Consider the following 57,671-nt stretch of genomic DNA (forward strand, 5'->3'; position numbering starts at 1 on the left):
TAAAGCAAGAGACTCCGGTGAGGTTGATATTTTAAGAGAGCTTAAGAATGTAACTGTAATCAGAAATGATGTGGATTACGGGTTTTATAAACGAATGTCAGAAGAGGATAAGCTTGAGATAACAAAACTTCATAACAGAAATCTAAAGAATGCATTACAATACGTTTATGAAGAGGCTTGCGATTTATTGGTGCTGGATGAAGTATGTGCAGCTTACCACTATAATCTTTTGGATAGAAATATAATCGATACACTTATAAGGGAAAAACCTGAAAAACTGGAGCTCGTCCTGACGGGCAGAGATCCGGCACCCCTTTTCCTGGAATATGCGGATTATATTTCAGAAATAAAGAAAGTAAAGCATCCCTTTGACCAGAATATCGGCGCAAGAAAAGGGGTTGAGTTTTAGTACAGGAAAACCTTTAAAGGGTCGTTAAGAACGGCAGAAGGCGAGGAAGAATGAAATACAAGATAGAGAAGCTTCTCCCGGAGGAGATTGAAAAAAGAAGTTTTGAGATCATTGAAGGAGAACTAAAGAACCGGGGATTTGAAGAGAAAGAACCGGGAACCATATCAATTATTAAGAGGGTAATACATACCTCAGCTGATTTCGATTATGCGGAAAACCTGTATTTTTCACAAGGCGTTGTTGGTCATACTATGGAGGTCCTTGCAAATAAGCCGGTAATTATTACAGATACCAACATGGGTAAGGCTGGTATTAATAAAGCTGCTCTGGAGCAATTCGGCTGTGAGATACATTGCTTCATGGCAGATAAGGATGTAGCGGAGGAAGCTCAAAAAAGAGGTGTTACCAGGGCAACTGCGAGTATGGAGAAGGCATTTCGACTAAAAGAAGAGGGGATACTGAAAGGAGAGCTTATATTTGCAGTTGGTAACGCTCCTACGGCTCTCATAACACTTCATGAACTAATCCTTGAGAAACAGTTTAGGCCTGCCCTTGTTATTGCGGTTCCCGTTGGTTTTGTTAATGTAGTAGAGGCGAAGGAAATGATTGAAGACCTTAATATACACTGCATTGTAGCCAGAGGCAGAAAAGGTGGCAGTAACGTTGCGGCCGGTATCTGTAATGCCCTTCTGTACCTGGCAAAAGCAGGTTTAAATGATAAATCTTCATAAAATTTACGTAAAAATTAATAAATTCGTAAAGAACATTAAGGATATACCAAATTGATAATTTTATCAATATGTGATAAAATGCCTTTTCGTGATAGACAATAAATTGCGGAAACTTCGGTCTTCTGTTTGTGAGAAGCGCTAACGTAACTTAAGTGCAATCAAAAAGAAAAGAGGCGGGTTATCATAGAAAATAAAGTTATTACCAGAAGAACAAAAGATACAGAATTCATTATAAAAGCGTTACAACAAAGAGATTTTGCCGGAATGGCAGAAAAGTTACTGACAGACAGTAATTTGGTTATGATAGCAGCAGCGGCTATATTTCTGCCCTACATGCTGTCAGGTGCTATATTAGTTGCAATTGCCTTATATGTAATAATCAACAAACAGACAAGGGAAGCCTTAATTGTACATAAGGCCTTTAAAGGTGTGATTTATTTTCAGCTGTTCTTCCAGGCAGTTTCATTAATTTACGGCAACTGGATGGGAGTACTGGGAGGGTTTGTATTTACACTTGCAGCAGTTCTTGGAATATATCAATACCGGATTATGACCGCAGAGCTTTATGAGAAGAGTCTTACAATAATGTGTATATTCAGCTGCTTCTCAACAATATATGCTTTGGTGGAAAAGGCACTTATCTCTATGGATTATTTAAGCTATCAGAGAGTATGCAGTATTTTCTTCTATCCAAATTATTTTGCTACCATCTCAGCTACGGTAATACTAATATGCGTCTACAAACTGCTGACAGGTCAGGGAAATAAGAAAATATATCTGATTGCTGTTACAATGAACCTGATTAATATTTATTTAAGCCAAAGTATGTTCGGCTGGGTAGAAGTATTAGCCGGAACTGCCGTTATGCTATTTGTATTAAAATATAAAAGGCTGCTGATTACCTTTGTTGCTATGGCAGGTGCCGGTATCGGTATGATTTTATTAATCAACCCCGATATTATACCAAGAATATCAGAAGCAAGTCTTACCCTCAGTATGCGTTTTAAGATATGGAAGGATGCGCTGTCCTTTATACAGGAAGCCCCTATACTTGGGAAAGGAAGCATGGCTTATGCATACTCCACACTTCAGACCGGCAAACTGGTAGTACATTCCCACAGCATAATATTCGAGTCCCTGCTTAATTACGGAATCCTTGGAACCATAGTGCTGTTTGCAGCCGCTGGAAAGTTTATACTGGACATCTTAAAAAGATGCTTCTACCAGAAGAATACCCATATAACCTCTTTGATATTAGGAGTAGCAGGTGCTGCGCTGGTACACGGAATAACAGACGTAACACTGATGTGGGTTCAGACAATGCCCTTATTCCTCTTTATCATGGCCGGAGCCGGAGCAATAAAGAAAGACGAAGAAGAAGTAGTGATTGCTGAAAGAATTCCAGGATTGGTCATACAGAAAGTATCTCCTGTAATTGTATACTGCAGAGTGTCCTATGATAAATCCAGACATATCTTAATGAATAAAGAGGGTGTCAAAGACAGATTAAGCGCGTAAAATACAGAAGAGTACTATTAATTAAGTCTGATGATAGGAACGAAAAGTAATAAATATAGTAAAAAAAACCGGCAGAGAAAGAATCCAGGAGGATATCTGCCGGTCTTTTGCTGTCTTATTAACCTCTTATTAATTTATGACCCTTAATTTATGACATAATCATAATGAAAGGCTGCTTTTTGTATGCATTCATTATCATATATATAAGAAAAGCATATTAGAAAAGCAAATAAGAAAAGCATATAAGAAAAGCAAATAAGAAAAGCAAATAAAAAAAGCATATAAGAAAAGTATACAAAAAGTATATACAAAAAGAAAAGAAGCATAAGTTAAAGGCAGGATTTTTGTCAACAGGAATGATTGACAGTAAAAATTAAATTTGATATGATACTTTGGTGTGTGTAGTAATCACCAATTAGAAGAGGTACTTTATGACATTAGCAGTCATTGCACTTAAACAAATACTAATTATGTTTCTGATAATGTTATTAGGTTTTTTTTGTTACAAGATTAAGATCCTTAATCATGAAACCAATAGAAAACTATCTGATTTTCTACTTTTAATCGTTAACCCCTTGCTGATCTTTAATTCATATCAGAGGGAATTTAACAAAGAGCTGCTGTTAGGCCTTGAGATATCTTTTGTACTTGCTTTTGTAAGCCATCTGGTCGCAATGGGCATTGCCAGACTTGTAATAAGAGGAAAGAATAAACAGGATAATTCACTGGAGAGGTTTTCGGCTGTATACTCTAACTGCGGATTTATCGGTATACCCCTCATTAACAGCCTATTTGGCAGTGAAGGTGTATTTTATCTAACAGCTTATTTAACTGTCTTTAATGTGCTAATCTGGACCCATGGCGTTGTACTGATGACAGGACAAAAGGATATGAAAGCAATACTAAAGACTCTGGTATCACCCACTTTTATAGCAATCATAGCAGGACTCGTTCTATTCTTAATAAATGTCAGAATACCGGAAGTTCTATATCGTTCAATGGACTATGTGGCATCTATGAATACACCGCTGGCAATGATAATTGCAGGAGCTACCATGGCGCAATCCCAACTTAAGAAGGTACTCTTAAAGGGCAGGATATACCTGGTGGTTATCATGAAGCAGCTTGTAATACCTGCAATACTGGTAATACTATTTCATAAACTTCCCATAGATAATATGATACTTACCACAACAGTAATTGCAGCAGGTTGTCCCGTAGCAGCAACAGGAATGTTATTTGCGCTACGATTTAATAAGAATCACCTTTATGCTTCGGAACTTTATTCAGTAAGTACTGTAACATCGTTAGTGACCATTCCGATCCTTATGTTCTTTGCAGGCTTCTTTATAAAATAACAATTTAAGCCCTTATCATAACACTACATATATAATTACAAATATAATATGAGAAACCTATTCCATAATTTTAAATTAATAAGCTCAGTAATTCATTTTGTGTAAACTTCATTTATGCGAACCCTGACTTTCGGCTAATAACTCAACATAAAAATCCCATAAATAAATTCAAGGCAGATTCCAGCCTTTACGGTATTTATGGGATTTATAAAATTCAGAGCCTTGAAAATCAATAAAAAACATTAATTAGATTATGGCCTCCATTTATTAATAAACTGAGCATATCATATAAACACAAGCTATGTATTTTAATTTTACTACTCTTTATCTATACAAAAAGCAATATAATAAAGTATAAAAGCATAGTATCCATAAAGTTTCAGGAAAATTGGACCAAACAGAAAAATGAATGCGCCTATGGAAAGGTATTAGAAGTCCTTTTCTCTGGGGATTTTGTGCTATATTATAAAACTGATTGTCTGAGCGAAGCGAGTTATCAGTTTTATAATATGTCAAGCACAAAATATCCAGAGAATTAGGACTTCTTATACCTTGGAATTGAAGCATGAGTTTTTCTGTTTGGTCCAATTTTCCGTCCCCTTTATAAAAACTACCCTTTACCCCATCATTCATAACTAAAAAAAGAATGCGTTAAATATAACGCATTCTTTTTTTTATATCCTGTCAAAGCAGTAAAAAAATCCTTTTGTTATCCTAAGCTTAGATATTCAGATTAATCTTCCCAGGAAGCTAAACGTACAAGTTTCTTGTACTTAGCCTTAGCACTTGCCTCAGCCTTAGCAAAGAGTTCTGCCGCTCTTTCAGGATTAGAACGTGCAAGGGAGCTGTATCTAACTTCACTTGAAAGGAATTCCTGATAATCAGCAGTAGGCTCTTTGGAGTCTAACTGGAATGGATTCTTGCCCTGTTCCTCAAGACGGGGATCGAAACGGAAAGTATGCCAGTATCCTGCAGCAACTGCACGTTTCTCTTCTGTCTGAGCACCCTTCATACCACCTTTGATACCATGATTGATACAAGGAGCATAAGCGATGATAAGAGAAGGACCGGGATAGCTTTCAGCCTCAACAAATGCTTTAACACACTGGTTGTAATCAGCACCCTGAGCAATCTGTGCTACATATACATAACCGTAGCTCATAGCGATAGCTGCAAGATCTTTCTTCTTAACTTCTTTACCGGCAGCTGCGAACTGTGCAATCGCACCGGTAGGTGTGGATTTGGAGGACTGACCGCCTGTATTGGAGTAAACCTCTGTATCAAATACAAGGATGTTTACATCTTCACCACTGGCAATAACATGGTCTAAGCCGCCGAAACCGATATCGTAAGCCCATCCGTCACCACCGAAGATCCACTGTGATTTCTTGGATAAGAAATCTCTGTTGGCAAGGATGTTTGCTCTGTCTTCGTTGTCGCATTCACAGCTCTCAAGAGCAGCAATTAATTCTGTGGAAGCAGGAGCATTTAAAGTACTGGAATCTTTTGTAGCAAGGTATTGCTCAAGAGCAGACTTCACATCTGTGTTCTCTACTGTAGTTAACAGAGATTCTGCAGAAGCGATAAGACGTTTTCTTAAAGCTTTCTGAGCAAGTGCCATACCATAGCCGTACTCTGCATTATCCTCGAATAAGGAGTTAGCCCATGCGGGACCTTTTCCTTCTCTATTTACTGTATAAGGAGTGGAAGGTGCACTGCCGCCCCAGATAGAGGAGCATCCGGTAGCATTGGAGATGTACATTCTGTCTCCGAATAACTGTGTAGCAAGTTTAGCATAAGGTGTTTCACCGCAGCCTGCGCAGGCACCGGAGAACTCAAGTAAAGGTTTCTTGAACTGGCTGCCCTTAACAGTTGTCTCTTTGAACTTAGCAACAACTTCATCAGGGAATCCAATTTCAACGCCGTAATCAAATAACTTCTGTGAATCCAGCTGAGTGTCAAGGCTTTCCATTGTAAGAGCCTTCTCACCTTTCTTGCCGGGACAAACATTAGCACAAGATCCGCAACCCTGGCAATCCAGAGCGGATACGGAGATAGCAAATTTGTAACCAGCCATACCGGTCAAATCAACATAAGTTGAACCTTCAGGAGCATTTGCAGCCTGAGCCTCTGTCATAGCAACAGGACGAATGGATGCATGAGGGCAAACATAAGAACAGAAATTACACTGTATACAGTTATCAGGATTCCACATAGGAACATCAACTGCAATACCACGTTTTTCAAATGCAGCAGAACCTAAGGGGAAAGTACCGTCTGCCATCTCTACGAAAGTGGAAACTGGTAAGCTGTATCCATCCTGTGCATTAACAACATTCTGAATCTTATTTACATAGTCAACGATTTCTCTTCTGGAACCAGTTGCTTCGCTTAAGAGGCTTTCATCTTCAGCATTAGCCCAGGAAGCAGGAACCTGAATTTCTTTTACATCTGTGATACCACGATCGATAGCATCATGGTTCATCTTAACAACAGCGTCACCCTTCTTGCTGTAAGAAGCAGTAGCAGCAGCTTTCATATATTTAACCGCATCTTCAACGGGAATGATGTTTGCTAATTTGAAGAAAGCTGCCTGTAATACAGTGTTGATACGTCCGCCAAGGCCGATTTCCTTACCAATGCTGATACCGTCGATGGTGTAGAATTTGATGTTGTGCTCAGCGATATAACGCTTAACCTGTCCAGGTAAGTGAGCTTCGATCTCTTCCATTGACCAGCCGCAGTTAAGTAAGAAGGAACCGCCTTCTTTTAAATCCTGAACCATGTTGTATTTTCTAACATAAGAAGGATTATGACAAGCAACAAAGTTCGCCTGGCTTACAAGGTATGTAGATTTGATAGGAGCTTTACCGAAACGTAAGTGGGAAGTAGTGATACCACCTGATTTCTTGGAATCATAATCGAAATAAGCCTGAGCATACATGTCTGTATGGTCACCGATAATCTTGATGGAGTTCTTGTTAGCACCTACTGTACCATCCGCACCAAGTCCCCAGAATTTGCAGCTGATAGTTGCTTCAGGAGTTGTGTTGAATTTCTTGGTTGTTTCAAGTGAAAGGTGAGTAACATCATCAACGATACCGATTGTAAATTTCTTTTTCTCTGTATTTTTATAAACAGAAGCAATCTGTCCGGGAGTAGTATCTTTGGAACCTAAACCGTAACGACCTGTTAATACAGGAATGTCCTTGAATTTAGTATCCTTTAAGGCAGCTACGATATCTAACCATAAAGGCTCACCAAGAGCTCCGGGCTCTTTTGTTCTGTCAAGTACGCTGAGCTGCTTAACGGAATCAGGAATAACATCCAGTAAGTGTTTTACGGAGAAAGGTCTGTAAAGTCTTACTTTGATTAAACCAACTTTAGCGCCTTCTGCTACTAAGTAATCAATTGTCTCTTCAATGGTATCACATACGGAACCCATAGCGATGATTACATGCTCAGCATCAGGAGCGCCATAGTAATTGAACAGTTTGTAATCTGTTCCGATTTTGGCATTTACTTTATTCATATATTCTTCTACAATACCGGGAACGGCATCATAGTAAGGATTACTTGCTTCTCTTGCCTGGAAGAAAATGTCGGGGTTCTGTGCAGTACCGCGTGTTACAGGGTGCTCAGGATTTAATGCGCGCTTACGGAAAGCAGCAACAGCATCTAAGTCAGTCATTTCTTTTAAATCTTCATAATCCCAGGTCTCAACCTTCTGAATCTCATGAGAAGTTCTGAAACCGTCGAAGAAATGAAGGAAAGGAACGCGGGCTTTAATAGTGGAAAGATGTGCTACAGCACCTAAATCCATAACTTCCTGTACATTTCCGGAACAAAGCATTGCAAAACCTGTCTGGCGGCATGCATAAACGTCGGAGTGATCACCGAAGATAGACAGCGCGTGGCTTGCTAATGCACGGGCAGAAACGTCAATAACGCAAGGGAGTAATTCACCTGCGATTTTGTACATGTTGGGAATCATTAAAAGAAGACCCTGTGATGCAGTAAAAGTTGTAGTTAATGCACCGGCCTGTAAGGAACCGTGTACTGTACCAGCTGCACCAGCTTCGGATTGCATTTCACTTACCTGAACTTCATGTCCGAAAATGTTTTTTCTTCCCTGCGCAGACCATGCGTCAGTTACTTCAGCCATAACTGAAGATGGTGTGATTGGATAGATAGCTGCAACATCGGTAAACGCATAGGAGACATGAGCTGCGGCATTATTTCCATCCATGGTTTTCATTTTTCTAGCCATGTTATATTATCCTCCTTGATGAATGCAGTAATCGAGAGAGTTTAGAATACAACAAAAATAATGAGTCACCTCATTGTGCGCCTCAATTACTGAACATTGTTAATTATGTAACTAGCTTTATTTGGTAAAGAACCGATTTCCCGCAAACCTGAAAATAAGAAAATCCAGTGGAATACCTATAGTAGAGAATAACACTATTCGACAGTCGTGTAAAGAGTTAATTCGTACTTATTCAAATTTTTAATAAATCACTCCTTACTCTTTTTTACTGCGATAAAACTAGTAAAAAACACCAAAATCGTCATTAAATATGAAGGAATTCCTGTAATATGTTCTATGAAATTGTTACAAAATCTGCAAAATCATTAAATTAAAATATATAATAATTTTGGTATAAAAGTCACAATAAAGTTAATCATAACTTGCGGAATAATTTTTGTTAAACCATGATAATATATAAAGTACCGTAAGAGACATCAGCAAAATTATTGACAACATACTAGTGATAAGTTATAATACTTTGAATGTATCGTTAATACGATTGAAACGGAGGAAGGGTGTTTAAATATGGCAGAAAAAAAGAACATTTTGACCTATGAGGGATTAAGACTTTTAGAGAATGAATTACAGGATTTAAAAGTCAACAAACGTAAAGAGGTTGCACAGAAGATAAAAGAAGCCAGAGAGCAGGGTGATTTATCCGAGAATGCAGAATATGATGCAGCAAAAGACGAGCAGAGAGAAATTGAAGCAAGAATTGAAGAGATAGATAAAATCCTGAAAAACGCTGAAGTCGTTGTAGAAGACGAAGTTGAGGTTGACGTAATTAATATAGGCTGTAAAGTTAGAATACTTGACATAGAATTTGATGATGAGATGGAATATAAAATCGTAGGTTCTACGGAAGCAAATAGTCTTAAAGGAAAGATCTCCAATGAATCACCGGTCGGAAGAGCATTGATTGGTGCACGAGTTGGGGATATTGTTAATGTTGAGACTCATTCCGGTATGTTAGAGTACAAGATACTGGAAATACAGAAGTCCAACTAATGCAGATCCAACTGATGTAAAAAGGAAAGGATGAAGAAAAGTGGCTGAGGAAAAGATACAGGCGCAGGAAAAGGTGCAGACAGAGCAGGAGCTAAATGAGCTTTTGAAGGTAAGAAGGAACAAGCTTTCCGAATTAAAGGAAAACGGCAAGGATCCTTTTCAGATAATGAAATACCAGGTAACACACCAGTCAAAGGATATCGAAGCTGAATTTGAAACCCTGGAAGGCAAGGAAGTATCCATTGCCGGACGTATCATGTCCAAACGTGTAATGGGTAAGGCCTCTTTTTGCAATATCCAGGATATCAAGGGAAATATCCAGGTGTATGTAAGAAAGGACGCAATCGGAGAAGAACTTTATGCTGAGTTCAAGAAATATGACATGGGTGATATCGTTGGTATTACCGGTGAGGTATTTAAGACTCATACAGAAGAGATTTCCGTAAAGGTTACAAGCATTGTTCTTTTAACAAAGAGCCTTCAGATACTGCCTGAAAAATATCACGGACTGAAGGATACCGATGTCAGATATCGTCAGAGATATGTTGACTTGATCGTGAATCCGGAAGTAAAGGATACCTTTATCAAACGTTCACTCATCATCAGAGAAATCAGAAAGTATCTGGATGGAAAGAACTTTATTGAGGTAGAGACACCTGTTCTGGTTCCTAATGCAGGCGGAGCAGCCGCAAAACCTTTCTTCACTCACCATAACGCGCTGGATGAAGACATTCATTTACGTATTTCCTTAGAGTTATATCTGAAGAGACTGATCGTCGGCGGACTTGAGAGAGTGTATGAAATCGGAAGAGTATTCCGTAATGAGGGTCTTTCCGTAAGACACAATCCTGAGTTTACACTGTTGGAGCTCTATCAGGCTTATACAGATTATTATGGTATGATGGATCTTGCAGAAGAGCTGTACCGTACCGTTGCTCAGAATGTACTCGGCACAACTACAATATCCTATGATGGTGTTATTATAGACTTAAGCAAGCCTTTCGAGAGAATGACCATGTTAGAGGCTGTTAAGAAATATTCCGGTGTTGATTTCTCTGAGGTTAAAACAGAGGAAGAAGCAAAAGCAATTGCGAAAGAGCATCATGTTGCATTTGAAGACAGACATAAGAAGGGTGATATCATCAATCTTTTCTTCGAGGAGTTCGTAGAAGAGAATCTGGTACAGCCAACCTTTATCATGGATCATCCGGTAGAGATTTCACCGCTTGCCAAGAGAAAGCCGGAAGCACCTGACTTTACTGAGAGATTTGAGTTATTTATAACAAAGAGGGAGATGGCGAATGCATTCTCTGAATTAAATGATCCCATTGATCAGAGAGGCCGTTTTGAGGCACAGGAGGCTTTAAAGGCTGCGGGTGATGAAGAAGCTAATTCTATGGATGAAGATTTCTTGACGGCATTGGAATATGGTATGCCGCCGACTGGTGGTATTGGTATTGGAATTGACCGTCTTGTAATGCTGCTGACGGATTCTGCGGCGATCAGGGATGTACTTTTGTTTCCGACGATGAAGAGCTTGGAGAAATAAAGCTAGTAAAATCAACGGTTTGTGAGATTAAGTGGTAAGATTTACGACCATTTTACGACCAATATAAGAGGACACGTTCAAATAGAATCTCTGAAAATGGAGATTCTATTTTTTATCACATGCTTAGAGAATGATAGAAAATAGTCCATCCCCCATGGACAAATGAGCACAGAGTAAATTTTATGGTGATTTTAAATGTATTATATTTCTCCTGAATTTTAGCATTATTATTGATAAGAAGGAACACCTTGATTTTAGTATGGAGAAAGCAAAGCTTCAGGAATGGATTAATTACGCTTTAGAACTTGGAGCAAGAAAAGCAGATATACAATACGGAGATTGGGCTGTAATGCTCGACCCAGAGGGACATCCATTTTGCTTTGATGTAGTGTAAGTACATAAAGTCTTAAGAAACCATAGGCTATTGAGTTGATATTCTATGGTTTTTTGTTAAGCTTTTATTCAGTTAGATTACAATTAACTTCTGTTATGTAGTGACTTTTGTCAAGTGTAAATTTTGAAAAAATCACTTTTGTGTTTTCCAATGACTGAGAGCATATGGAAAAAGCCTTAGACGTAACAGCTTCCGGCTTTGACCACTCTGTTATACGTGGAATGGTTACCACAGGTCAATGGTCCGCCGTGAGTTCTACTGTCTAATGGCGTGAATCAAAGTATTTTATTACGATGGCACATAGAAGTCTCGTAGATAACTCGAACCATAAAGGTTTTCTAAAGCTTCTTCCATATGTCCTCAGTCGTTGGTGGAGCCTAAAGTGCGCTTACGAAGAACGAGAGATTTTTATGATCTGATTACCTATTGAAATTTCATAGTATGATCCACAATCTCTGCACATGTTAGATTTTGTCCAAGGACCTTCAAAGATAACATAAGTAGTAGAAGATCCGTCATCCAATGTGACTAATAAGCAATTGGTTGTTTTAACTTTCCATCCAGGATTATTATCTTCATAGTATTTTATTTGTGGTTCCGATAAGTGAGAATCGAGTATCTTATAGTTCATATACATGGTTCCTTTCTCAATATATTTGATATAATTTATGCAAGTGCATGCATAATAATTGGAGAATCAGATCCTAAATAATCAAGAGCACGTAAAGTATTATAATTGATCCATTCTTCTGAATCGGTTTCTTCGAAGCCTTCTTCTTCAACAAGCCATCTAACCATTTTGTCATAATCATAGATGGCACGTTTATCTTCTTTGATGCCTACTAAGGCATCATCGTAGGAGTAATCAGTTAAGAGTTTTATGCCATTTAGATCATAATCAGCTAATTTATCAAAACTTTTCATATCTATTGTTTCCTTTCTTGATAAAATTATCGGAACATAAATTGTGTGTCATCATCAATCCAGAGGTGCATACCGTCAGCAGTTAGTATTGCGTGATCGGAATGAACTTCTGTGAGGATTCCTTGTGTGATACTGTCCCCATCAAATTCATAAGTTTCATAAATAGTTACTCTTCCTACATTCCAATTTCTCCAGTTTTTTCGGATTATTTCACCACTAACATTTCTCTCTACAAAAGTTAGCAAAGCAAGTAGACTTTCTGTCTTTTGATCTGCATCGCACTCAGATACAAAAATGGAATAGTAGAGATCTTCTGAATCGGGTTGATAAAATAAGCGGAAATAATCTAATGCATCGCGGCGGGTTTTGAATTCAAAGATTTTGACCATCTTTTCGTTTCGATATTCAAATTTTACAAAGTATCGGTTATTCATTTGTAATCTCCTTGCAACGGTCAACGCCGTAGATAACGTTGAGTCCGGAGCCTTTGTCCCAATATACCATGATGCTTCCGGTATCATCGACACCAATGACGGTGCCACGTGTGCCCACCGGAGGGGCCTGTGCGTCGTCCATTTGAACTAGCTCGACACGTGTACCAGTCGGATAAAGGCGGCGCTGGCGGGCCACCTGTTCCTTATGTGGAAATTGCATGGCCTTCACCTCCTTTGAATGCGCTGTTGCCCGGAAGATATCTCATCAGGATTTTGCGGTCTGCTTTGTACTCGTCACCGATGAAGCCAAGGCGAAGAAGGAAGCAGCGGAAACAGTAGCGTTCATTGTCCACTGGCTTTTCCGTGGCGCTGATGCGTTTCTGCTTTACACTCATTTCGCAAATGGCTGCGATGAAGTTGCTGTAGGCTTTGTTTTCTTCCAGCTCAGGCAGTTCGTTGAACCAAGGGAAGGAAATGCTGTCCTTGTTTAGCTCAAAGCGTAGGTCCTCGATATGCAGGGCGTGCTTGATGAGGAAACTTTGGCATCCAGAAGGTTGGTGAGGTTTCCAACCTTGAACTTATCTAGCGGAAGGGTGATGCTAAGTCCAGTCTCTTCTGTAGAAGCTACTTCATCATGTGTTGTCATATATCAATTACGAACACACCACGTGGGCACGAAGATGGTGAATTGAGTATGAATTGATATGTGAATTGAGTTGTGAATTGATATATGAGTCCAAATCACGCTATGGAAATTTGATAAAAGCCAAAAATGTTCTTAACACAAATATTAAATTTGACAAATGGACATGCGGTGATATAATATTTAATAGGTTTTTGACCTGAACAGACCTGAACAGTGTTGTTCCTTTTTTGTCAAAACTAGTATATAAAATGGCCTATGTCAGATTGGGTCTCGTTTGGCTCATCGTGGTTCATCATGGTTCAAAAACGGAAGGAGTTGTGCTTCGTGGAATTTAAAGATTTTTTATCAATATTGAAAAAGCGAATATCTGATGGTGCAGATGTTCCTTATTTTTTCCGTGATTTGATAGCCATGATTACAGATGTGTCAGAAGATGAGTGGGGTACACAAAAGGACTCATCAACCAAATTGACAAAAGAAAACACGCTTCGAAATTATTCAAAGCGTCGATTAAGCAAAAAATTTGCAGAGAGTATTGTTTATAGACTCGATAAAGATTTATTTGTAGATTCAATTAACCAAAGGCCAAAGACAGTTAGAGAACTTTTGGCAGATGATTTTAGAGCCGAATATAGGTGAACTTTTAGCAGATTGTTTTGTTGAGATAATTCGTTCTGCAGCTGCCCTGTTCAGCAAGCATTGTTAGAGAATTTATCTCTTGAAAAAGGGATAGTTGATGTTCTAAAAAAGGTTAAAAAGCTGAATCAGAAGGATTTATCTAATGCTTCTCTTGACCCTAAAGAGATAACGCAAAAAATAAATCCAGAAGACGATTTTGCACTGTATTTGACAATCAATTCTTATGTTAATGCGTATTATGTTCGCATGAGAGAGATTATGACAAATGCAGATAAACATGGCGAGGATTCTTTGTTTTCGACTCAGCGTAAGCCTCCGTACATTCACTTTAATCGTTATGACAGCTATAAATTTGAAACTCCTAAGGATACAGGTACAGGTTCAAATTATAAAAGAATGATAGTATACGATTTGGCGATATTGTTTACTACTGCGCTTCCGGCATTGGCCCATTATTCTTTGCTCTTCAAGTATCTGGAAAAGAATGTCGAGGATGGAATTATCAGAATATATGATAGTACTAAAAAGCAGGTGTTTATTGCTTACGATAAACAAGGAGATTGTAGGCCTGAGACAAGAGAAACATTAGAAAGAAACTGTGTTCTCAGACTCTCAAATGATAATTGCGAACTATATGGAAGGTCATGGAATATAGAGGAGTAAAACCAGTATGAAGATGTGTTATAATAAATTATGGAAGTTACTGATCGACAAAAACATGAAAAAATCGGATTTGAGAAAGAACGCAGGAATCAGTTCATCTTCTCTTGCAAAGCTAGGTAAAGATGAAAATGTTACCACAGAAGTGTTAGCAAAAATCTGTAATGAACTCAAATGTGATGTAAGTGATATTATGGAATTTGTACCTGATGAAAGTAAATAGATACTCGGTTTAACTAGGAATCGATTAATTATGAAAGGGATCTGCAAATGAAAACAAAAAGCTTGCCACCCTATGCGCCTACTTTAATCGAGTCAACAAGAGCAATTGGATATTCTCTTGAGGCAGCAGTGGCCGATATTATTGATAACAGTATCGCAGCGAATGCAAAGAATGTTGATATATATTTTTTCCCGGTAGACGGTGCATATATTGCTATTCTTGATAATGGGAAAGGAATGACTGAGGAAGAAATTGATATTGCTATGCAATATGGAAGTAAGAATCCAACTGAAGAAAGGGATAAAAAAGATTTAGGACGTTTTGGCTTAGGATTAAAGACAGCATCGTTGTCTCAGTGTAGATGTCTGACTGTTATTTCCAAGCAAGGAGGTGAATTAGAGGGACGTCAATGGGATATAGATCATGTTACAGAAGTAGGAGATTGGTCTTTAATTGTACTTGATGAAGACGAATTAAATCAGCTTCCACAGATTGATGAATTAAAAAAATATGAAACTGGAACACTAGTGATTTGGCAGAAACTAGATCGCTTGAAGGCGGGAGAAATCAATTTTGAACTATCACTAGGACGTAAAATTGACAGGGTTAGAGATCACCTGTCTCTTGTTTATCATAGATACATAGCCGGTGAATCCGGGATCACTAAACTTAAGCTGTCAATAAATGGAGAAAAAGTAAAAGCAATTGATCCGTTTTTGACTGAGAAAAGTGTGCAGGCAATGGATGATGAGAGCCTGGTCATACAAGGCAATAAAATATTAGTACGGGCATATATTCTTCCGCATATATCCAAGCTCACAGCGGATGAAATAAAAATGCTGGGTGGTAAAGATGGTCTTAGAAAACAGCAAGGCTTCTATGTTTATAGGAATAAAAGATTATTAGTATGGGGAACTTGGTTCAGAATGATGAGGCAGGGAGATTTATCAAAACTTGCCAGAATTCGTGTCGATATTCCCAACACATTAGATGATCTATGGACCCTGGATATAAAGAAATCATCCGCATTACCACCTGCAGAGGTTAGAAAAAATTTAGAAATAATAATAACCCAAATTGCAGAGCGAAGCAAAAGAACATGGACATTCAGGGGAAAAAAAGAAGTAAGCGATACGGAAACTCATGTGTGGAATCGAATGAAAAACAAGCAGGGTGGATTTTATTATGAAGTTAATCGCGATCATCCGCTTGTACAGCAATTGGTGAAAGCTAATCCGAATATGGAAACATCGATATATGCTTTGCTACAGCAGATTGAGATTGGGCTACCTCTTAATCAGCTATATGTTGATCTAAATAATGATGAACAGATCATAAATGATAACGAGCAATCAGATATTGAAATAAAAAAATCATTAGAGGATATGATTACTATGTGTGCAGGAAAGCAGGAAAAATGCAATCTGCTGGATGCTGTTGCTGGTATTGAACCATATTCTGCGCACACTCAAATAATAGAAAAACTAAAGGAGGAAATTTTAGAAAATGAGTAATCCTTATATTGAACAAGTAGAGAATATCATCTCAGCATTTATTAATAATGTTTACAAAGAGATTCCTCCGACAGAAGAAGAATTTTTAGAAAAAGCAACTTTGTTAAGAAATGCAAATGCTCCAATAATGCCGGTTTCTGATGAAGAGTTTAAAGAGATTATAACTAGGCTTAAAGAATCATTAGTTATTCAAATGGATGTTGGTGTATTTATCAATGATCGAAATAACGGTCATCAGTCCTGGTTACCGTCTAAGCGAGCTGACTTTGATTTCTTTTTTTGGAACAGATATAAAAAATACCTTGAAGAAATTAAACATTGGAATCCAAGAGTTACAACTAATTTAGGAAAAGTTTCCGATGAGATATTAGATTTATGCGGCGACCCATCAGAAGATCATTTTGCAATAAAGGGATTAGTGTTGGGTGATGTGCAGTCTGGTAAAACAGCAAACTATACAGCTATTTGCAATAAGGCTGCAGATACTGGCTACAGAATTATTATTGTTTTAGCTGGTATGCAGGAGAATTTGCGTAAGCAAACTCAGGAAAGATTGGATGCCGAATGTACTGGAAGAAAAAGTGAATATTACCTTGATCCTAAAGCCGAACAGGGAATAAAAAATCAACCAGTTGGCGTAGGAAGATACGGTACTGATAAAAAAATAGTTGCTTTTACTTCTGTGACTAAGGACTTTGATAGCGGTATTCTTAGAAATAATAATTTAGGTATCGAAAACGTTAATTGTCCTGTTATTTTGGTAGTGAAGAAGAATAAGAGGATTCTCAACAATTTGATTAAATGGTTATCAGATAATAACACGCAAAATGCTGCGGGACAGATTGATCTTCCGCTTTTGCTTATTGATGATGAGGCTGACAATGCATCTGTTAATACGAAAGATGAGGATTCTCAGCCGGCCGCAATTAATGATTGCATTAGACGTTTGCTGAATCTTTTTAGCAAGACAACATATTTAGGGATTACGGCAACACCTTTTGCGAACATTTTTATTGATCCAGAAAAAGATGATGATCTATTTCCGGCTGATTTTATCTATGCACTTTCTGCTCCAACTAACTATATTGGTGCTGATAGAATCTTTGGAGACAACTCAGATAGTGATCATATGCTTCAGGAAATTGACATCGAAGAGCTAGAAGCGTGTTTCCCTCCTTCGCATAAAAAGGATTTTATTGTTGAGGAATTGCCAGAAGATTTATATGAAGCATCATATTATTTCTTGTTATTAAATGCATTTCGTGATTATAGAGGCGATCTCACTGACAACAGGTCTATGATGGTACATATTAGTCGCTTCACAAATGTGCAGAATCAAATACAAGAAATGATGAATGTATGGTTAGATCAGGTGAAATCAGACGTTCGAAATTATGCCAAGTTACCGTTAGATCAAAGTGATAAAATAAGAAACATTAAGGCATTGCATGTTGTTTGGGATAAGTATAATTTAAGCGGAATTGTTGGAATCGAATGGGAAGACTTGCTTAAAAACTACTTACATAAAGCAATTTCTCCTATTGAGGTGCGTGCTGTGAATATGAAGACAGGAGCAGCAAGCTTAGACTATTTTAATCACAAGAGTGACGGTTTACGTGTTATTGCTGTAGGTGGAAATAGTATGTCCAGAGGACTGACATTAGAGGGCTTGGGAGTAACCTACTTCCATCGTAATACGAAGATGTATGATACTTTATTACAGATGGGACGTTGGTTCGGCTATAGACCTAACTACGGTGATGTTGTAAAGGTTTGGATGACACCAGAAGCTATTGACTGGTATGGACAAATTACCAGAGCTACAGCAGAGCTTAAGGAAGAAATCTCAAAAATGAGAAATGCAAATCAAACACCTAGAGATTTTGGTTTAAAAGTACGACAAGACCCTGGTGCTTTAATTGTAACTGCACGAAACAAAATGCGTACAGCTACAGATTTAACATGTCCTGTTACTGTGTCTGGTAATTTATTGGAGACACCTAGATTAAAGGCATCAAAGAATATTTTGGCTTCGAATGAGACTGCTTTTAAGAATTTTGTAAATTCGTTGAATAGCATTGGAAACAGATTTTTAGATGAGGATCGTACAAAGGGACATTATTACTGGAAGAATGTCCCAGGTGATAATGTTGCTCAACTGCTGTTAGACTTTGAAACAAATCCATGGCACTTAAATTTTAATGGTAGAGCACTGGCCGAATTTATAGAAAGTCACTATTGGAGTAACGGTTGGGATGTAGTATTGATAAAATCTGGAACTGGAATCCCGTATGATGAATTGCTACAGTGTGGTGATGAAACGCTGGTGATCGAGGGGACAGAAAAAAGAAAAATATTAGCAGATAAGAAAATGATCAGTGTGAGTGGAACAAAGCTTCGTGTTGGAGCTGGTGGTTGTACTCGAATTGGATTAACTAAAGATGAAATCCAGAAAGCAGAAAAAGTGTATAGATCCATACCGAATAACGAGAATAAGGAAAATATACCTGATAAGGCTTACTTGATACCTGATAGAGATCCTATTCTGATGTTACATGTGATTCAAGCTGATTATTCAAAAGCGGAGAATAAAGATTTACCTGAATTTTTGTTCGCTCTAGGAGTTGGATTCCCAAAAACTAGTGGAACTACTGAAACCGCAAACTATAAAGTCAATCTGATTGAATTAAGAAACTGGGTAGATGTTTATGATAATTATGACGATGACGATGAGGATATGTGATGAGCAGTAAAGAAAATGAACTAAGAGAAAAATGGAATACTATCAATTATTACTCTGGTGGCGCGTTGAAGTTGTCTGTAAATCACCCACTTGAATGGTATGTTCGCTACGCATCACCAGAGCATAAGTCGGTTGTAATAGTAAGCCAAAAAGCAATAAAAAAGATCGATTCTTCAAAGTGTATTGATGCTTCATGTAATCAGCGAAAAGATGGTAAGTATGCGATAGCTTTTACACTGATGGATAGGAAACAAGAAGATGTTTTCATTACAATGGCGGGAGATATTATTGAGTATTCAAATGTGGATACTGATGATATTGCACTGCTAAAAGTGCTACGAAGATACAATGCGTGGCTCAAACTATTAGATCATAAAAGCAATGCAGTTTTAGGAAGCAACACACAGAAAGGTCTTATAGGCGAGTTATTATTCTTGAAAGAAAAGATTGAAGCTGGAATGCTACCATCGGTAGCATTGGCTGGATGGGTTGGACCAGAAGGAGCGGATCAAGATTTTGTATATGCTGGATGCTGGCATGAAATCAAATCTACCGGAGCTTCATCTGCTGAAATTTCTATCTCATCTGTTGAACAAATAGATAGAGATGATGAGGGGGAATTAGTTGTCTATCGAATTGATAAATGTGCGCCAGATCAGCCAAAGTCATTCACATTATACGGATTGGTTCATACGGTAATTGATTTGATTTCAAGGAATGGTGATAACCCGGATGAACTAGTATTAAAACTAGGATCTGCAGGATATATTGATATGAAAGAGTATGATAAGCAACATTTTTGCATGTCTTCGAAACAATTTTATTCTGTAAACGATACATTTCCTAGAGTAAGAAGAAAAGATATTCCTGTGGAAATAACAAATATGGAATATCGGATTGATATACCTAGCATCAAAAGCTGGGAAAAGTAAAAAAGTGGGAGGATGTCAAACATGGATTCTACCGAATTTAAAAAGGATTTTATAGAAAGTATCAAAACTGCAGCAGCGGTTACTGGTGAAGGATCATGTGCATCCTTTGTAGAAAATATGGCACAGTATCTAATAGATGCGGAGTCCTTATCTGATTTTACGCCTTCTTTTTATAAAGGTAAGAATGGACGTAGTAATTATAGAGTAGACGGATATGTTTATGATGAATTTGATAATACAATGAATCTTATCATCGCAGATTTCGATGGAAATGATTTGGAACGTCGACTCACAGGAACAGCCGCAAATAAGAATTTTGGTTTACTCTTGAAATTTCTTGATGCTGCATTAACAACCGATTTATACCAAGAAATAGAGATGAGTACACCATGTGCGGACTTGGTGGACCTTTTAAGATATAACAAGAAGGCGATTCGAAAATACCGTTTCCTTGTATTTACCGATGCGGATATGAGTGCTGCTATAAAAACAGTTGAAATCGATGATTACAATTCAATTCCCGTTGAAGGACAAATTTGGGACATTGATCGTTTGTTCAGAGTTTGCTGTTCAGAACAAGGCCGTCAAATTATTGAAATTGATTTTAAGGAATATTGTGGTGAAGGCATACCATGTATTGAAGCTAGCTCTGCATCTACAGAACAGTATAGTAGTTATTTGGGAGTGATTCCAGGAACTGTTTTGGCTAACATTTATGATAAATATGGTAGTAAGCTTTTGGAAGGAAATGTCAGATCTTTCTTATCTACTAAAGTAGCGGTAAATAAGAAAATCAGAGGAACAATTCTGAATAATCCTCAAATGTTTTTTGCGTTCAACAATGGAATTTCAGCAACGGCTATGGACGTTGAGATAGAAGATACCAATCACGGAAGATTTATAACGTTTGTTAGAGATTTTCAGATTATTAATGGTGGACAGACGACAGCGTCTATCTCAAATGCAAGATATAAGGATAAGGCAGACTTATCATCTATTTATGTGCAGATGAAATTAACTTCAATTGATGAATCGACGCCAGAGGAGTCGGATGAATTAATTAGGAATATCTCTAGATCTTCAAATAGTCAGAATAAAGTTAGCGATGCAGACTTCTTTGCATCTCATCCGTTTCATCGACGTATGGAACAGATTTCAAGACACTTGTTTGCACCAGCATCGGAAGGTGCTCAGTATGAGACAAAATGGTTTTATGAAAGGGCAAGAGGACAGTACTTGCAAGAGCAAATGCGCTTAACACCTGCAAAGAAAAAACAATTTGAACTACAGCATCCTAAAAATAAGGTGATTAAGAAAACGGACCTAGCAAAAGTTCAAAATACATGGAGAGGATTCCCACAGGTTGTCAGTAAAGGTGCACAGACCAATTTTAATGCGTTTGCAGAAGATATAGATGAACAGTGGAATGTAAATGATGAACAGTTTAATGAGAGATATTTCCAAACCACGGCCGCATTGATTCTTTTGTTCCAATATCTAGAGAAAACCATACCAAAGCAGCCTTGGTATGAGGGTGGATATCGTGCGAACATCATTTATTATACTTTGGCACAATTCAGAAGATTATTACATAATCAATACCAGGGTCAGGAACTTGATCTGATGTTAATTTGGAACAGACAAAGTGTGCCTGAACAAGTGGGAATTGTTTTGATTGCGTTGGCAGAATTGGTTCTTCTTAGAATAACTGATCCATCAAGAAAAGTTGCGAATGTTACTCAATGGTGTAAGAGAAATGATTGTTGGGAAGATGTGAAAAAGATCCAGCTTGACATTCCTGAAGATATCGAAAATTGCTTAATCACTATTGACGAGCAAAAGGCGGCACAGAAATCTGCAAAAAAAGAGCAGAAGGTTGTAAATGAAATTCAGGCTCAGACAACGGTTGTAAATTATCCTGTAGAAATGTGGATGAGGCTATCAGAGTTTGTTGTAAGGAATCATATGGTTACACCCACGGACGTATCTGCATTAGTGATTGCTTGTAAAATGCCTGCCGAAATACCAAACACTTATCAATGCAAGAGATTACTTGCATTGTTACGCAAAGCCTCCGCAGAAGGCTTTAATACTGAAGCGTAATGGAGGAACTATGTATAATACGATAGATTTGTTTGCTGGTGCTGGGGGACTAAGTCTTGGCTTTATGCAAACAAAAAAATTTGATATAAAAGTTGCATTTGAATTTAATCCTGCTATGCAGGAAACATATAAGAAAAATCATCCAGGGGTGGCTGTATTTGGAGACGTTAGAGACGCTGACTATGCAGAGATAAGAGAAAAATACGGCGATATCGATGTTGTAATTGGCGGTCCTCCCTGTCAGGGATTTTCCAATGCTAATAGGCAAAAAAATCATGCGATTAGTCAAAACAACTCATTGGTGAAACAGTATATTAGAGCAATTTCAGAACTCAAACCAAAGGCATTCGTAATGGAAAATGTGAGCATGCTTAGATCGGATGTTCATAGATTCTATTTATGTGGTGATGATCAAGAATTAGTAGATAGTAATGTAATTGAAACAGCTAATACAGAACTGGTATTACTTGATGCTGATTTTATGTTTGTTGGTGCGATTGATATTGTGCAATCGGAGCAAGAAGTTAGCAAATATAAGTGGGATGATTTTGACAATCTTGAGTTAAATGTAATTTATAAGGCTTCAAAAAATGCTACTAAATTTAAAGGAGTATTAGAAAAACATAAAGCGCGTTTAATAAAAATCGCAGAGAAGCACAGAGATCATAATGAAGAAGACTTTATTATCAACGCGGATTGGGTTGCATTTAACGCAATGCTGGATTTTTATGCTGGGAAAATAGGAGAATCTCAAATTAAAGAATTGATTGAACCAGCAATTATGTACCAAAGAATGATAAGAAAGGCCCAGGAAATATTTGATAACGATATAGTAGTTGATAGTTATACAGATGATAAAGGGTTAACTGCTAATATTCGTTCATATGCGGTTTTTGATTATTTAAAGGCAAAACTAAAAGGTACTGGTGATAACGATGGATATGCGATTTCTGCAGATGTTCTTTCGGCGACACAGTTTGGTGCACCACAGAAGAGAATGCGTTTTGTAGTAATGGGAATTCGTAAAGATATTTCAGATGAAGTGAAACTTCCAGAAGGAAAATTTAAGGATGGCCCATATCGAACTGTTGAGGATGCAATTAAAGATTTGGAAGATGTTGATCCGATCTACAATGTATCCGACGATAATGAGGGTATTAAGCTACAAGAAAAATCAGACTTGAGTGAGCTGGCACAATCGCTTAGAGACTCTGAGATTTTGCATAATCATATCATAACTAAAACTACAGAAACTGCTATGGAGCGTTTTAGAGCACTAGATCAGGGTCAGAATTTTCATTCGTTATCTGATGAAATGAAGACAAACACTTATACAGATGTTACAAGAACTCAGAATACGATTTATTTGCGATTAAAATATGATGAGCCATCAGGTACAGTTGTCAACGTGCGTAAATCGATGTGGGTGCATCCTACACAAGATAGAGCTGTAAGTATTAGAGAGGCTGCACGCTTGCAGACGTTTCCGGATAGTTTTGTCTTTTGTGGAACGAAAGACAAACAATATCAACAGGTAGGAAATGCGGTGCCTCCTATAATGGCAAAAGCTATAGCTAAAAAACTAGCTAATCAGCTGAACAAAGCATTAACCAAGAGATAAGGAGTAATTAGTATGAGCCGAAGAGAGTACTATTTTGATTCCATTTATAATTTTATATCAGAGAAAGAAGACTCTGTTCTCGGCCAATTATTGATTAATGACGAGTTTGAAACATCCGATCTTCAAAAGATGGCATGGAGATCGGAGATTCAGATTCTGAAGAAACAATTATCCGAATTTATGCACGGCGATATTATTTTTGAATATACCATTCCAAGAATGGGACATAGGGTTGATGTGGTCTGTGTAATAGAAGGAATTATAATTCTTCTAGAGTTTAAGGTTGGAGATAAAGAATACAAGAAAGCTACTTCGGATCAGGTAATGGATTATGCATTAGATTTAAAGTATTTTCATGAGCAAAGTAGAAGTAGATACATTGTCCCGATTAATGTTTCGACTAAAGCTTCTGAGCAACAGAACGAGTATTACTGTATGGCGGACAATATTTATAATACTGTTTTGTGTAATGAGAAAAACATTGGAAGAACTATACGAGAGATTATCTCACAAATTAAGGACAGCCTTTTAGATACACAAGCTTGGATAGATTCAAGATATGCACCTACACCTACTATTATTGAAGCTGCACAGGCACTATATAGAAAACATGAAGTAGAAGTCATCTCTAGAAATGATGCGGGTGCAAAGAATCTGACGATAACTACAGAAGCTATTTCTAAGATAATCGATCAGTGCAAAAATAATAATGAAAAAGCAATATGCTTTGTTACAGGCGTTCCAGGTGCTGGGAAAACACTAGCCGGCCTAAATATTGCAAATGAACGTCATCATTTTAATGAAGATGAACATGCAGTTTTCCTTTCGGGAAATGGCCCGCTTGTTGACGTTTTGCAAAACGCGCTAGCAATAGACCGGGCGGAGAGAGAAGGAATAACAAAGAAAAATGCTCTGCGAGAAACAAAAGCCTTTATTCAAATTATTCATAAATTTAGAGATGAGGCTTTAACTACAGACCTGGCTCCAGTAGAGAGTGTGGCAATTTTTGATGAAGCTCAAAGAGCATGGAATAAAGAGTCGCTTGCTGATTTTATGAAGCGAAAAAAAGGAATACCTGAATTTAATCAGTCAGAACCTGAATTTTTGATAAGTATTATGGACCGACATAAGGATTGGGCTGTTATTGTTTGCCTTGTTGGTGGTGGACAAGAAATATACAACGGAGAGGCAGGAATTCAGGATTGGTTTGACACTCTGTCGGAGAATTATCAAGACTGGAAAGTCTACCTTTCAGATAAGATCACAGATACAGAATACGTTGGCGAATCAGATATTTCGACGTTATTACATGGTAGGGAATATCAATGCATTTCTGATTTGCATTTAGGGGTTTCACTACGCTCTTTTAGAAGTGAAAAATTAGCTCTTTTTGTGAAACTGTTGTTAGATGAAAAGTCAGAAGAGGCAAAAAATATTTATTTTGAGCTTAAACAATCATATCCGATTTTTCTGACGCGCGATTTTGAAATCGCAAAAAAATGGGTGAAAGATCAAGCGCGTGGAACTGAAAGGTATGGACTTTTAGCAAGCTCAGAAGGAAAAAGGTTGCGAGCTGAAGGTATATGGGTTCCGTCAGATATCAATCATGTGGGTTGGTTTTTGAATGGAAAGGATAATGTTGACTCATCATATTATTTAGAAGTGGCTGCATCTGAATTCAAAGTTCAAGGTTTAGAGGTCGATTATGCGGTATTAGCATGGGATTCTGATTTAAGATACACGACAAATGGATTTGACTATTACAAATTTAGAGGAACTAAATGGAACCATGTTAACCAAGAACAAAGACAGCGATATCTTAAAAACGCATACCGTGTTTTGCTGACCAGAGCAAGACAAGGATTAATTATTTATATTCCTGAAGGTTCAGATGAAGATCCATCAAGAAATCCTGATTACTACAACAGAACGTATAGATATTTAAAAGATACGGGAATAGAAGAAGTTAAGGGGTGATATTTTTGAAGGACACAAAGTATGAAGATCTAAATAAAACGCTAGCTGCAGTTGGTAAAGCTGTATTTGTGAATTTTTATTATGACTTCAAAGATTTTTCTATTCCGAGTGATGAATTGGCAAAGAAGATTTATTCACGGAATCCAGGTTCGAAGTCAGATAGTCAAAACTTTCGAATTCCAAGAGCAAGACATATATTTGAGTTAGGACAGGAGAAGGAAGCCTTACGTATCATTATTAAAAGTAAACGAGTAGATCCGAAAGCAATAGAAAAAGCTAAAGATATATTGGATAAAGAAACTATTAGTGAAGGGTTTCAGAAAGAGAGCGTAGAGGAACGACGATTTATCGAACACTTCAACAAAGAGATTCAATATGATATTACGCTAAGAGAAGCTCCCTTAATTGCAGAGAGAACACAATACATATATCCTCGAAAACAATATGAGTCTAAGAATGCTTTGAGACGAGCACAGTATTTATGCGAAGTAGATAATTCACATTTTGTTTTTAAACGAAGAAATAGTCCCAATAATTATACAGAGCCACATCATTTGATTCCATTATCCGCCTACCGTGATTTTCCTGGAATTGATTTAGATCGAGAGCAGAATATTGTGTCACTCTGTAGTAACTGTCATAATCTGTTGCATTATGGTTCGGCGTATAAAGATGTGTTGCATGATTTATATCAACAAAGAAAAGAGCTATTAGAGGAAATCGGTATAACAATATCTTTTGAGCAACTGTTAAGCTATTACTAAACCTTTTAATTTTGCCATACTTTTTAATTATTAGAAGCAGAGGTGTCGCTTTGCAGTAACTAAAATGAAATACAATGCAAATTATGTCACAATTGGTTGGTACCAGAGCGGGCATGCATACAGGAAAGAACCCAGAAATAGCTCTATTTCACGCTGTTTCTGGGCTTTACCTACATATATGGTTGTATTAAAGATTGCGTTTTGATTGAAGGTGTAGATATTGTAGAAGTGAATCAGGTAATTATGCTTCGTCCTACGCAGTCGCCAATCGTATTTATTCAGCAACTTGGAAGGGGACTTAGAAAAGCCGAAGAGAAAGAATATGTTGTTATTCTTGATTTTATTGGAAACTATAACAATAACTTTATGATACCAATTGCCTTATCCGGTGATCGTTCTTATAATCCAGATACCATTCGTAAATATGTGATTAGTGGTAACAGTACAATTCCTGGATCTTCGACGGTTCATTTTGATGAGATTGCAAAGGATAAGATTTTTTCTTCCATTGATAAGATTAAGGGTATGAAATCCATCATCAAAGAAAGTTATATTTCTTTGAAAAATAAAATAGGCAGAGTACCTTATCTACTTGATTTTTATGAAAATGGAGAGATTGATCCACTACTAATTATAAGGGAATATAAGTCGTATCAAAGCTTTTTGGAGTCGGTTGAGAAGGAGCTATATTTAGGAAAAGTAACAGAGCAGGAAGTGATTACTCTGGAGTACTTGTCAAAGACAATTCTCAGTGGATCAAGGCCTTATGAGCTTGAAATATTAAAATATTTATTAGATAATGATGAGATTAATCTGGATCAAATAAAACAAGAGTTTCGAACGTCTTATGGCTATGAAATTGAAATGCATTCCTTTGAAAATGCGATCGAAGTACTTCAGGGTAAATTTGTGAGCAACGAAGACGAGCTTAAAAAGTACAGTCATATTGATATTATATGTTATGATGAAGATAGCTTGCTTAAGAGACTTAAAGGTTTTGCTGATCGTTTGAGACACAAGGAATTTTATAAACAAGTAAATGATATCGTAGAAGTAGGGCTTAGAAGATATAAAGAAAAATATTCTGTAGATCAGGCGAAGAATTCTCCATTTGTACTATATGAAAAATACTCTAGGCGCGATGTGAGCCTTTTGATGAACTGTGGAAAGGATCTATCATCTACTATGTATGGAATGAAGCGTATAGATGATGATGCATTTATTTTTGTAACGTAAGCGCAAAATAATTTTTTACTAAAGCAAAAAACCAGCCATTTGGGCTGGTCAGGCTAATTTATAATTATATAGCACATATATGTTTCACTTGTTCACTCCACGGTAGGTAGTTTTCAAGTTCTTCATTTGACATATTTCCAGATGGTCTTACGTTGAGAAGAAATTCAAGATATTTATATATGTTTATGCCATTCGCTTTGGCCATTTCGCATAGACTGTAACAGATAGCTAATGCATCGGCTCCGTCAGTGGAATTACTAAATAACCAGTTTTTTCTGCCAATAACAAAGGCCTTCATCTCTTGTTCGGATAGATTGTTGCTTAAACTACAATGACCATCTAAAAGATATGTCATCATGTAATCTCGGCGGTTTTGTAAATAAGTTATAGCTTTGGCTAGGCGAGAACCTTTTCGTGGCAACTGCATATCTGCCCATGACAAAAAAGCCTCAAGTATTGGTTTCTCCTTCTTAAGACGCATTTCTTTCTTCTGATCAGGGGTATATCCTTGTTGCTTGAATCTGCGCTCATAGCTAAAAAGCTTATCACAGTACTCACGCCCCTGTACAGCAGGATTGTTCATGTCATTCTTATAATCTGCAGGAATGGCATCTATAAAGTATCTTCTAAGATGAGCATAACAGCAGCAACGCTTCATATCATGCAACTTGTTATATCCTTGATAGCCATCGGTCATTATATAACCAGTGAATCCATTCATGAAATCCTCTGCATGTCCTCCCGCCCTGGTTTCATGGTACTTATAAAGGATTATTGGTGGCTTATCATCTTCACCACTCCGAAAGAGCCACATATAGGAATCTGTTTGGGCCCGTCGTTCCTTCTCATTAAGAACCTGAAGTCTTGTTTCATCTGCCATTGCAAAACTTCTTTGGAGAAGTAGCTTATGGCACAGATCGTATATAGAGGTGAAATAAAGCTTGGTGCAATTGATTATCCAGTTGGCCATAGTAGCTCTGGATAACTCCAAGCCGTATTGCTGCCAGTCCTTTTCCTGACGATAAGTAGGTACACAGTTTGCCATCTTCTGATAAATGACTTCAGCTACTATAGAAGGTGATGCAAATGTATGCTTCATTAATCCAGTCGGAACAGGTGCCTTGATTACTCTGGTTTCAATTCCGTTCACTTTGCAGTTAGGACAGGCATATTTATTGGCGAAGTGTTTTACAACAACAAGTTCAGGTTTATGAAAAATAACTTCTTGGCGAATGAACTCCTTGCCTATAATCTCAAGTTCTGTTCCACAGACATCACAGAAACGATCAGCTTCATTAATGACGTGTATTTCTTCTTTATGTGGCAGATGGTCAAGCTTATCCTTAAGTTTTGTCTTAGCCTTGCGGATGTGCTCTTGTATTATAATCTCATCTGATTCTATAGTATCAAATGGAGAAGGAGCATTCAAGCCAAGACATGCAAACATATTTAATTGTCCGTCTATATCTGGGATATGTTTTTTCTCACTAGAAGTACCAAAGAGCATCTTTCTAAAATAAGAGAGTTCTTCATTAGCATTAGCTAGCAGACGTCTTATGGCAGAAAGTTCCTCTGTATTCCTTTCTAGCTGAATACGAAGTGAATGATTATCATCACGAAGATATTTATTTGAATCTTTTAGCTCACAAATAAGCATTTCCATAGTATCTTTTGTCATGAAAGAATCTCCTTACTTTGATACTATAAGTATAACACAAAACAGCCAACAAATCCAGTAAATACAAGGAATTATCAGCTGTATGCAAAAGAAAATCAGAACGTTTTGGGTAGTACTTTTTCAGGTTTTATCGCTTTGGGTTGTTCCATTTCAAGGCCATCCATAAGCCACTGGAATTGTTTCCATGTAACAGATTTTACCTCATCAGCATTCCGTGGCCACCGATATCGTCCTTCGCCTGTTAACTTTTTATACAGGAGAACGAATCCGTCAGATTCATGGATAAGTGCCTTTATTCTGTCATTTCGTCGCCCGCAAAAGAGAAACAAGTCATTGCCAGAAGCATTAAGATGTAGCTTGTCATCAACAATACTTATAAGTCCGTCAATGGACTTCCTCATATCTGTGTAGCCACAGACTATGTAGATGGAATTCACTCCTGTAATGTCTCCTAACATAATGATTCTCCAATGGTTTTAACGAGACTGTTCAGAAGAGTAGGATTAACATCATTACTGATTCGCAGAGTCATGCCTGATACACTGATTTCCATTGTTGGAACCAGTTCATCAGTTTTATAAGATATGCTTGCTGGGATCATTGGACGAGGAAAAACTGAATTAGACTCATCATTAACGATTTCAAGCGCAACAACATCCTGTTTGGGTGCATGAGATATATTTGCAACTGATTCTGGAATTACAATACCACCAGCCTTGCGTACTTGGCTGACCCAACCATAAAAAGTACCAGGTGCAATGTTGTTAGCCTTACACCATTGGCAATCAGTCAAACCACTTTTTCTGGCTTTTGAAATAATTTCAAAGCGTTCTTGAATTGAATATTTGCGATACATAGAATTCAACCTCCATACATAGTAAAGTGCTTGCACTTCGACTTGAGATTTACTATTTCGTATCAAGCCGAAAAGAACTCATAGTGAAATGCTTGTGTTTTTGAATTATTATATTATCACAAAAAAAGTAAGCGTAAACAATCCGTCTGATTATTGTGCGCTTACTTTGTAACTTATCATAAAGAAGAAAGTGAAGATAAGAATTATGTAGATGGTAAGCCAGATTATGCAGATGCCTTTGAGGATAATATGATCTTTCGATGGGATTCTCAGATAGGAAGAGGAATTAATAGTTCCTATGTGAAGGATGTTACAACAGCACAAAGAAAACATCTTTTTGTGAAGAAAAGTGATGCGGAAACATGTTTCTATTATATGGGGCAGTTTGAGGTTACAGAAGTTGAGCCGGCACGTAAGAAAGACAATAATGGGAAAGAACGTGATATAACTAAATTTCAGATGAAAATGCACAATGCAGTCAGAGAAGATTTATTACGTTACTTACAGAGTAAGATTAAGAAAGAGGAAGTAAAAGTAGGATGAAAATAGTTCGAGTAGTAGCTGCAGTGATTAGATCTGTGAATGAAATAGGAGAACCAGTCATTTTTGCAACCCAACGTGGTTATGGAGAGTATCAAGGCGGATGGGAATTTCCTGGTGGTAAAATCGAAGAAGGGGAAACACCACAGGAAGCATTGCAAAGAGAAATAAATGAAGAACTTGAAGCAGACATTTCAGTAGGGGATTTGATTGATACGATCGAATATGATTATCCAACATTTCACCTCTCTATGGATTGTTTCTGGGGAGAGATTATTTCGGGTGATATTGTCCTGAACGAACATAAAGATGCAAAGTGGTTGAGGAAAGAGGAATTGAATTCGGTGGAATGGTTACCGGCAGATATAACTCTTATTGAACGCATTAGAAGAGATATTTAGGGCTGCGGAATACTTTCAGATGGACATCATTATTTAAATAAGCACCCTACTTACCGGACACAAATTAACCACAACAATTCGGGTTCTATCGGAAAAGGTCGGCAATGTTTTGAGAGTTAAACAGAAATTGTATAAATCTTTAGGCCATTCAGCCACTTTCTAAGAAATTTAGAAAGTGGCTTTTAGACATTTATAGGTATACAAAATTTACTTTGACAAAATAGGATATATTGATTTTTACTATGACAATCTTATATTCAAAGTTACTGTTGGAATTCCAATATAAAATAAGGTCTGTGAAAATCATCATAAAAGTGGTTAAACTGTTATTAATGTTTAACTGCTTTTTTTATTTGAAAGCATTTACTTCTCCTCAGAATAATGTACTATTCAGTACTTTCCTTCTATAATATCTTATCGCTCCGTACAAAGATCAATAAAAATCTCATGAAAATAGGTATAAAATACAGGAAAAACCTGAAAACTTGAAAAATAAGGCTCGAAAACATCGGGTTGTTATGTTATAATAACCATAACTATTCAGTTGTCCACACTTTCGTAAAGTAAGAGTTTCATGGCAGGACAGCGGGATTTTACCCGGTGGGAGGATTTCCATAGGGTAAGCGAAAGCGAGGATTCAGATGTTAGATAATAAAAAGATAAAGATTATGACAAAACTGGCTGCTTTTGAACAGGGAAAATGCAAGGAGGATATTAAAATCAGCAAATACTATAAAACAGACTATATCAGATACCAGGTTATTAAGACAGCTGTTAGTATAACAATTGGGTATTTGTTAATTCTGTGTTTGATTGGTTTGTACCATGCTGAATTTCTCATTAGTAAGATCGTTACCCTGAACATCGTCCGTATGGGGCAGTACCTGCTTGGCTTTTATATTATTATAATGGCTGTTTATATAACCGGCGCCTTGATCGGTTACTCCATTAAGTATGATTATTCCAGAAAGAACCTGTCTAAGTACTTCAAACTGTTAAAGAAGCTGAATAAGCATTATCAGGACGACAGTACCAAAGATTAGGGGGAGGCAAAAAAATGATGACATTGTTAGTCTTGAGGGCGAGACTCCAAAGCTTATACCAGAAACATGATATTTATATGAAGCCCGTATTTAAGTTTATTATTGCACTGGTTATCTTTCTGACCCTGAATAATACCATAGGGTATGATGACCGCATAAAGCAGATGCCGATACTTCTTGCTTTATCGCTGTTATGTGCATTCACCCCTTCAGCAGTACTGCTCTTTTTTGCAGGTGTGGTAGCTTTTTTGCATATTTACGCAGTTTCAATCATATTGTCGGCTATTATACTAATAATATTTATTGTGATGTACTGCCTCTTCTTAAGGTTTACACCTAAGCTTGGTGTGGTGGTACTTGCAGTTCCCATATTGTTCTATCTAAAAATACCTTATGTGGTTCCCTTATTGTTAGGTGTTTTTGCAACACCGGTAGCAATAATACCAACCTGCCTTGGAGTTATAATATATTTTCTGTTGCGTATAATACAGGAAGCGGCTTCCATACAGGTGACCGTCAGCCTGGAAGATACCATGACTGTTTATTCTTATGTAGTCGATGGATTAAAAGATAATAAACAGCTGTTTACTTCAATGATTGTTTTCTCACTGGCAATCCTGATTACCTGGGTTGTGTGGAAGATGAAGTTTGACTATTCGCATGAAATTGCTGTTGTTGCAGGTTGCTTCGCTATTATTTTAGGTTTCCTCATATCCAGCCTGAAATTTAATACCACGGACGAAATAGGAACTATGATTGTAGGGACTCTGATATCCGGTATTATAACGGGAGTCATACAGTTCTTTCACCTATCCTTGGATTACTCAGCAGTGGAACATGTGCAGTTTGAAGACGACGATTATTATTACTATGTTAAGGCAGTACCTAAGATAAATGTTACAACGCCTCAGGTCAATGTAAAGAGATTTAATACTCAGAAAACCCAGATACCCGGTAAACATCTGAAAGAGGATGTAATGCTTGAGGAGGATGAATTCGAGGACGAAGAGTAGAAGTTATTTATACACGAGGTTAACGTAAGTTCTATAACATCAGTAAAAAGTAAAGCGGGTGAGTTTTAATGCAGACAATTATAAGTTTTTTTAAAGAATATATAAGCTGGTATTCTTTGCCGGATATCGGTCTGACCGATATTATTGAAATCCTTATTCTGGCTTTTGTTATCTACAATGTTATTGTGTGGGTAAAACAGACTAGAGCATGGATTCTGGTAAAGGGACTTATTGTGCTGCTTATTCTCTGGCTTTTTGCGTCTGTACTGGACTTAAGCGTTATACTCTGGCTGTTCTATAAGAGTCTGAATGTAGGTATTATTGCAGTTATCATTGTATTCCAGCCGGAATTCAGAAAAGCACTGGAGCAATTGGGGCAGAATCATCTTGTGACTCCCCTGTTTAATTTTAATGACTCCAAGGACAAAGGGGACAGATTCTCTGAGAAAACTGTTGCAGATATTGTTAAGGCAACCTTTGAACTGGCAAAAGCCAAAACAGGTGCTTTGATTGTAATAGAGAAAGAATTATCCCTTATGGAATTTGAAAATACAGGAATTGCAATTGATTCCCTGGTAAGCAGCCAGCTGCTTATCAATATCTTTGAGCATAATACACCGCTTCATGATGGAGCTGTTATTATAAAAGGCAACAGAGTTGCTGCAGCTACCTGTTATCTGCCTTTATCCGATAATATGCATCTGAGCAAGGAACTTGGTACGAGACACAGAGCCGGTATCGGTGTAAGTGAAATTACCGATTGCCTTACAATTATAGTATCAGAAGAAACCGGTAAGGTATCCATTGCTATGGGTGGAACTTTAATCCGTAATGTGGATGGAGATTATCTGAAAAATAAAATACTCACCCTTCAGAATAAAGTAGCGGATACAAAGAAAATTAAATTATGGAAGGGGAGGTCTAAGAATGAAAGAGAAGCTGACTAGAAATCTTGGACTTAAACTGCTGTCCCTGTTTATGGCTATATTGACTTGGCTTATTATTTTAAATATAGCAGACCCTGTGAAAGAAAGACCCTTTAATGATATAGAAGTTACAGTAATAAATGAAAATGCACTGGCTCAAAAAGACAAGGTATATGAGGTGGTATCCGGAAATACCGTCAATGTTACCATCAGAGCGAAAAGATCTGTGTTGGAGTCATTAAGCAAATCGGATATTAAAGCAGTAGCGGACCTGTCTGAGCTGTCCGTGGTAAATGCTGCGGAAATTAAAGTGACCGTTCCGGGGCACGAAAGAGATATCGTAGAGAAAACTCAAAATATTTCAACAATGAAAGTCAGCCTTGAGAATTTGCAGACAGAGCAATTTCGAATTAATGTTGTGGCAAACGGAGAAGTAGCCTCTGGCTATTATGTAAAGGAAAAGTTAGCAAGTCCTAATATGATACAGGTCAGCGGTGCTGAAACCGTAGTCAGCAAAATAAAAGAAGTTGTAGTAGAGGTTGATGTTGCCGGTAAAAGGCAATCCTTTACTGATACTGCCGTACCGAAAGTTTATGATAATAACGGTACCTTAATGGATTCTGATAAATTGAATTTAAGTGTAGAAGAAGTGGAAGTCACAGTAAATCTGCTTCAAACGAAGACGGTTGGGTTATATATTGAAGTAACTGGTGAGCCATATCCGGGGTACAAGTATGTGGATATAGAATACGAACCCAAGCAGGTAGTAATTGCAGGAGAAAAGGACGAACTTGACAAGGTTCCAATTATTAATGGGGAATACAATATAACCAACAAGAGAGAAGATTTTGAAGATCAGGTTAATATTACAGATTTTATCAAGAACGATGTAATCCTGATCGATGATAACCAGACAGCTGCGATCAAGGTTAAGATAGAAAGAATGGATAGCAAGGATTTAAGCTATGACAGCAGTGAGATAGAGCTGAGGAATATACCCAGTGGCATGGAAGCAAAGACAGCAGCCTCCAATATGCATGTTATTCTCTATGGCAGCAATGACTATCTGAATATGCTTAATAAGTATAACTTAAAGCCATATATAGACTTAAAAGGAGCCAAAGTCGGAACGGATTTTTTTAATGTCGGACTTGATTTACCGGACGGAGTCACACTGGATCCTCTTAGTGTGATGGTATCCGTCAGCGGTTCCGGTACATAATAAAGCAGTTAGAATAAATGCTGCTGTTCTCTGTACATATCAGCTTTTAAGGAGGGTTAAGGATGGTAAGCAGGAAATTGACAATCAAAAATCCTAACGGATTACACTTAAGACCCGTCGGTATGTTTTGTAAACTGGCGATAGAGTTTCGGTCAAAGATAAGCATTTCAATGGAAAATACAAATGTAAATGGAAAAAGTGTACTGAGTGTTTTGGGAGCTTGTATCAAAACGGGAGATGAGATTGAAATTACCTGTGAAGGCGAAGATGAGGAAAAGGCACTTGCTGTTCTTTCCAAGGCGGTAGAGGATGGCTTGGGAGATGTATTGGAGGAATAAACTTGCCGCATAAATATTCGTAGCTCTTGATTAAAAATAAACCTTGTAATATTCCAGTCACAATGCTATAATCTTTAACAATAACTTCTATTCAGTTATAGCAGTTCTTTTGGGATAGTATAATGATACAGGAAATCTATCAGAATAGTATTCTTATAAAAAGAAAACTGAAAAAAGATGCATTTTGTGTATCTGGTAACACAAATACGCTGAATTTTTTGATTAACTGGGCAGAGGTATGCAAAATTACCAGCAACATTATGAGCAAAGGAATGATAAGGATGGGACTAGAGTAGACAGTGCCAAGTTATTTATCGTAAAGAAATACAGTGTGATCTATCGACTCCGTAGCATGATATAAACTGATAAACAATCATTATATCACGGGAAATTATAGGAGGACGGATCATGTTGAATTTTAGAAGATATCAGAGCGCACCGGTAGTGGATTTTAAAGAAAGAACCTGGCCAAATAAGCAGATAACAAAAGCACCCATATGGTGCAGTGTAGATTTAAGAGACGGTAACCAGGCCTTAATTGAGCCTATGGTTGTAGAAGAAAAGATTGAATTCTTTCAGCTTCTTGTAAAATTAGGTTTTAAGGAAATAGAAGTTGGATTTCCTTCTGCTTCACAGATTGAATATGACTTCTTAAGACAGTTAGTGGACCGCAAGCTGATTCCTGATGATGTTACAATTCAGGTTTTGGTACAGTGCAGAGATCACTTGATACAGAAGACCTTTGAAGCCCTGGAAGGTATTAAGACAGCCATTGTTCATATATACAATTCAACCTCCACTCTTCAGCGGGATGTTGTATTTGGTATGGACAGAGAAGCAATTAAAGAGATTGCAGTAAATGGAACCAGACTCGTGAAAGAATATACAAGGACTTTTCCAGGAAAGATTATACTTGAGTATTCACCGGAGAGCTTTAGTGGAACAGAGCTTGATTTTGCATTGGATATTTGCACTGCTGTTCAGGATATCTGGGAACCATCACCGGATAATAAAATCATTATTAATTTGCCCAACACGGTAGAAATGACTACACCGAATGTCTATGCAGACCAGATAGAATGGATGCATACCCATTTTAAAAACAGAGATTCCATTATATTAAGCGTACATCCTCATAACGACAGAGGCTGCGGTGTAGCTGCCAGTGAGCTGGCACTTCTTGCAGGTGCAGACCGTGTTGAAGGAACCTTATTTGGTAACGGTGAACGAACCGGTAATGTAGATGTGCTTACAATTGCCTATAACATGTTCTCACAAGGTATTAATCCGGAATTAGAGCTGGATGATATCAATGAAATTATAGAAGTGTATGAAAGATTATGTAAGATTCCTGTACATGTACGTCATCCTTATGGCGGTAAGCTTGTATTTACTGCTTTTTCCGGATCACATCAGGATGCCATTAATAAAGGCGTGCATGCCATGCAGGTTAAACATAAGGAAATTTGGGAAGTACCCTATCTGCCTGTGGATCCGGCAGACATCGGAAGAAAATACGAGCCCATTGTCCGTATTAACAGTCAGTCCGGTAAAGGTGGCGTAGCCTTTATTATGGAGACCTATTATGGCTTTAAACTTCCCAAAGGAATGCATAAGGAATTTGCGGATAACATACAGCATATCTCTGAGAAGCAGGGTGAAGTAGCACCGGATCAGATTATGCAGGAATTTAAGAAGAGTTATCTGGAGCAGAAGGAACCGCTTCATTTTAGAAGAAGCCGCTTTGAAGACCTGACAGAAACCAGTGATCCCTTTGATACCCTTGCCAAAGTTACCTACACAGAGGAGGGTATTGAGAAAACCTTTGAAGCGACTGGTAACGGACCTATTGATGCGGTACTTAGAGGGCTTCAGAAGGAGCTTGGTATACACATTAAGATATTGGATTATTCAGAGCACGCATTAGGAGAAGGCTCCGGTGCCCAGGCTGCTGCTTATATCCATTTACTCAGCATGGATACCGGAAAAACAATATTCGGAGTAGGCATCAGCTCCAATATAACCAGAGCATCTATCAGAGCAATCTTTAGTGGCCTTAACAGATTAAAGAAATCATAAGAAATTTTCAATAATATTTAATGACAAGATATAATTAGATATGTTATGCTAATAAATGGAGGATACAGCGCAATCAGAATATCTGCTTGTATGTGTCCTCCGTTTCTTGAAGATAATAAGAAGAAAAACAAACCAGGGATTTTAAAGCCTTGAAAGAAAGTACAGGAATATGCACGAAAGGGTGCATAGATAGGAGTTAGGTTGAAAAATAAATTTTTCAACCGCAAGTTTGTGCTTGCGCACCACAAACTTGGTATGCACAAAGAGCGTGCGCAAGAATAGAGGTTAAAATGAGAAAGGTCATTACTTACGGAACCTACGATTTAATCCATGTAGGCCATATTAATTTGTTGAGAAGAGCAAAAGAGCTTGGAGATTATTTAATCGTTGTTTTATCCTCAGATGAGTTTAACACAATTAAGCATAAAACTGCTTACCATTGCTATGAGGACAGGAAGATTATCCTGGAAGCAATAACTTATGTGGATGAAGTAATACCGGAATTCACCTGGGAACAGAAGATTCAGGATGTGGTGGACAACCAGGTAGATGTATTTGTCATGGGAGATGATTGGGAAGGACAGTTTGACTTCTTAAAAGACTACTGTGAAGTTGTTTACCTTCCGAGAACAGATGGAATATCTACGACTAAGATAAAAAATGACCTGAATTTAGGGGTAAAAAAATAAGGATATCGGAGTAAATATATGCCCCAACTTAAACGACTTAAGAATAAATGCAAGAAAATGATCAAGCGGTTTGGAAAGAAAGCCGTTATGCTTTTATACCGTATTGAAAGTTCAATTCTTCCTATAAATAAGAACATTATTATATTTGAAAGTAACATGGGACGAAACTATACCGGTAATCCGAAGGCAATTTATGAGGAAATGGTGAAACAGGGGCTGGATAAAAAGTACCGCTGCTATTTCTTTTTGGATAACATTGCTACGGAAATACCAGGCAGTGCCATCAAGCTGAAGCGGACAAGAACACGTTATTTTCTTATAATGGGTATTGCAGGGGTGTGGGTGACCGACTCCAGAATGCCTAATTATCTGAAAAAGAGAAAAGGGGTTCAGTATATCCAGACCTGGCATGGTACGCCCCTTAAGAAATTAGCCCTTGACATGGATTCTGTTAATATGGCCGGCGAAACTAATATAGATAAATACAAGAGAAGCTTCTTTATCAATACAAGGACCTGGGATTATCTGTTATCCCAGAATCATTATTCTACCGAAATCTTCAGAAGAGCCTTTGCCTTTGATAAAAACATGCTGGAAATAGGATATCCGAGAAATGATGTCCTTTTTTACGGTAATAATAATGATTATATCAGTAAATTAAAAAAGCAGCTGGGTCTTCCGGTGAATAAGAAGATTATCCTATATGCCCCAACCTGGCGGGATAATGAGTATTATACCAAAGGGGCCTATAAGTTTAATACACCTATGGATTTTGCCATGATGAAAGCAGAATTCGGAGACGAGTATGTATGTGTGGTGAAATATCATTACCTTGTAAAGGATAATATCGACTGGTCTACATACGGCGGTTTTGTATATGAATTCAACATGTGCGAAGATATATCGACCCTGTATCTGGTAGCAGACATTCTGATAACAGACTATTCCTCTGTAATGTTTGATTATTCACTGTTAAAAAGGCCTATGTTTTTCTATACTTATGATCTGGAAGAGTATAAGAATAATTTAAGGGGCTTTTATTTTGATTTCCTGGAAGAGGCACCCGGACCGATTGTAGGAACTACAGAGGAACTCACAGCAGCCATCAAAAATTATGACAGCAGTAGGTACCAAGACAAGTACAACAATTTCTATAGCAAATATAACCACGCTGATGACGGAAAAGCTTCCGCTAAAGTTGTGGAGGTAATTGAGAAAATAATTAGGGGAGAAAGGTAGAACTTCCTATGGTTAACAAGTGGAAAAGCATCTTAAAGATTAAGGTTAAAGGTATCCTGCACAGTGTCCAGGCTAAAACTGAAAAAAGACTTGTAAATTACAGAATATCTAACTATGATGTATCAGTTATCAGTAATAACAAACCGGAAAAGACCAAACGGATCTTATTTGTGGTAGAGAGAATGGCTAAGTACAGCGGCGGACAGACTTCTATGCTGCGTTTGGGGACGGAGCTTGCAAAGCTTGGCCATGAGGTGGGGTATGTGGTGTACAAGCCTCAGACTAAGTCTGACATGGAAGAGATTGCCGCAAGCAATCTTACCGGATATCTTGGAAGAATGTATACCAATAAGCAGTTAGAGGGTATTAAGTCAGATATAGTAGTAGCAACTTCCTGGGATACCGTTGCTTTTGCAAAGAAAATACCCGGTTATAAGATGTACTTTATCCAGGACTATGAACCATATTTCTTTTCCTTTGGTGAACTGTTCTTAATGGCAAAGAAAACCTATGAGCAGGGGCTCCATATGGTAAGCCTTGGCGCCTGGAATAAAGAGATGATAGAGAAGAACTGTCAGCCCGTATCCCCTGTTGATTCTGTGGAATTCCCTTATGAAAGCGCTGAATATCCACATTATAAAAGAGACTATGACAGCTACAGTAAGAAGAAAGAAATCGTGGTTGCGGTTTACTTAAAATACTATGGTAAAAGGCTTCCAAACATCACCCAGCATATGTTAAAACAGGTGAAGGAGAAGTTCCTGTCGGATGGTATTAAACTAACACTTCTTTATTATGGAGAAGATAAAAGCTTTCGAACCGAAGGCGGCGAGAACCTTGGTATGCTTACCAAGAAAGAATTGCTCTCCCTGTACCGCAGAGCAGACTTTGGTATGGTCGCTTCCATGAGTAATGTATCCCTGGTACCTTATGAGATGCTTGCAACAGGACTACCCCTTATTGAATTCGAAGACGGAACCTTTCCTTACTTTTTCCCGGAGGGAAGTGCTTTACTTACATCTCTGGACCCAGAGGATTTATATATTAAGCTTAAGGAATCCATTAAAAATCCTTCCCTTTTAAAGGAAAGGGATAAGAAGGCGCTTTCTTGCTTAAGTACTTTAAGCTGGTCAAAAACAGCGAAGCAATTTGAGGAAATACTTAATAGGCTGTAGGGTGTTTGAAAAATCTTGTGCCTGTATGGATTTCCACTTAGAGGAAGGCAGCTTGCGTGAGACCGTAAACAGTCTTTTGGGGGTGTATTGGTGCTGCCTTTCCAGAATGAAACGTAAGTATATTCCAAAGTGGTGCGGTCAGAACGACACACCATGGTTTTTCATACACGCTCAATTAGTAATCAGGCATAAAAATGTTACCCTATAGCATTTTTATGCCTGATAAGGTTTGAGCTTTTATAATCAGCTTATCAATTTAAAATGAGAGGTTAAAGCCATGGCTTTGCGTGAACAGTTAAAAAAGTTATCACCGGAATGGGGAATAAAAGTATATAAGAAGGTCAGATATCTGTCTATAACAGCCCTTTTCGGACTGTTTCGTTTATTGCCCATACAGAAAAATAAAGTTGTTATATGTAATGTCTGGGGTTTCGGTGACAATGCAAAATATGTGACGGAAGAGCTGGCAGCAAGGCACAGAAAAGAACTGGACCTGATTTTTATCACCAATCATCCGGAGACTGCCGGCGCACCAAAGGGCGTCACCGTGTATAAGAGCAATAGTATCAAAGCAATCTTAAGCCTTGCAACAGCCAGAGTATGGCTTGATAATAACCGTAAGGAAAGCTATATAAAGAAGCGAAGAAGGCAATACTACATTCAGACCTGGCACGGTGGAATTGCACTGAAGAAAATAGAAAAAGACTATGCAGATCACCTTGGAAAAGCTTATATAAAGAATGCGAAAAGGGATTCGGCCATGACAGACCTTTATATCTCCAACAGTGATTTCTGCACGAAAATGTACCGCAGAAGCTTCTGGTATAAGGGGCCAATCTTAGAATGCGGAAGTCCCAGAAATGATATTCTTATTAATCCCAGAAAGGGTATCGGGAATCGTTTAAGAAAAGAGCTTGGTATAGGCAAAGAGACAAAGATAGCTCTTTATGCACCAACCTACAGAGAAGGAAAAGATAATGTGGCAGCCTATTCTCTTGAATATGACAGGTTGATTTCTGTACTTACAGAGAAATTTGGCGGCAGTTGGACTATAGCTGTCAGGCTTCATCCGCTTGTAGCGGCTCAAAGCAATGCTCTTAAGTATGGCAAAGGGGTTATTAATGCATCCTATTACCGGGATATCTACGAGCTGATGTCTGAAAGTGATGTCCTTATTACGGATTATTCCAACATCATGTTTGAATTTTCCTTTACCGGTAAACCGGTATTTTTATATGCATCCGATATGAAAGAATACGATGATGGCAGGGGATTTTATTTTGACTATGCTTCACTTCCTTATGACAAAGCAGAAAATATGGGGCAGCTGGAAAGCAGTATCTTAGAATTTAATGGTACTCATTATGAGAATAGGGTCAATGGGTTTTTTAAGGGGCTGGTGCTTTATGAAGACGGATTGGCGTCTAAAACTGTTGCTGATAAAATAATAGAAGTGGTGGGTGCACAAAAGTGAAATTGATTGATAAAGGGTTAGTATGTATGGGGTTAAGGGAAGTCTTTGGCAATGGGACGGAAATTAGTGTAAAATAGAAAGACGCATACTTCGATTGCAAGGTATAAGAAGTCCTAATTCTCTGAATATTTTGTGCTTGACATAAGGTAAAACAGATAACTCGCTTCGCTCAAACAATCTGTTTTACCTTATAGCACAAAATTTTCAGAGAAAAGGACTTCTAATACCTTTCCATAGGCGTATGCGCCTTTTCTATTTTGTACTAATTTCCTGTATATTGGGATGGCATGCCTTTCGTAAATCTACACCATTGAATTGGAATTTGTACTTTCAAAATGAATTTATCCTAGAAATCCAAAAGTATTATTAACATCATTTTTACTAAAAGTTCGAATCGCCATTCTATACATTGCTTTTGCATGGATTCTATCATGCCATAGAAAACGTCTTAACATCTTTCGTACAGACCTTAATTCATCATAACTTCCTACAACAATAGGATTACTTAAAAATTCGGTAGTCTGTTCCAAAAGTTCAAATCCTCTATTGCGACATTCGTATATTGTACCTTCATTATTTACGTCAATACCAATCTCTCCAAAATAGTAGGCGTTGACATTCTTTGTATGTTCATACATCTCCTGTGCTGTTCTTGGTACATTTCCATAAAATGTAGTTCTAAATTGCAAACAGTTAGTGTTTTTGTCAGGAATAGATAAGTATAGTGAATAGAAGTCCATGGCAGACTTCAATACGAATTCTTTTAGATTCAAATATTCTTCTACTGACAACGGTTTTCTTTTTATTTCTTCTTGCATTTTCTTTATTGCAATATCTCTGTTCGAACCTCTTGTAAATGCCCCAACATAATCCACAGAATATAGCAGTGAATCGTCACCATTATGCTCCCAAACGCACTTAATTATAATATATCTACCGCTCCTGCAAATTCAGATTTATTAAAGAATACCATAAGCAAGGATAAAAATATAGTATTGATTATTTTTGCACAATTATTTAGATTATTTTTTTATTAATTGGATTTGTCTATAGTCTAAGGACCACCAGCTAAGCTGGTGGTCCTGATTTTTGTGAAAATAATTATCAGAGATTAATAGATTTATTTCATCAATTGTTATCAGTAATTTGCTTTAATTCTGCACTGATCTCCTTCACTTTATCAGAAGGAGCATAATCTGTTGTTTCAAAGAGGAACTGATGAAGTTGTGTTACATTTGCAACTAAATCTACCGGAAATACATAGGATACTTTGTGATAGGTAAATGCTCTTTTATCAAAAGGGAAGCCGGTTTCATCTACAATATCATAGGACATGATATCCTTGGCAAGCAGTAACAGCTTTGTGGAGTCCAGATTGGTTTGGATCATTGGTAATATCTTGTCCAAGATGGAATTTATGGTTATAAGATCTGCGGTTTTTGCTTTCTCGAATATCTTCTGGATTACTATTCGCTGTCTTTCAGCTCTCTTAAAGTCATCACCTTTGGTATAGCGGATTCTTGCATAGGCTGTAGCATGAGTACCGTTTACTACCTGTGTTCCGGCTGATTTTAGCTTGCCCACATTGGTACCGTTAATTTTGTTCAGTTCCTTGGTGTATCCATTTACATACTTTAATTCTTCTTTTGTTATATCAAGAGAGATACCTCCCAGCAGGTCGATTACCTCAGTTACTGCCTTGAAGTTAACCGTTACATATTCCTTTACATCCAGATCAAAGTTGGTATTGATGGTATTAAGCGCCAATGGATAACCACCGCGGAAATATGCGGCATTAATCTTATTGAAAGCATTATCTTCATCCGGTATCTTGGAATAGGTATCACGGAAAATGGAAGCCAGTTTAACATCTTTGGTCTTATTGTTTATACTTACGATTACGATGGTATCTGAATGGGTACCCTGTTTTACGGAATTGTCTCTGGAGTCCACGCCGAACACGGCTATATTACGGTATCCTTCCATATCTTCATTATCCGGATTGTTGGTAACGATGGAGGAATCTCCGGATTTATCTACCTGCATTTTGGAAGCCTTCCAGAAATAGTAACCTACACTGACAACCAGAAGCAGCAGTATCAAATCAAATATAATAACAACTTTCGTCTTAAAGCGCTTTCTTTTCTTTTTTACAGCCATAACATTTACCTTTCTTTTCCGGAGTGCAAGTGAAAACCTGATTAGCTTTCAGTCACGACCCCTTAATAAGCATTTTTGTTTACAAAACCATGGAAGATGGTCAGAAATAATATCTTAAAGTCCAGTCCAAGTGTCCAGTTCTCTATATAATACAAGTCGCAGTCTATTCGCTTACGAATCGAGGTGTCTCCGCGGAAACCATTTATCTGAGCCCAGCCGGTTATACCAGGCTGTACCTGATGCTTTATCATGTATCTTGGAATTTCTTCCTTGAACTTCTCTACAAAAAAGGGACGTTCTGGCCTGGGTCCCACAAGGCTCATTTCACCTTTCAGTACATTGAATAACTGCGGTAATTCATCGATGCTGGTTTTTCGGATAAACTTGCCGATCTTTGTTACCCTTGGATCATTAAAGGTTGTCCAGGCTTTCTTTTCCTTGGATTCGTGCTGAAGCTCCATGGAGCGGAATTTATACATCTTGAATTCCTTATTGTGCTTTCCTATACGAACCTGGGTAAAGATAATTGGTCCGCTGGAAGTAGCTTTGATTATAAGGGCTACAATAATCATTGGAATTGAAAAAAGCAGTAATGCAAAAATACCACCAAAGATATCCACGGCCCTTTTCATGATTCGGTTTACAAAATTGGTAAGAGGTACATTTCGGATATTGATAACCGGCAGTCCGTCTAAGTCCTCCGTATAAGGGATGGTGGGTAAAAGGTCCTGGTAATCCGGAATGAATTTGGTATGTACTCCCGACTTCTCGCATAAATTAACGATTCTTGACAGCTTCGAATACTCATCGATACTAAGAGTAATACCGATCTCATCCAGTTTATTCATTTGGAGTAATTCTGACAGATCTTCAATGGAGCCAATAACTTTTATGCCTTTATAGTTTGTATCACTGCCTACATTGTCGTCCAGAATACCATATATGGCATATCCCCAATGAGGATTGGCAAGGAGCCTGTCGATGTAGGATTGAGCCGCTCTGCTGTAACCGACCAATAGTACCTTTTTCTGGTTGTAACCTTTCTTTCTCGCAGCACTTTGAATGCAGCTGACAATCAAACGGTAGATCAGATCCAATAGTATATTAACTACAAAAAAGATAAATATCAGATAACGGGAATAATGGCTTTCATTGGTTGCATATAAAAGGAAGGTAAAGTATAATGTACCTAATATATTTGCCTTGAAGATATTCCACATGGTAAGTCTTTTGCTTTGAATAGGACTTGCACTGTACAACCCGCAAATATAATAAACGACTAAATACCCCGGTACTAACAGATATAATATTCTAATATATATAAAAATATCGTAGTAACCCGCATTGGGGTCAAAATGTACAAGATACCGTAACGGAGTAAAAAAACGAAGGTAATAGGTAAGTATATATGCCAAAATCAGGATAATGCCATCAGCTACAACATTTATTCGGTTTAAAGTCTTTTCATTGTCTTTTATCATTCAAAACTCCATTGCCCAACGGCATTTTTCTTGGTTTCTTTAATTTAATTTTGTCCTTAAATGACATTATTATAATACATGATTGAAAGAATTTCCACAATACAAAATTTTCTTAATATTTAACTGAAATTCTTAAGATTCATTTAGGGAGGGGTTGTGAAATCAATGTATTGGAAAAGTGCAGATACATTTAAATATAATTGGAGGAAAAAGGGTGGGTTATTAACGAGGGGACGGGGAATTGCACAAAATAGAAAGAACTCATGCTTCGATTACAAGGTATAAGAAGCCCTAATTTCTCTGAATATTTTGTGCTTGGCATAATGCAAAACAGATAACTCGCTACGCTCAGACAATCTGTTTTACATTATAGCACAAAAGATTCAGAGAAAAGGGCTTCTAATACCTTTCCATAGGCGCATTCGTTCTTTCTATTTTGTGCAACTCCCCTGAAATCGTATGTTATCATTTGGATGTATGATTATGTGAGGTATGATTATAGCAGTTATCGTTATGGCAGTTATGATTATGTGAGTTATGATTAATTCAGTTATGGTTTTGGCAGTTATGATTATGTGAGTTATGATTATTCAGTTATGGTTTTGGCAGTTATGATTATGTGAGTTATGATTAATTCAGTTATGGTTTTGGCAGTTATGATTATGTGAGTTATGATTAATTCAGTTATGGTTTTGGCAGTTATGATTATGTGTGTTATGATTATTCAGTTATGGTTTTGGCAGTTGTAATTATATGTGTTATGAATATTAAGTATGGTTTTGTCCAGTTATTGTTTTGACAATTTATCTTTTCAGTTTATTGATAAAAAATTTGTATTTTATATTTTATTCTTCACAGACTCTACACAAAATACTGATAGAATGATGTCGTAAATCAATAAGCTAGATGAAGGAAGAAAGCATCTAATAAAGAAAGTAATAAATAAGGAAGGTGAACAACTATGTCAGATGAATTCTTTGATAATGAAAAGAAGAATGAAGAAATCACAAACGGTGATAATCTTGAAACTACCGGTACTGACGTGAGTTCGGCAGACAGTACTATAAATGAACCGTTAAATGAGAGTAAGGAAGAGAGTGACAGTGTATATCGGTTAAGTAAACCGGCGCAGGGTACCTACAGTTTTTGGGCTGAGCAGATAACGGGTACCGGCAGCAGTCAGAATTATGAGAATTATCAGCAGTTTAAGGAAAACAAAAATTATGATTCCTATAGTTCCTACAACTATAATCAGTCTGCCTATAATGTACAGTCGGACATCAAGGAAAAGAAAGAAAACAAGTTCTTTAAAAAAGCTGGAAAGCTGGCAGTATCCGCAGTTGCTTTCGGTTTAATTGCAGGTCTGGCTTTTGTAGGCTTTAACACGGTTTATTATAAGATAAATCCTAATGCTGAACCTATTTATATGAGTTTTGGCGGAAATGGCGGCTTCTCCATAAGCAAGGACAATGAAGGGCCTTTATTGTCCTCAACTGCTGTTACGGACGGTAAGATTTCGCAGAAAACCGATGTTACGGATGTTATCGATAAGACCATGCCTTCTATCGTACAGATAACTACAACCTATACCCAGACTTATAATGACTGGTTCGGTCAGCAGTATGACGAGGAAAGTGAAGGCGGCGGCTCAGGAATTATCGTTGGAAAGAATGATAAGGAACTTCTGATTGCTACGAACAACCATGTGGTTGAAGGAGCAAACCCGATCAATGTTAAATTTATTGACGGAACAGAAGCAGAGGCTATTATTAAAGGAACAGATTCCACAGCAGACCTTGCTGTTATTACTATTGACTTAAGCAAGATTAAAGCCAGCACCCTGGAGACCATACAGATTGCGAAGCTTGGTGATTCAGATGCAGTGAAGGTAGGTGAGATGGCGGTTGCTATCGGTAATGCTTTAGGTTATGGTCAGTCTACCACAGTAGGTTATATCAGTGCAAAAGACCGTGAGGTCCAGGTGGATGAGAAGAAAATGGTATTGCTGCAGACGGATGCTGCTATCAATCCTGGTAATAGTGGCGGTGCCCTGATTAATTTAAACGGAGATGTAATTGGTATTAATACCGTTAAATATGCCTCCAGTGAAGTCGAAGGTATGGGTTTTGCAATTCCTATTTCCAGAGCCATACCGATTATTGATGAGTTAATGAGCAGAGAAGTACTGACCGAGAAGGAGAAAGGTTACTTAGGTGTGAGTATTAAGGATGTTACAGAAGAGATATCTCAAATGTACGGCTGGCCGTTAGGTGTTTATGTAAAAGCAACCTTAGATGGCAGCAGTGCGGCTAATGCAGGTATTTTAGCCGGTGATATTATTACCAAGGTGAATGATACGGAAGTAACTGCAGGTACTCAGCTGAAGGAAAAGGTAAATTCCTACCGTGTAGGAACCAAGATATCCATTACGGTGAAACGAAATACCAATGGTAAATTTGAAGAGAAAACCTTTGAGGTTACTTTAACCGGAAATCCTGAAACAAACAACAATCAATAAAGTATTCTTTATTAGTCAGAGCATATGGTTTCAGGAAGGTTAAAAATTCTGATCCAATTCATAAAACGATTAAAAATATAGGTAATATAAAGGCTGCGGTAAGATAGCTGTTTGAAAAAAGCTGTTTTATGGCAGCCTGTTTGTTTTTTTATTATAATTATTTTAGAAAAAATTCAATATTATTCTATTGTATACAACAAATTGCTACGTTATAATATAAAAATATATTTAATATATTAAAGATATTTAATATATCAATTTATTTAATATTTACCCCCTCATACTGGTGATAGCGGCAAAACCTTAAAGCTGGCTTTAAGGAGAAGGAGATGATATAATGAAAGACGATGTAAGGGATGATAATTTAAAGGATGAATTTAAAGATATAAATATAGAAGATAAAGAGAAAAAAGACAAAGATGATTACGAGACAGTCTGCTATATCTGCAGAAGGCCCGAGAGCAAAGCTGGAAAGATGATGAGGATACCAAATAACATCTGTATCTGCTCCGACTGTATGCAGAAGACCTTTGACACCATTAACAGCAATGGAATGCCTTATATGGATTTGATGGGATTTCCGTCTAATATGATGAATATGAACAATGTGCAAAAGGAAGTACCCAAAAGTCAGAAGTTAAAGAAAAAGAAAGAGGAGACGGAAGAAACCAACGCCAAAACAATGGACATAAGAAATATTCCTTCCCCTCATATAATTAAAGGCAAACTGGATGATTTCGTCGTTGGGCAGGAACATGCCAAAAAGGTACTCTCAGTAGCTGTTTATAACCATTATAAAAGGGTCGCAACGGATACCATGGATGATATTGAGATCGAGAAGTCCAATATGCTTATGATCGGACCTACGGGTAGCGGTAAGACCTTCCTGGTAAAGACCCTGGCAAAGCTTCTGGATGTGCCTTTAGCTATCACAGATGCTACTTCTCTTACGGAAGCCGGCTATATTGGTGATGACGTAGAAAGTGTCTTATCAAAGCTACTGGCAGCTGCTGATAATGATGTTGAGAAGGCGGAACGGGGAATCATTTTTATTGATGAGATTGATAAGATTGCAAAGAAAAAGAATACCAATAACAGAGATGTAAGCGGTGAGTCCGTTCAACAGGGACTTTTGAAACTTTTAGAGGGCAGCGAAGTGGAAGTACCGGTAGGTGCTACCAGCAAAAATGCTATGGTTCCTTTAACTACTGTAAATACCAAGAATATTCTCTTTATCTGCGGGGGAGCTTTTCCGGACCTGGATACCATAATCAAAGCCAGGCTGAACAAACAATCCTCCATTGGTTTTAGCGCAGACTTAAAAGATAAATATGACGATGATCCGAACCTGCTGTTAAAGGTAGCGGTAGAGGATTTAAGAGAGTTTGGTATGATACCGGAATTTTTAGGACGTCTTCCGATTATATACTCTCTGGAAGGCTTAACAAAGGACATGCTTATCAAGATCTTAATGGAGCCAAGAAATGCTATTTTAAAGCAATACCAGAAACTTCTTGCTTTAGATGAGGTGCGTCTGGAATTTGACAGAAGCGCAATGGAAGCTATTGCAGAAAAAGCCATGGAGAAGAAGACCGGAGCCAGAGCTTTGCGTGCTATCATTGAAGAGTTCATGCTTGATATAATGTATGAAATACCAAAGGACATCAACATTGGAAAAGTAACCATTACCAGAGATTACATTGAGAAAAAGGGAGTACCTCAGATTGAGATGAGGGGAAGCAGTTATAATAATATGCTGCTGGAAGAATCCGTATAAAAGTACATGCGATAAATAAAACAACAAAAGGGAGAGAGGTGTATTCCGCGGGTGTAAGGAGTGAATACAAGGCCCGCGGAAAAAGATATGGAGGAGAAATTTCTGCCGGAAATTGACGGTGTTTTACGCAAACATATGATTCGTGTACCCAAAGCAATCGATCATGCAAGTGGTATCCGCATCTTTGGAAAACTAATTAAATCCCTTGTATTTACTACAGATGTAGCTATAATACGAAACTGTAATGCCAATGCGGTTATTGCAGTCTATCCATTTACACCACAACCGATCATCACCCATTCTATTATAAACTGTTCGGATGTCCCGGTATTCTGCGGCGTCGGAGGTGGTACCACCAAAGGTCCCAGGGTACTTAATCTGGCAGAAGATGCTGAATTTCAAGGTGCGGTAGGAGTTGTTTTAAATGCGCCTACACCCAATGAAACCATTCTTTATTTAAAGGAGAAAATTGATATTCCCATTGTAATTACCGTAGTGTCTGAGAAAACGGATATTCGTGCCAGAATTGAAGCAGGTGCGGATATCTTAAATGTATCCGGTGCCGGCAGGACCAATGATATCGTTAGACAGATCAGGGAGGAATTTCCCAAAATACCCATTATTGCAACTGGTGGGCCTACAGAAGAAAGTATCCTAAAAACCATTGAGGCAGGTGCCAATGCAATAACCTATACACCGCCTACCAACGGAGAGATATTCAAAAGGCTGATGAATAAATATAGAGAAGAAGACCATATTATTTAGGGGGTAACCGGAAGTGATCCTGAAGAAAATTATGGGTTTGGTTAATGCGGCTAAGCCAAATAAAACCGTTCATACTACAGTTCCTACCATTGTAAAGGAAACGATAAAAAAAGAAAATCTGGAAGAATCAGAAAGCAATACGGAGTCAAGTACGGAACCTATGGAGTACGAGATTGTTGAGAAGGAGATATTACCTGAGAAAATGATATGTCCTGATTGCGGAGGGATTACTCTTGCAGGTCTTGATTTCTGCGATAAGTGCGGCGGTGAGCTGGCAAACTATGAGAATTTTTGAACTGATACATTTTCATACGGCATAACCACAAATATCGGCTAAGTATAATGCGTGTACTTATGCAGCCTGGTACTTGATTGATTATTTGAATGAATCGATTAATCAATTTTTTGTTGACAAATGAAAATGACAATAGTAAGATAAAACAGAACAAAGGCGTTCAAGGTATTTGTATTTTGAACGCCTTTTTTCAATATACTATATATATTACTTAGCAGCTTATAATACACCATAAGCTTTTGTTTTTACATTAGTACTTTAATGCATTAATATGCCAATGGTTAAGTTGTAGCTGTATAAGATATATTAATATGATGGAGGAGACTTATGAGAAAATTATTAAAGAGAGTTGTAAGCCTTGGCTTATTAGGTACTTTGGCAGTTGCTTCATTAGCAGCCTGCGGTACAAAGAATAACAGTACAGGATCTGACGGTAGCGATACAGCTTCCGGAGATGGTACATTTTTAATCGGTGGTTTAGGACCTTTAACAGGAGCAGCAGCTTCCTATGGTATCTCTGTAAAGCAGGGCGCTGAAATTGCCATTCAGGAAATCAATGATGCAGGCGGTGTTAAGGCTGGGGACCAGACACTGAAATTAGTTCTTCAGTTTGAAGATGATGAAGCTGATGGCGATACTGCTATGGCAGCTTATAACACATTAATGGATAAAGGTATCCAGGCTTTACTTGGAACCGTAACCAGTGGTGCAGGTCTTGCAATTTCTGATCAGACCAGTGCAGATGGAATCTTACAGATTACTCCTTCCGGTTCAGCAGCAGACCTGACCAAGAATCCCAACGCTTTCCGTCTTTGCTTTACCGATCCTCTTCAGGGACAGACAATGGCAAAGTATGCAGTTGAGACCTTAGGTTATAAAAAGGTAGCAATTATCTATAACAATGCGGATGACTACAGTACCGGTGTAGCAGAGGCTTTCGAAAGTGAAGTAAAAGCTCTGGGCGGTGAAATCGTAGCAAAAGAAGCTTTCGTAACCGATGCAGTAGACTTTAATACACAGCTTACATCAATTAAAGGAACCGATGCACAGATCGTTTTTGCTCCTGTATACTATCAGGATGCAGCTTATATAACAACCCAGGCTTCTGAGCTTGGAATCACACTTCCTTTTATCGGTTCTGACGGCTGGGATGGTGTAATCGATAAGGTAGTAGATACAAAGGTATTGGAAGGTGCTGTATTCTTAAGTCCTTTCCTTGCAACAGACTCAGATTCAGCTGTACAGGCTTTTGTTGGAAAATACAAAGAAAAATACAATGCAACACCTGACCAGTTCGCAGCAGATGGTTATGATACCGTATATGTAATCAAAGCAGCAATTGAAAAAGCCGGTAAAACCAGCAGTGCTGATTTAATCAAGGCTATGACTGAGATTGAAGTAAAGGGACTTACCGGAACCGTTACCTTTAATGCTGACGGTGAACCAAATAAAGGTGCTAAATTCGTAGAAATCAAAGGCGGAGAATATACTGCTAAAACAGTAGAGTAATATATTTTACAGAGCTGTAAATTAAAGAATTTTGGACGGAAGACAGGAAACTGTCTTTGGTCCAAATTCTTTCTTTTAATCAGGTGAACTTAAGACTATTCGCTTTATTCGGAAGAGCTGGGGAGAAGGCTTCCGGGCCAAGCGAATAAGCTTATGAAGAAGGAATGTTCAAGCGGGATTGGATATTCAGGAAAGAGGTCGATATGGAAAGTATTATTGAACAATTAATAAACGGCTTAAGGTCGGGGAGTATCTATGCCTTAATTGCCTTGGGCTATACAATGGTATACGGTATAGCGAAAATGATTAACTTTGCCCATGGTGATATTATCATGGTTGGTGCATATAGTTTGTATGTTTTTATTGCAAGGCTCAAGATGCCAGTGGTACCTGCTGTTATATTTACGATTTTAGTATGTGCAATTATAGGTGTTGTGATTGAAAAGGTTGCTTATAAACCTCTAAGAAAAGCACCGCCATTAGCAGTTCTTATAACAGCAATTGGTGTAAGTTACTTACTGCAAAATTTAGCCCAGCTAATATTTACGGCTAATCCAATAACATTTAAATCTATCATTAACCTGAAGGCAGTTAAAATAGCAGGTATAACCATACCTGGTATAACCTTGGTGACATTAGTGGTTACTTTTATTTGTATGACTGCCCTAACCTTGTTTATCAATAAAACAAAAGCAGGCAGTGCCATGAGAGCAGTTTCTGAGGATAAAGCAGCAGCTCAATTAATGGGAATTAATGTTAATCGAACCATATCAATGACTTTCGCTATTGGATCTGCTCTTGCCGCAGTGGCAGGTATTATATTTATTTGTCAGTTCCAGTCTGTTGAACCGACTCTGGGTGCTTTGCCTGGTATCAAGGCTTTCGTAGCTGCTGTACTTGGAGGTATTGGAAGTGTACCGGGTGCAATGCTTGGAGGACTCCTTTTAGGTGTAATTGAGAGTGTTTCCAAAGCGTATATATCAACACAATTAGCTGATGCAATCGTATTTGGTGTATTGGTAATCGTTCTGCTGGTTAAACCCTCCGGTCTTCTTGGCAAGAACCGTATAGAGAAAGTGTAGGTGGCATATGGGGAAAGATATCGCGAAAAAAACAGGAAGCATCTTTAACGGCAAAAATCTGATAAAACTGGCAGTGATAGTTATTATTTATATATTGCTTATGCTGGTCATGGAAGGGGATTTTGCTACCAGGCATTTTAAATCCCTTTTAGTACCTGTAGGAATTAACATAATCTTAGCAGTATCCTTAAATATTACAACTGGATTTTTAGGAGAGTTGTCTTTGGGACATGCCGGCTTTATGGCAATCGGTGCTTATTCCGGCTCCCTTTTTACAATTTTTGCACAGGATCATACCGGACTTCCGGGTCCCCTGGCTTTCATCATTGGTATTATTATCGGTGGTATCATGGCAGCTTTACTTGGTGTAGTAATCGGTATCCCGGTGCTCAGGCTCCGCGGCGATTACCTTGCCATTGTAACCCTTGCCTTTGGCGAGATTGTTCGTTCTGTAATCAACTTCCTTGGGTTTACCGGAGGAGCCAGAGGCTTAAGCGGTATACCAAGATATACAAATTATAAATGGGTGTATGCTCTGGTAATCATTACTCTGATTGTACTGGCGAATCTGGTAAAATCCCGTTACGGCAGAGTTATCAGCTCCATCAGGGATAATTCCATAGCAGCAGAATCTATTGGTATTAAGGTAAGTAATTATAAAATCATGGCTTTTGTAATAGCTGCTTTCTTTGCAGGAGTTGCAGGGGTTCTTTTCGGACATAACTTAAGTGTATTAAAGCCTACAAATTTTGATTACAATAAATCCATAGAGATTTTGGTTATCGTAGTACTTGGAGGTATGGGCAGCATAAGAGGTTCTGTTATATCAGCCATTATCCTTACACTGCTTCCTGAGTTCTTAAGAGATGCCAGTGAATACAGAATGTTGCTTTACGCATTAGCACTAATTATAATCATGCTCTTTAATTCTTCTGAAATCCGTCAGAAGCTGGAGGACAGCGGTAAGCTGCCTAAACTGCCTAAATTTCCAACCTTAAAGGCAAGAATCAAATAGAAAGGAGAGAAAAATTATGAGTTTATTGGAAGTAAATAATTTAGGTATCTCCTTTGGAGGACTAAGGGCGGTGGACAGTGTAAACCTTTCCATCGAAAAGGGACAGCTTTATGGTCTTATCGGACCCAACGGAGCCGGTAAAACAACGATCTTTAATTTATTAACGGGGGTATATAAACCTACGGATGGCACTATTAAATTAGACGGTACAGATATGGTGGGGAAATCCCCCTCTGAAATCTGTAAGTCCGGTATTGCCAGAACATTTCAGAATATTCGCTTATTTAAGAAGATGACTGTCCTTGATAACGTTAAGACTGCTCTTCATAACAGATATACCTACTCCCTGGCAGAGAGTTTTCTTCATCTGGGGTCTTATTTCAAAAAAGAAAGAGAGATGGATGAGAAGGCACTTGAAATCCTGAAAGTGTTTGATCTGGACAATGAGGCAGATTATCTTGCAGGAAATCTTCCTTACGGTAAACAGAGAAAATTAGAAATTGCCAGAGGACTTGCCACGAATCCTAAGCTTCTCTTATTAGATGAACCTGCAGCAGGTATGAATCCCAATGAAACCGCTGAGTTAATGGATACCATACAGCTGGTCAGAAAACAATATGGCATTACAATCCTATTAATTGAACATGATATGAAGCTGGTAACAGGTATCTGTGAGAAGATACTGGTACTTAATTTCGGCACGGAACTTGCATCCGGTACTCCTGAGGAAGTTTTAAATGATCCCGAGGTTATTACCGCATATCTGGGAGAATAAAGGAGGGGTACAATGGCAATGTTAAAAATAGAAGACCTGAATGTATATTATGGAGTTATTCAGGCATTAAAGGGAGTATCCTTTGAAGTAAATGAAGGAGAAGTTATCGCATTGATCGGAGCCAACGGTGCAGGTAAGACTACGATACTTCATTCCATTACAGGACTGCTTGGCACGAAATCAGGCCGTGTACTGTATGAAGGCAAAGATCTTACAAAGATACCTGCCCATAAAATAGTAACCATGGGAATGGCTCATGTACCGGAAGGCAGAAGAGTGTTTGCAGAACTGACAGTATATGAGAATCTGAAGCTTGGTGCTTATACCAGAAAAGACAAAACGGAAATCGAAAACACTTTAAACAAGGTCTACAACAGATTTCCCAGATTGAAGGAACGAAAAAATCAGATAGCCGGAACCCTAAGCGGCGGTGAACAGCAGATGTTAGCAATGGGGCGTGCCCTTATGTCCCAGCCTAAAATCATATTAATGGATGAGCCTTCCATGGGATTATCTCCCTTGTTTGTTTCTGAGATTTTTGATATAATAAAGGAAATAAGTGAAAGCGGTACGACCGTTCTGTTAGTAGAACAGAATGCAAAAAAAGCATTATCCATCGCTTCCAGAGCATATGTTTTAGAGACCGGTAAAATTGTACTGGAAGGTAAGGCAAGTGATCTGCTTAATGATGATTCTGTTAAAAAAGCTTACCTGGGTGAGTAATACATTTAGTACACAGACAGAAGTTAGTAGATTAAAGAGTATTCTGTTGAGGATTGAATATTCAGAAAAGAGGGCAATATGAAAAATTATGTAATAACCATTGCCAGGGGTTACGGCAGCGGCGGCAGAACAATGGGAAAGATGCTTGCCGAAGAGCTGGGAATCCATTATTATGACCGGGAGCTGATGCGCCTTGCTTCAGACGAAAGCGGTATTAACGAGGAACTGTTCGGCAGAGCTGATGAGCAGTTGAAGCAAAGCCTGTTATACCGTATAGCCAGAAGGGAATATAAAGGCGAGCTGATTCAGCCGGACAGGGAAGATTTTGTCTCCAATGATAATTTGTTCAGTTACCAGGCAAAGGTTATCAAACGTCTGGCAGAAGAAGAGTCCTGTGTTATTGTAGGAAGATGTGCGGATTATATCCTAAAGGATATGGACAATGTAGTTAAAGTCTTTATACATGCTTCTTTAGAGGACTGTGTAACAAGACTGGAAGGAATGTTTAGTTTACCCGCCAAAGAACTGGAAAAGAAAATAATTGAGACAGACAAACGCCGTGCGGCATACTACCGCTATTATACCGGCAGAGACTGGGAAGCTGCAAAGAATTACGACTTGTGCCTGAACAGCAAGCAGCTGGGTTTTGATAAGTGCGTTAAGATAGTCAGAGATTATCTGGATATACGTTTTAATTAAGCATGTCAGGGGCTGTTGCAAAACGAATGTAAAGCTGCAAGAAGCCCCTTGGATTTCCTTTAATGCACTGCCTGAAAGACATATTGCAGATTTTGTGTACTAAACGCAAACAAGTTTTGTAGATTATAGCACACGAAATTGGGTATATGTATTTCAGCCGCAGTGGGGAAAGTCAGGGGGCTTCTTGCAACATCATTGTTTATAATGCAACAGCCTTTTTTCGTGAATATATATTTACTTCATAAAAAAACAGTCAGAATACATAAACAATAGTTCGAGGTCATAAACAATTATTCGAGGACATAAAAAAATAGTTCGATGGCATGTCTTGTATTCAAGAATATCAGTATGCTATACTGATAAAAATACAATGAGACACATAAAAAGGAAAGAGGTTATCTATGATTTCTGAAAAAATGAGTGTTATGGTAAAGAACAGCTCAATTACCAGAGCAATGTTCGAAGAAGGAAAAAGACTGGCAGCAATTCACGGAAAAGAGAATG

The 57,671-nt window shown here is 37.9% G+C and carries 52 protein-coding genes (2 of these 52 running past the window's edge); 42 read left to right on the plus strand and 10 right to left on the minus strand.

Going from position 1 to position 57,671, the window contains the following annotated elements; genetic code table 11:
- The 4 genes from BR73_RS0105545 to BR73_RS0105560 form a co-directional block, all read left to right on the plus strand.
- A protein-coding gene (locus BR73_RS0105545) for a cob(I)yrinic acid a,c-diamide adenosyltransferase (RefSeq protein WP_033164712.1) crosses the window boundary here: on the plus strand, nt 1-409 show its 3' portion. 119 nt of this gene lie to the left of the window's left edge; the window shows 409 of its 528 coding nt (coding positions 120-528); its start codon lies beyond the left edge, outside the window; it ends in the stop codon at nt 407-409.
- Nucleotides 410-459: 50 nt separating this feature from the next.
- A complete protein-coding gene (locus BR73_RS0105550) occupies nt 460-1,140 on the plus strand; it encodes a precorrin-8X methylmutase (protein ID WP_033164713.1) in 681 nt (226 codons plus the stop codon).
- A gap of 264 nt (nt 1,141-1,404) precedes the next feature.
- Nucleotides 1,405-2,658, plus strand: coding sequence for an O-antigen ligase family protein (locus BR73_RS0105555; RefSeq protein WP_033164714.1), 1,254 nt, complete (start codon nt 1,405-1,407; stop codon nt 2,656-2,658).
- Between the two features lie 431 nt (nt 2,659-3,089).
- Entirely contained in the window at nt 3,090-4,016 is a 927-nt protein-coding gene (locus tag BR73_RS0105560) for an AEC family transporter (RefSeq protein WP_033164715.1), read from the plus strand.
- A gap of 733 nt (nt 4,017-4,749) precedes the next feature.
- Here the strand turns inward: BR73_RS0105560 and nifJ are convergent.
- Nucleotides 4,750-8,286, minus strand: coding sequence for a pyruvate:ferredoxin (flavodoxin) oxidoreductase (gene nifJ, locus BR73_RS0105565; protein WP_033164716.1), 3,537 nt, complete (start codon nt 8,284-8,286; stop codon nt 4,750-4,752).
- A 567-nt stretch (nt 8,287-8,853) separates the two neighbouring features.
- On the opposite strand from nifJ, the gene greA reads away from it, so the two are divergent.
- The 3 genes from greA to BR73_RS29055 all read left to right on the plus strand — a co-directional run bounded on the left by greA (nt 8,854) and on the right by BR73_RS29055 (nt 11,279).
- On the plus strand, nt 8,854-9,336 hold the full coding sequence (gene greA, locus BR73_RS0105570) for a transcription elongation factor GreA (RefSeq protein WP_033164717.1): 483 nt from the start codon (nt 8,854-8,856) through the stop codon (nt 9,334-9,336).
- Between the two features lie 40 nt (nt 9,337-9,376).
- Nucleotides 9,377-10,885, plus strand: a complete 1,509-nt coding sequence (gene lysS / locus BR73_RS0105575) for a lysine--tRNA ligase (protein WP_033164718.1) — start codon at nt 9,377-9,379, stop codon at nt 10,883-10,885.
- Nucleotides 10,886-11,114: 229 nt separating this feature from the next.
- Entirely contained in the window at nt 11,115-11,279 is a 165-nt protein-coding gene (locus BR73_RS29055) for a VOC family protein (protein WP_278248537.1), read from the plus strand.
- A gap of 666 nt (nt 11,280-11,945) precedes the next feature.
- Here the strand turns inward: BR73_RS29055 and BR73_RS0105580 are convergent.
- The 3 genes from BR73_RS0105580 to BR73_RS0105590 are packed head-to-tail and all read right to left on the minus strand — an operon-like array spanning nt 11,946 to nt 12,857.
- Nucleotides 11,946-12,203 (minus strand): hypothetical protein, encoded by a 258-nt coding sequence (locus BR73_RS0105580; RefSeq protein WP_033164719.1) that lies wholly within the window; start codon nt 12,201-12,203, stop codon nt 11,946-11,948.
- A gap of 26 nt (nt 12,204-12,229) precedes the next feature.
- The gene (locus BR73_RS0105585; RefSeq protein WP_033164720.1) at nt 12,230-12,637 is read right to left on the minus strand and encodes a hypothetical protein; all 408 of its coding nucleotides are present in this window, start codon (nt 12,635-12,637) and stop codon (nt 12,230-12,232) included.
- A complete protein-coding gene (locus BR73_RS0105590) occupies nt 12,630-12,857 on the minus strand; it encodes a DUF4314 domain-containing protein (RefSeq protein WP_033164721.1) in 228 nt (75 codons plus the stop codon). The genes BR73_RS0105585 and BR73_RS0105590 overlap by 8 nt, the downstream gene beginning before the upstream one ends.
- On the opposite strand from BR73_RS0105590, the gene BR73_RS29760 reads away from it, so the two are divergent.
- The 12 genes from BR73_RS29760 (at nt 12,856) to BR73_RS0105650 (ending at nt 27,695) form a co-directional block, all read left to right on the plus strand.
- The gene (locus BR73_RS29760; RefSeq protein WP_033164722.1) at nt 12,856-13,128 is read left to right on the plus strand and encodes a hypothetical protein; all 273 of its coding nucleotides are present in this window, start codon (nt 12,856-12,858) and stop codon (nt 13,126-13,128) included. The two genes, BR73_RS0105590 and BR73_RS29760, sit on opposite strands and share 2 nt — an antisense overlap.
- 479 nt (nt 13,129-13,607) lie before the next feature.
- The gene (locus BR73_RS0105600; protein WP_033164723.1) at nt 13,608-13,922 is read left to right on the plus strand and encodes a hypothetical protein; all 315 of its coding nucleotides are present in this window, start codon (nt 13,608-13,610) and stop codon (nt 13,920-13,922) included.
- A gap of 60 nt (nt 13,923-13,982) precedes the next feature.
- Nucleotides 13,983-14,585 carry an ABC-three component system protein gene (locus tag BR73_RS0105605; RefSeq protein ID WP_033164724.1) on the plus strand — a complete coding sequence of 201 codons (603 nt, stop codon included), beginning with the start codon at nt 13,983-13,985 and terminating at the stop codon, nt 14,583-14,585.
- 7 nt (nt 14,586-14,592) lie between these two features.
- The gene (locus tag BR73_RS0105610; protein WP_033164725.1) at nt 14,593-14,805 is read left to right on the plus strand and encodes a helix-turn-helix transcriptional regulator; all 213 of its coding nucleotides are present in this window, start codon (nt 14,593-14,595) and stop codon (nt 14,803-14,805) included.
- 47 nt (nt 14,806-14,852) lie between these two features.
- Entirely contained in the window at nt 14,853-16,319 is a 1,467-nt protein-coding gene (locus tag BR73_RS0105615; protein WP_033164726.1) for an ATP-binding protein, read from the plus strand.
- Nucleotides 16,312-19,062 (plus strand): Z1 domain-containing protein, encoded by a 2,751-nt coding sequence (locus tag BR73_RS0105620; RefSeq protein WP_033164727.1) that lies wholly within the window; start codon nt 16,312-16,314, stop codon nt 19,060-19,062. The genes BR73_RS0105615 and BR73_RS0105620 overlap by 8 nt, the downstream gene beginning before the upstream one ends.
- The gene (locus BR73_RS0105625; protein WP_033164728.1) at nt 19,062-19,994 is read left to right on the plus strand and encodes a PD-(D/E)XK motif protein; all 933 of its coding nucleotides are present in this window, start codon (nt 19,062-19,064) and stop codon (nt 19,992-19,994) included. The genes BR73_RS0105620 and BR73_RS0105625 overlap by 1 nt, the downstream gene beginning before the upstream one ends.
- Nucleotides 19,995-20,015: 21 nt before the next feature.
- Nucleotides 20,016-22,097: an AIPR family protein gene (locus tag BR73_RS0105630; RefSeq protein WP_033164729.1), complete on the plus strand. Its 2,082-nt coding sequence runs from the start codon at nt 20,016-20,018 to the stop codon at nt 22,095-22,097.
- Between the two features lie 10 nt (nt 22,098-22,107).
- The gene (locus BR73_RS0105635; protein ID WP_033164730.1) at nt 22,108-23,718 is read left to right on the plus strand and encodes a DNA cytosine methyltransferase; all 1,611 of its coding nucleotides are present in this window, start codon (nt 22,108-22,110) and stop codon (nt 23,716-23,718) included.
- Between the two features lie 12 nt (nt 23,719-23,730).
- On the plus strand, nt 23,731-25,695 hold the full coding sequence (locus BR73_RS0105640; RefSeq protein ID WP_033164731.1) for a DUF2075 domain-containing protein: 1,965 nt from the start codon (nt 23,731-23,733) through the stop codon (nt 25,693-25,695).
- 5 nt (nt 25,696-25,700) lie between these two features.
- Nucleotides 25,701-26,459, plus strand: a complete 759-nt coding sequence (locus BR73_RS0105645) for an HNH endonuclease (RefSeq protein WP_033167123.1) — start codon at nt 25,701-25,703, stop codon at nt 26,457-26,459.
- Nucleotides 26,460-26,660: 201 nt separating this feature from the next.
- Nucleotides 26,661-27,695: a DUF3427 domain-containing protein gene (locus tag BR73_RS0105650; protein ID WP_242860628.1), complete on the plus strand. Its 1,035-nt coding sequence runs from the start codon at nt 26,661-26,663 to the stop codon at nt 27,693-27,695.
- Nucleotides 27,696-27,759: 64 nt separating this feature from the next.
- Here BR73_RS0105650 and BR73_RS0105655 read toward each other — a convergent pair whose 3' ends face one another.
- The 3 genes from BR73_RS0105655 to BR73_RS0105665 all read right to left on the minus strand — a co-directional run bounded on the left by BR73_RS0105655 (nt 27,760) and on the right by BR73_RS0105665 (nt 30,229).
- A complete protein-coding gene (locus BR73_RS0105655; protein ID WP_033164733.1) occupies nt 27,760-29,373 on the minus strand; it encodes an IS66 family transposase in 1,614 nt (537 codons plus the stop codon).
- Between the two features lie 95 nt (nt 29,374-29,468).
- Entirely contained in the window at nt 29,469-29,831 is a 363-nt protein-coding gene (tnpB, locus tag BR73_RS0105660) for an IS66 family insertion sequence element accessory protein TnpB (RefSeq protein ID WP_033164734.1), read from the minus strand.
- Nucleotides 29,825-30,229 (minus strand): transposase, encoded by a 405-nt coding sequence (locus BR73_RS0105665; RefSeq protein ID WP_033164735.1) that lies wholly within the window; start codon nt 30,227-30,229, stop codon nt 29,825-29,827. The genes tnpB and BR73_RS0105665 overlap by 7 nt, the downstream gene beginning before the upstream one ends.
- A 153-nt stretch (nt 30,230-30,382) precedes the next feature.
- On the opposite strand from BR73_RS0105665, the gene BR73_RS0105670 reads away from it, so the two are divergent.
- From BR73_RS0105670 to BR73_RS0105725, 12 genes are all read left to right on the plus strand, one after another.
- Complete coding sequence (locus BR73_RS0105670) at nt 30,383-30,772, plus strand: DUF3427 domain-containing protein (RefSeq protein ID WP_033164736.1); 390 nt, start codon at nt 30,383-30,385, stop codon at nt 30,770-30,772.
- Nucleotides 30,769-31,170, plus strand: a complete 402-nt coding sequence (locus BR73_RS0105675) for a (deoxy)nucleoside triphosphate pyrophosphohydrolase (RefSeq protein WP_033164737.1) — start codon at nt 30,769-30,771, stop codon at nt 31,168-31,170. The genes BR73_RS0105670 and BR73_RS0105675 overlap by 4 nt, the downstream gene beginning before the upstream one ends.
- A gap of 641 nt (nt 31,171-31,811) precedes the next feature.
- Nucleotides 31,812-32,213 (plus strand): hypothetical protein, encoded by a 402-nt coding sequence (locus tag BR73_RS0105680; protein ID WP_033164738.1) that lies wholly within the window; start codon nt 31,812-31,814, stop codon nt 32,211-32,213.
- 14 nt (nt 32,214-32,227) lie between these two features.
- Nucleotides 32,228-33,226 carry a hypothetical protein gene (locus BR73_RS0105685; RefSeq protein ID WP_033164739.1) on the plus strand — a complete coding sequence of 333 codons (999 nt, stop codon included), beginning with the start codon at nt 32,228-32,230 and terminating at the stop codon, nt 33,224-33,226.
- Between the two features lie 68 nt (nt 33,227-33,294).
- On the plus strand, nt 33,295-34,173 hold the full coding sequence (gene cdaA, locus BR73_RS0105690; RefSeq protein WP_033164740.1) for a diadenylate cyclase CdaA: 879 nt from the start codon (nt 33,295-33,297) through the stop codon (nt 34,171-34,173).
- Complete coding sequence (locus BR73_RS0105695) at nt 34,154-35,374, plus strand: CdaR family protein (RefSeq protein WP_033164741.1); 1,221 nt, start codon at nt 34,154-34,156, stop codon at nt 35,372-35,374. Before cdaA ends, BR73_RS0105695 begins: the two co-directional genes overlap by 20 nt.
- Nucleotides 35,375-35,436: 62 nt before the next feature.
- Nucleotides 35,437-35,712, plus strand: a complete 276-nt coding sequence (locus BR73_RS0105700) for an HPr family phosphocarrier protein (RefSeq protein WP_033164742.1) — start codon at nt 35,437-35,439, stop codon at nt 35,710-35,712.
- Between the two features lie 408 nt (nt 35,713-36,120).
- Nucleotides 36,121-37,791: a 2-isopropylmalate synthase gene (gene leuA / locus BR73_RS0105705; RefSeq protein WP_033164743.1), complete on the plus strand. Its 1,671-nt coding sequence runs from the start codon at nt 36,121-36,123 to the stop codon at nt 37,789-37,791.
- Nucleotides 37,792-38,081: 290 nt separating this feature from the next.
- A complete protein-coding gene (gene tagD / locus BR73_RS0105710; RefSeq protein WP_033164744.1) occupies nt 38,082-38,480 on the plus strand; it encodes a glycerol-3-phosphate cytidylyltransferase in 399 nt (132 codons plus the stop codon).
- 18 nt (nt 38,481-38,498) lie between these two features.
- Nucleotides 38,499-39,719, plus strand: coding sequence for a CDP-glycerol glycerophosphotransferase family protein (locus tag BR73_RS0105715; RefSeq protein ID WP_242860629.1), 1,221 nt, complete (start codon nt 38,499-38,501; stop codon nt 39,717-39,719).
- An 8-nt stretch (nt 39,720-39,727) separates the two neighbouring features.
- Nucleotides 39,728-40,894 carry a glycosyltransferase family 4 protein gene (locus BR73_RS0105720; RefSeq protein ID WP_033164745.1) on the plus strand — a complete coding sequence of 389 codons (1,167 nt, stop codon included), beginning with the start codon at nt 39,728-39,730 and terminating at the stop codon, nt 40,892-40,894.
- A gap of 277 nt (nt 40,895-41,171) precedes the next feature.
- Nucleotides 41,172-42,368 carry a CDP-glycerol glycerophosphotransferase family protein gene (locus BR73_RS0105725; RefSeq protein ID WP_051684998.1) on the plus strand — a complete coding sequence of 399 codons (1,197 nt, stop codon included), beginning with the start codon at nt 41,172-41,174 and terminating at the stop codon, nt 42,366-42,368.
- A 341-nt stretch (nt 42,369-42,709) separates the two neighbouring features.
- Here BR73_RS0105725 and BR73_RS0105730 read toward each other — a convergent pair whose 3' ends face one another.
- The 3 genes from BR73_RS0105730 to BR73_RS0105740 form a co-directional block, all read right to left on the minus strand.
- Nucleotides 42,710-43,243 (minus strand): hypothetical protein, encoded by a 534-nt coding sequence (locus tag BR73_RS0105730; RefSeq protein WP_242860630.1) that lies wholly within the window; start codon nt 43,241-43,243, stop codon nt 42,710-42,712.
- A gap of 253 nt (nt 43,244-43,496) precedes the next feature.
- Nucleotides 43,497-44,528, minus strand: coding sequence for an LCP family protein (locus tag BR73_RS0105735; RefSeq protein WP_081848546.1), 1,032 nt, complete (start codon nt 44,526-44,528; stop codon nt 43,497-43,499).
- A gap of 62 nt (nt 44,529-44,590) precedes the next feature.
- Entirely contained in the window at nt 44,591-46,009 is a 1,419-nt protein-coding gene (locus tag BR73_RS0105740; protein ID WP_033164748.1) for an undecaprenyl-phosphate glucose phosphotransferase, read from the minus strand.
- 961 nt (nt 46,010-46,970) lie between these two features.
- Here BR73_RS0105740 and BR73_RS0105745 point away from each other — a divergent pair.
- The 11 genes from BR73_RS0105745 to BR73_RS0105795 form a co-directional block, all read left to right on the plus strand.
- Nucleotides 46,971-48,527: a trypsin-like peptidase domain-containing protein gene (locus BR73_RS0105745; RefSeq protein WP_051684999.1), complete on the plus strand. Its 1,557-nt coding sequence runs from the start codon at nt 46,971-46,973 to the stop codon at nt 48,525-48,527.
- 337 nt (nt 48,528-48,864) lie between these two features.
- Complete coding sequence (clpX, locus tag BR73_RS0105750) at nt 48,865-50,304, plus strand: ATP-dependent Clp protease ATP-binding subunit ClpX (protein WP_033164749.1); 1,440 nt, start codon at nt 48,865-48,867, stop codon at nt 50,302-50,304.
- Nucleotides 50,305-50,391: 87 nt separating this feature from the next.
- Nucleotides 50,392-51,069: a hydrolase gene (locus BR73_RS0105755; protein ID WP_033167127.1), complete on the plus strand. Its 678-nt coding sequence runs from the start codon at nt 50,392-50,394 to the stop codon at nt 51,067-51,069.
- Between the two features lie 31 nt (nt 51,070-51,100).
- On the plus strand, nt 51,101-51,364 hold the full coding sequence (locus BR73_RS0105760) for a hypothetical protein (protein ID WP_156034620.1): 264 nt from the start codon (nt 51,101-51,103) through the stop codon (nt 51,362-51,364).
- Nucleotides 51,365-51,691: 327 nt separating this feature from the next.
- Nucleotides 51,692-52,873, plus strand: coding sequence for an ABC transporter substrate-binding protein (locus BR73_RS0105765; protein ID WP_033164751.1), 1,182 nt, complete (start codon nt 51,692-51,694; stop codon nt 52,871-52,873).
- Between the two features lie 203 nt (nt 52,874-53,076).
- Nucleotides 53,077-53,955, plus strand: a complete 879-nt coding sequence (locus BR73_RS0105770; protein WP_033164752.1) for a branched-chain amino acid ABC transporter permease — start codon at nt 53,077-53,079, stop codon at nt 53,953-53,955.
- A gap of 7 nt (nt 53,956-53,962) precedes the next feature.
- The gene (locus BR73_RS0105775) at nt 53,963-54,970 is read left to right on the plus strand and encodes a branched-chain amino acid ABC transporter permease (protein ID WP_051685000.1); all 1,008 of its coding nucleotides are present in this window, start codon (nt 53,963-53,965) and stop codon (nt 54,968-54,970) included.
- A 16-nt stretch (nt 54,971-54,986) separates the two neighbouring features.
- Nucleotides 54,987-55,745 (plus strand): ABC transporter ATP-binding protein, encoded by a 759-nt coding sequence (locus tag BR73_RS0105780; RefSeq protein WP_033164753.1) that lies wholly within the window; start codon nt 54,987-54,989, stop codon nt 55,743-55,745.
- A gap of 12 nt (nt 55,746-55,757) precedes the next feature.
- On the plus strand, nt 55,758-56,468 hold the full coding sequence (locus tag BR73_RS0105785) for an ABC transporter ATP-binding protein (RefSeq protein WP_033164754.1): 711 nt from the start codon (nt 55,758-55,760) through the stop codon (nt 56,466-56,468).
- Nucleotides 56,469-56,546: 78 nt separating this feature from the next.
- Entirely contained in the window at nt 56,547-57,167 is a 621-nt protein-coding gene (locus BR73_RS0105790) for a cytidylate kinase-like family protein (RefSeq protein ID WP_033164755.1), read from the plus strand.
- A 401-nt stretch (nt 57,168-57,568) separates the two neighbouring features.
- Nucleotides 57,569-57,671, plus strand: partial view of a pyridoxal phosphate-dependent aminotransferase gene (locus BR73_RS0105795; protein ID WP_033164756.1) — the 5' end (the start) only. 1,085 nt of this gene lie beyond the right edge of the window; only the first 103 of its 1,188 coding nucleotides appear in the window; it begins with the start codon at nt 57,569-57,571; its stop codon lies beyond the right edge, outside the window.

The sequence above is a fragment of the Clostridium sp. KNHs205 genome (assembly GCF_000702945.1).
Lineage (GTDB): Bacteria > Bacillota > Clostridia > Lachnospirales > Lachnospiraceae > Anaerocolumna.

What these genes read in the sequence shown, in the direction of transcription:
- BR73_RS0105550 (WP_033164713.1), top strand. Translation starts at nt 460, where the DNA reads ATGAAATACAAGATAGAGAAGCTTCTCCCGGAGGAGATTGAAAAAAGA.
- BR73_RS0105555 (WP_033164714.1), top strand. Translation starts at nt 1,405, where the DNA reads ATGGCAGAAAAGTTACTGACAGACAGTAATTTGGTTATGATAGCAGCA.
- BR73_RS0105560 (WP_033164715.1), top strand. Translation starts at nt 3,090, where the DNA reads ATGACATTAGCAGTCATTGCACTTAAACAAATACTAATTATGTTTCTG.
- nifJ (WP_033164716.1), bottom strand. Translation starts at nt 8,286, where the DNA reads ATGGCTAGAAAAATGAAAACCATGGATGGAAATAATGCCGCAGCTCAT.
- greA (WP_033164717.1), top strand. Translation starts at nt 8,854, where the DNA reads ATGGCAGAAAAAAAGAACATTTTGACCTATGAGGGATTAAGACTTTTA.
- BR73_RS0105580 (WP_033164719.1), bottom strand. Translation starts at nt 12,203, where the DNA reads ATGAAAAGTTTTGATAAATTAGCTGATTATGATCTAAATGGCATAAAA.
- BR73_RS0105585 (WP_033164720.1), bottom strand. Translation starts at nt 12,637, where the DNA reads ATGAATAACCGATACTTTGTAAAATTTGAATATCGAAACGAAAAGATG.
- BR73_RS29760 (WP_033164722.1), top strand. Translation starts at nt 12,856, where the DNA reads ATGGCCTTCACCTCCTTTGAATGCGCTGTTGCCCGGAAGATATCTCAT.
- BR73_RS0105590 (WP_033164721.1), bottom strand. Translation starts at nt 12,857, where the DNA reads ATGCAATTTCCACATAAGGAACAGGTGGCCCGCCAGCGCCGCCTTTAT.
- BR73_RS0105610 (WP_033164725.1), top strand. Translation starts at nt 14,593, where the DNA reads ATGAAGATGTGTTATAATAAATTATGGAAGTTACTGATCGACAAAAAC.
- BR73_RS0105615 (WP_033164726.1), top strand. Translation starts at nt 14,853, where the DNA reads ATGAAAACAAAAAGCTTGCCACCCTATGCGCCTACTTTAATCGAGTCA.
- BR73_RS0105620 (WP_033164727.1), top strand. Translation starts at nt 16,312, where the DNA reads ATGAGTAATCCTTATATTGAACAAGTAGAGAATATCATCTCAGCATTT.
- BR73_RS0105625 (WP_033164728.1), top strand. Translation starts at nt 19,062, where the DNA reads ATGAGCAGTAAAGAAAATGAACTAAGAGAAAAATGGAATACTATCAAT.
- BR73_RS0105630 (WP_033164729.1), top strand. Translation starts at nt 20,016, where the DNA reads ATGGATTCTACCGAATTTAAAAAGGATTTTATAGAAAGTATCAAAACT.
- BR73_RS0105635 (WP_033164730.1), top strand. Translation starts at nt 22,108, where the DNA reads ATGTATAATACGATAGATTTGTTTGCTGGTGCTGGGGGACTAAGTCTT.
- BR73_RS0105640 (WP_033164731.1), top strand. Translation starts at nt 23,731, where the DNA reads ATGAGCCGAAGAGAGTACTATTTTGATTCCATTTATAATTTTATATCA.
- BR73_RS0105655 (WP_033164733.1), bottom strand. Translation starts at nt 29,373, where the DNA reads ATGACAAAAGATACTATGGAAATGCTTATTTGTGAGCTAAAAGATTCA.
- tnpB (WP_033164734.1), bottom strand. Translation starts at nt 29,831, where the DNA reads ATGTTAGGAGACATTACAGGAGTGAATTCCATCTACATAGTCTGTGGC.
- BR73_RS0105665 (WP_033164735.1), bottom strand. Translation starts at nt 30,229, where the DNA reads ATGTATCGCAAATATTCAATTCAAGAACGCTTTGAAATTATTTCAAAA.
- BR73_RS0105675 (WP_033164737.1), top strand. Translation starts at nt 30,769, where the DNA reads ATGAAAATAGTTCGAGTAGTAGCTGCAGTGATTAGATCTGTGAATGAA.
- BR73_RS0105680 (WP_033164738.1), top strand. Translation starts at nt 31,812, where the DNA reads ATGTTAGATAATAAAAAGATAAAGATTATGACAAAACTGGCTGCTTTT.
- BR73_RS0105685 (WP_033164739.1), top strand. Translation starts at nt 32,228, where the DNA reads ATGATGACATTGTTAGTCTTGAGGGCGAGACTCCAAAGCTTATACCAG.
- cdaA (WP_033164740.1), top strand. Translation starts at nt 33,295, where the DNA reads ATGCAGACAATTATAAGTTTTTTTAAAGAATATATAAGCTGGTATTCT.
- BR73_RS0105695 (WP_033164741.1), top strand. Translation starts at nt 34,154, where the DNA reads ATGAAAGAGAAGCTGACTAGAAATCTTGGACTTAAACTGCTGTCCCTG.
- BR73_RS0105700 (WP_033164742.1), top strand. Translation starts at nt 35,437, where the DNA reads ATGGTAAGCAGGAAATTGACAATCAAAAATCCTAACGGATTACACTTA.
- leuA (WP_033164743.1), top strand. Translation starts at nt 36,121, where the DNA reads ATGTTGAATTTTAGAAGATATCAGAGCGCACCGGTAGTGGATTTTAAA.
- tagD (WP_033164744.1), top strand. Translation starts at nt 38,082, where the DNA reads ATGAGAAAGGTCATTACTTACGGAACCTACGATTTAATCCATGTAGGC.
- BR73_RS0105715 (WP_242860629.1), top strand. Translation starts at nt 38,499, where the DNA reads ATGCCCCAACTTAAACGACTTAAGAATAAATGCAAGAAAATGATCAAG.
- BR73_RS0105720 (WP_033164745.1), top strand. Translation starts at nt 39,728, where the DNA reads ATGGTTAACAAGTGGAAAAGCATCTTAAAGATTAAGGTTAAAGGTATC.
- BR73_RS0105725 (WP_051684998.1), top strand. Translation starts at nt 41,172, where the DNA reads ATGGCTTTGCGTGAACAGTTAAAAAAGTTATCACCGGAATGGGGAATA.
- BR73_RS0105735 (WP_081848546.1), bottom strand. Translation starts at nt 44,528, where the DNA reads ATGGCTGTAAAAAAGAAAAGAAAGCGCTTTAAGACGAAAGTTGTTATT.
- BR73_RS0105740 (WP_033164748.1), bottom strand. Translation starts at nt 46,009, where the DNA reads ATGATAAAAGACAATGAAAAGACTTTAAACCGAATAAATGTTGTAGCT.
- BR73_RS0105745 (WP_051684999.1), top strand. Translation starts at nt 46,971, where the DNA reads ATGTCAGATGAATTCTTTGATAATGAAAAGAAGAATGAAGAAATCACA.
- clpX (WP_033164749.1), top strand. Translation starts at nt 48,865, where the DNA reads ATGAAAGACGATGTAAGGGATGATAATTTAAAGGATGAATTTAAAGAT.
- BR73_RS0105755 (WP_033167127.1), top strand. Translation starts at nt 50,392, where the DNA reads ATGGAGGAGAAATTTCTGCCGGAAATTGACGGTGTTTTACGCAAACAT.
- BR73_RS0105760 (WP_156034620.1), top strand. Translation starts at nt 51,101, where the DNA reads ATGGGTTTGGTTAATGCGGCTAAGCCAAATAAAACCGTTCATACTACA.
- BR73_RS0105765 (WP_033164751.1), top strand. Translation starts at nt 51,692, where the DNA reads ATGAGAAAATTATTAAAGAGAGTTGTAAGCCTTGGCTTATTAGGTACT.
- BR73_RS0105770 (WP_033164752.1), top strand. Translation starts at nt 53,077, where the DNA reads ATGGAAAGTATTATTGAACAATTAATAAACGGCTTAAGGTCGGGGAGT.
- BR73_RS0105775 (WP_051685000.1), top strand. Translation starts at nt 53,963, where the DNA reads ATGGGGAAAGATATCGCGAAAAAAACAGGAAGCATCTTTAACGGCAAA.
- BR73_RS0105780 (WP_033164753.1), top strand. Translation starts at nt 54,987, where the DNA reads ATGAGTTTATTGGAAGTAAATAATTTAGGTATCTCCTTTGGAGGACTA.
- BR73_RS0105785 (WP_033164754.1), top strand. Translation starts at nt 55,758, where the DNA reads ATGGCAATGTTAAAAATAGAAGACCTGAATGTATATTATGGAGTTATT.
- BR73_RS0105790 (WP_033164755.1), top strand. Translation starts at nt 56,547, where the DNA reads ATGAAAAATTATGTAATAACCATTGCCAGGGGTTACGGCAGCGGCGGC.